Genomic DNA, 57,334 nt, shown 5'->3' on the forward strand with positions numbered 1-57,334 from the left:
CGCCGTCGAGACTTAACGTTTTTCGAGTGCCGTGATACGCATCGACAGATCGATCGCCTTAACGTCCTTGGTCAGGGCGCCGCTGGAGATGCAATCGACGCCGGTAGCGGCGATCTCGCGCAGGGTGGTCTCATCGACGTTGCCGGAGGCCTCCAGGGTCGCCCGGCCAGCGTTGCGCTTCACCGCCTCGCGCATGTCGTCCAGCGTGAAATTGTCGAGCATGACGATATCGGCACCGGCCGCCAGTGCCTGATCGAGCTCATCGAAGTTTTCCACCTCCACTTCCACCGGCAGATCGCGGGCGATGCTGCGCGCCTCCTTGACGGCGGCGGCGATACCGCCGCAGGCGGCGATATGGTTCTCCTTGATCAGGAAGGCGTCGTACAGCCCGATACGGTGGTTGTGCCCGCCGCCGCAGGTCACCGCGTACTTCTGCGCCAGGCGCAGGCCGGGCAAGGTCTTTCGCGTGTCGAGCAGACGCACGCCGGTGCCCTCGAGCAGATCGACGTAGCGGCGGGTGCGGGTGGCAGTGGCGGAGAGCGTCTGCAGCAGGTTGAGCGCCGCGCGCTCCCCGGTCAGCACCCGGCGGGCGGGGCCCTCGATCTCGAGGAAGCACTGGTCGGCCTCGAGGCGGTCGCCGTCCGCGGCACTCCAGCGCAGCTGAACGGTGGGGTCGAGGCGGCGATAGATCTCCTCGACCCAGGCCACGCCGCACAGGATGGCCGGCTCGCGGGTGATGACCCGGGCCTTCGCCCACTGCGACTCGGGAATCAGCTGCGCGGTGATGTCGGCGGGGCCCACGTCCTCGGCCAGCAGGTGAGCGGCGGCTTCGCGAATCGCTTCGACTAGGGCGTCCTGGTAATGCATGGCGGGCCTTTTCATGTTCATGGAGCGTCGGGACCGTCATTATAGGGAATCCAGGTCCGCGACGTCAGGGGAGCGAGATGAGAATCGAGGAAGGCTGGCTTGAGGGTGTCCGGCGCGTGGTGTCGCCCAATCAGGATGCGCGTCCGCAAGGTGAGGTATCGGCGGTGGTGCTGCACTCGATCAGCCTGCCGCCCGGCGAATTCGGCGGCGAGCACATCGAGCGGCTGTTCACCAACACTCTGGATGCCGCTGCCCACCCCTTCTTTCCGAGTATCGTGCAACTGCGGGTTTCCGCCCACCTGTTGATTCGGCGCGACGGTGAGTGCGTACAGTTCGTGCCTTTCGACCGGCGTGCCTGGCATGCCGGTCGTTCCTGCTGGATCGATGAGGGACGGATACGGCGGGCGCTGAACGACTTCACCGTGGGCATCGAGCTGGAGGGGGACGAGATCCATGCCTATCGTGAGGCCCAGTATCGCTCGCTTGCTGCGGTCACGAAGGCTCTCAAGCTGAACTACCCTGACATGAACTATGCCCGTATCACCAGTCATGCGAGAGTCGCTCCGCTGCGCAAGAACGATCCCGGCCCGGCTTTCGATTGGGCCTATTTCCGCCAGTGTCTCAAAGCGTTGGGTTGATCGACACGACGAGGGGGCGAAACCGGGCGCAAAGTGATCATACGGTAGTTTTATTACATTCGAGACATTTTCGGCTGAAACTATCGGCGAGGCACGTAACAGCTTGTGTTGCAATGCAATAGTCAAATTGTGGAAAAAAATTCCATTCCGTTTCGATTGGCAGGAAGACCACTTTACGGTATGTTCTACGCCATTCGTTGTATGCGCTTCTGTAAAATGACTACAACAGCCGCATCGCGGCCTGACATTCCCCTGATCGTCAGTAGTGCAATCCGCTCCGGCGTTCTTCCGCCTGGGGCCATCTGACATCACATTGTCACTCGGAGAGACGTCTATGAGTCTGGAGGCAAGAGAAGATTTCGATCCGGTCGAAACCACGGAATGGCTGGATTCCCTGGAGTCGGTCCTGGATCGTGAGGGCGAGGAACGCGCTCGGTACCTGCTGACACGCCTGGCCGATCGGCTGCGTCGTGACGGCATGCAGGCACCCTTCTCGATTAAGACGCCGCATCGCAACACCATTCCGGTGCATCGCGAAGCGCCGATGCCGGGCGACCTGTTCATGGAGCGGCGCATTCGCTCGCTGATCCGCTACAACGCCATTGCCCAGGTCATCCGCAACAACCGTGCCCACCCGGGCCTGGGCGGCCATATCGCCAGTTTCATGTCCGCCGCCACACTCTACGACGTCGGCTTCAACCACTTCTTCCGTGCGCCCAACGGCGACTTCGAGGGCGACCTGGTCTACATCCAGGGCCACGTGGCGCCGGGCGTCTACGCGCGCGCCTACCTGGAGGGGCGCCTCACCGAGGCGCAGATGGACAAGTATCGCCAGGAGGTCGACGGCGACGGGCTCTCGTCCTACCCGCACCCGTGGCTGATGCCGGACTTCTGGCAGTTCCCCACCGTTTCCATGGGCCTGGGGCCGATCCAGGCGATCTACCAGGCCCACGTGATGAAGTACCTCGACTCCCGCGAGCTGCGTGACATGCAGGATCGCAAGATCTGGTGCTTCATGGGCGACGGCGAGTGCGACGAACCGGAATCCCTCGGCGCCATTCACCTGGCCAGCCGCGAGAAGCTCGACAACCTGATCTTCGTCATCAACTGCAACCTGCAGCGCCTGGACGGGCCGGTGCGTGGCAACGGCCGCATCATCGACGAGCTCGAGGGGGTCTTCCGCGGGGCCGGCTGGAACGTGCTCAAGGTGGTCTGGGGCCGGCTGTGGGACCCGCTGTTCGAGAAGGACAAGAAGGGCATCCTGCAGAAGCGCATGGACGAGGCGGTGGACGGCGAGTACCAGAACTACAAGGCACTCGGCGGCGCCTATACCCGCGAGCATTTCTTCGGCAAGTACCCGGAAACCGCCGAGATGGTCAAGGATCTCTCGGACGAGGACATCTGGAAGCTCAACCGCGGCGGCCACGACCCGTTCAAGGTCTACGCGGCCTATCACGAGGCGGTGAACAACGCCAACGGCCGTCCCACCGTGATCCTGGCGCACACCGTCAAGGGCTACGGCATGGGCAGCGGCGAGGGTGAAGCCGCCATGGAGGCCCACCAGGTCAAGACCATGGAATACGAGGCGCTGAAGAAATTCCGCGACCGCTTCGGCATTCCGCTTTCCGACGAGCAGCTCAAGGAGGTGCCGTACTACAAGCCGGCGGACGACTCGCCCGAGCTGAAGTACATGCATCTGCAGCGCGAGCGCCTGGGCGGCTACCTGCCGCAGCGGCGCAACGACTTCGAGGCCTTGACGATCCCGTCGCTCGAGGACAAGACCTTCGCCACCCAGCTGGCCGGCTCCAAGGGCCGTGAGATCTCCACCACCATGGCCTTCGTGCGCATTCTCAACGGCCTGGTGAAGGACAAGAAGATCGGCCAGCAGGTGGTGCCGATCGTGCCCGACGAAGCGCGTACCTTCGGCATGGAGGGGATGTTCCGCCAGCTCGGCATCTACACCTCGGAAGGCCAGAAGTACGAGCCCGTCGACAAGGGCCAGATCATGTTCTACCGCGAGGACAAGAAGGGCCAGATCCTCGAGGAAGGCATCACCGAGGCTGGGGCGATGTCGGCGTGGATCGCCGCGGCGACCTCCTACAGCAACCACAACCTGCCGCTGCTGCCGTTCTACATCTACTACTCGATGTTCGGCTTCCAGCGCATCGGCGACCTGGCCTGGGCGGCCGGCGACCTGCAGGCGCGCGGTTTCCTGGTCGGCGGCACCGCCGGGCGCACCACGCTCAACGGCGAGGGGCTGCAGCACCAGGACGGCCACAGCCATCTGCAGGCGGCCACCATTCCCAACTGCCGCAGCTATGACCCCACCTACGCTCACGAGGTGGCGGTCATCGTCCAGGACGGCCTGAAGCGCATGTTCGCCGACAAGGAGAACTGCTTCTACTACCTGACGGTGATGAACGAGAACTACGAGCACCCCGAACTCGAGGAGGTGCCCGTCGACGACATCATCAAGGGCATGTACCTGCTGCGGGAGCACAAGGGCGACAAGGGCCACGTGCAGCTGCTCGGCTCCGGCACCATCCTGCGTGAGGTGGAAGAGGCGGCGCGGATGCTGGCCGAGGAGTGGGGCGTGGGCTCCGACGTGTGGAGCGTGACCAGCTTCAACGAGCTGCGCCGCGAGGCCCTGCTGCTCGAGCGCGAGGCGTTCATCAACGCTGCCGATGAGCCGGTCAAGCCTCACGTCACCCGCTGCCTGGAAGGGCGCAAGGGCCCGGCCATTGCCTCCACCGATTACATGCGCCTGTTCGCCGACCAGGTACGTGCCTGGGTACCGACCGACTACCATGTACTGGGGACCGACGGTTACGGCCGCTCCGACACCCGCGAGAAGCTGCGCCATTTCTTCGAGGTCGATCGCTACTTCGTCGTCGTGGCCTCGCTGAAGGCGCTGGCCGAGCGCGGCGAGCTGGATCGCAAGGTCGTCGCCGAGGCGATCAAGAAGTACGGCATCGATCCCAACAAGCCCAATCCGCTGACGAGCTGATCCGGTGGCAAGGCGGGCTGGTGCCCGCCTGTTCCAGGCACGATTTGGAAGGAGCGCGACCTTGAGTAGCGAAATCATCAAAGTTCCAGACATCGGCGGCAGCGAAGACGTCGAGATCATCGAAATCGCCGTGTCCGAAGGGGACGTCATCCAGCCCGAGGACACCCTGATCACGCTGGAATCCGACAAGGCCAGCATGGACGTACCCTCGCCCAAGGGCGGCAAGGTCGTTCGCGTGCTGGTGAAGGAGGGCGACACCGTCTCCGAGGGCGACGACATCGTCGAGCTCGAGGTGGAAGGCAGCGGCAGCAGCAGCGACGCCGGCAGTGACGAACAGGCTGAGCCCGCCGAGCCCAAGCGCGAGCAGGCCTCTCAGGCTGCGGCGGAGAAGCCGGCGGCGAAGAAGGCCAGCGGCGGCGGCAAGCGCACCGTCGAGATCAAGGTGCCCGACCTGGGCGGCTCCGAGAACGTCGAGATCATCGAAGTGGCGGTCGCCGAAGGTGACGAGGTGGCCGAAGAGGACACCCTGATCACCCTCGAGTCGGACAAGGCCTCGATGGACGTGCCGAGCCCCTACGGCGGCAAGCTGGTCAGCCTCACCGTCAAGGAGGGCGATACCGTCTCCGAAGGTGACATGATCGGCACCATGGAGATTGCCGGCGAGGGTGGGGAAGACGAACCCGAGCCCGAGCCCGAAGCCGTCGAGACCACCGCGGAGCCCGCCGAGCAGGCCGAAGCGCCGGCCGAGGAAGAGGCCGTGAGCGGCGAACCCGAGCGCCGCGAGATCCGCGTTCCCGATCTCTCCGGTTCCAGCGACGTGCCGATCATCGAGATCGCCGTGAGCGCCGGCGACGAGGTGAACGAGGAAGACCCGCTGATCACCCTGGAGTCCGACAAGGCCTCCATGGACGTGCCGAGTCCCTACAAGGGCAAACTGATCGAGCTCACCGTCAAGGAGGGCGATACCGTCTCCGAGGGCGATCTGATCGGTTATATCGAGGTGGCCGGCAGCAAGCCTGCCGACAAGCCGGCCGAGCAGAAGGCCGCGGCACCGTCATCGGCCAAGGCCGACAAGCCGGCCTCGACCCCGGGCGGTACGCCGAGCCCCGAAGCGCAGATGGCGGCCCACAAGCCCCGCGACGGCAAGCTGGTCCATGCCGGTCCCGCGGTGCGCATGCTGGCCCGTGAGCTCGGCGTCGACCTGGGCCTGGTCAAGCCGAGCGGGCCGAAGGACCGGGTGCTGAAGGAGGACGTCCACGCCTACGTCAAGCAGGTCATGGCCGGGCAGGCCAAGGCACCTGCCGCCGCGCCGACGGCAACTGGCGGCGCCGGCATTCCGCCGGTGCCGGATCAGGACTTCAGCCAGTTCGGCGAAGTGGAAGAGAAGCCGATGGGGCGCCTGCTCAAGATGGGCGCCACCAACCTGCACCGCAGCTGGCTCAACGTGCCTCACGTCACCCAGTTCGACGAGGCCGACATCACCGAGCTCGAGGCTTTCCGCAAGGCGATGAAGGCCGAAGCCGAGGCTCAGGGCGCCAAGCTCACGCCGCTGCCGTTCCTGATCAAGGCGTGTGCCTTCGCCCTGCGCAAGTTCCCGCAGTTCAACGTCAGCCTGAAGAGCGACGGCGAGACCATCGTGTGGAAGAAGTACGTCCACATCGGTATCGCGGTCGATACGCCCGACGGGCTGATGGTGCCGGTGATCCGCGACGCCGACAAGAAGTCGCTGATCGATCTGGCCAAGGAGAGCGTGGAGCTGGCCGGCAAGGCCCAGTCGAAGAAGCTCAAGCGCGAGGAGATGACCGGTGGCTGTTTCACCATCTCCAGTCTGGGCTCCATCGGCGGTACCGCCTTCACGCCGATCGTCAACGCCCCGGAAGTCGCCATTCTCGGCGTCTCCAAGGCGCAGATGAAGCCGGTGTGGAACGGCGCCGACTTCGAGCCGCGTCTGATGATGCCGCTGTCGCTCTCCTACGATCACCGCGCCGTGAACGGTGCCGATGCCGCGCGCTTCACCGCCTTCCTGGCGGCGGCGCTGAGCGACATTCGCCGCATGCTGCTGTGAACGTGATCTGAGATGACACCGACGGCGCCCTACGGGGCGCCGTCGGTGTTTGAGCCCCACTTTCGGGTGGGAATACCAAAGTGCAACCCGCCCATAATTGGCTGATAATGCAGCGGCTTTGGCGCCCAGGCGGGGCTTGCCCGATAGCCTGCGGTTGTCTGGTGCCGTCGCCGCGGTTATCGTTCATGACATTCCACTTACTCACAAGAATTTCCACTCTCTCAAGGAGCAGCTAGATGCGTTTGATCCTGTTGGGCGCCCCGGGGGCCGGCAAGGGTACCCAGGCCCAGTTCATCTGCGAACGCTACAAGATCCCGCAGATTTCCACCGGCGACATGCTTCGCGCGGCGGTCAAGGAAGGCAGCGAACTGGGTCTCAAGGTCAAGGAGATCATGACCAGCGGTGGCCTGGTGTCCGACGATCTGATCATCTCACTGGTCAAGGAGCGCATCGCGCAGCCCGACTGCGAGAACGGTTTCCTGTTCGACGGCTTCCCGCGCACCATTCCTCAGGCCGACGCCATGAAGGAAGCCGGGGTCAAGATCGACCACGTGCTCGAGATCGCCGTGGAAGACGAAGAGATCGTCAAGCGTCTGGCCGGGCGCCGGGTACACCCGGGCTCGGGCCGGGTCTATCACGTCGAGTACAATCCGCCCAAGGAAGAGGGCAAGGACGACGTCACCGGCGAAGCGCTGATCCAGCGCGACGACGACCGCGAATCCACCGTGCGCAACCGCCTGGCGGTCTACCACGAGCAGACCGCCCCGCTGGTCGACTACTACCAGCAGTGGGCCGAGGAAGCGCCCGAAGCGGCCCCGGCCTACCACCGTGTGGAAGGCGTGGGCAGCGTCGACGAGATCACCCGCAAGGTGGTCGAGGCGCTGGACGCCTGAGTCGATTCGGTGTGAATCGGTATGAAAGGCCCGCCTTGGCGGGCCTTTCGCGTGGCGGGCCATCGTCCCGCATCCGGCGGCGGCGTATAATGTCGCCTTCATGCTTCGAAGCGAAATGTCTCCTATGCCGATCCTGCTGGCCCTCGATGCCTCCTCCAGTGCCTGCTCCGTTGCCCTGTCGCTCCAGCGTGGCGACGACGAGCCGAGGCTGGTGTCCCGCTTTGCCATGACCCCCCGCGAGCATACCCGCCGGCTGCTGCCGATGGTCGACGAGGTACTGGACGAGGCGGGCGTATCGCCTGCCGAGCTGGACGCCGTGGCCTACGGGCGTGGTCCGGGCTCCTTCACCGGCTTGCGTATTGCCGCAGGCGCCGCGCAGGGATTGGCCTACGGCCTGGCGTGCCCCTTGCTGGGCGTCTCCACCCTCGAAGCGCTGGCGCTGGCGGCGCATCGGCGCCACGGCGTCGAGTACGTCGCCACCGCGCTGGATGCGCGTATGGGCGAGATCTATGTCGGCGCCTGGCGCTGCCGGGACGGCAACGTCGAGGCGCTGCTGGAGGAGGCGGTGATTTCACCGCAGCGGCTGCTGCTGCCGGCAGCGGCGGGGCCGGACGGCTGGTTTGGCATCGGCTCCGGCTGGGCGCTGTGGGACTCGATGCCCACCGAGGTGCAGGCCGCGGTGAGCCAGCTTGATAGCGACGCCGAGCCGGCCGCGGAAGAGATGGTGCTGCTGGCGGCGCGCCAATATGCCGCCGGTGAGCGCACTGCCCCCCACGAGGCGCAGCCGATCTATCTGCGCGATCAGGTGGCGTGGCAGAAGGGCGGATGAGCGGCGTGGATGACGCGGCGCTCGTTCTGCGCCATGAGGAGGGCGCGCTGGTGCTGGCCGGCGATCCGGCACGCTACGGCAAGCCACTGCGCATCGATTTCGCCGAGGGGCGTGCGGCCCACCGGCGTCGCTTCGGTGGCGGGCGCGGTCAGTTGATCGCCCGGGCCTGCGGCCTTGCCGCCGGGGTCACGCCCAGCGTGGTAGACGCCACCGCCGGCCTTGGCCGAGATGCCTTCGTGTTGGCCAGCCTCGGCGCCGAGGTGCTGCTCGTGGAGCGTGTGGCTCAGATCCACGCGCTGCTGGAAGACGGCCTGGCACGTGCCGCCAGAGATGCCGACACGGCCGAGATCGCCGCCCGCATGCACCTGGCACATGGCGACGCCACCCGCGAACTCGCGGCGCTGGTGGCCGCGAGCGGTGTCGCACCCCAGGTGGTGCACCTCGACCCGATGTTTCCGCACCGCGAGAAGTCGGCGCTGGTCAAGAAGGAGATGCGGCTGTTTCGCGAGCTGGCCGGCGACGACGACGATGCCCCGCGGCTGCTGGAAGCGGCGCTGGACGTCGCCACCCACCGGGTGGTGGTCAAGCGCCCGCGCAAGGCGCCGCCCATCGCGGGGCCGGCGCCGCAGCACGTCATCGAAGGCAAGACCAGCCGCTACGACCTCTACGTTCATCGCTCACTCAAGGCCTGACACGGCGCCGATCAGTTGTGACTGATAAGCTGTAGCCTGTGCCTCAGCGCCGGATCGTACAGTTCGCCGCTGCGCTGGGCGGCGCTGCGCAGGCGCTCGTCGAACCACAGCATCTCGTCCTTCTCCCAGATCCACCCCTCGGCCTCCAGGCTCACGATCAGGCTGGCGAACAGGGTGCGGTCGAAGAACTCCGGCGCGTCGCGGCCCGTCAGCAGTGCCAGGCGTTCGGTCAGTTGCTGGCTGCGCTCGGTCAGGGCGTCGCGGCCCAGGGTGCCCGGGGGCTGGGCCAGCAGGATCGACAGCAGCAGGTAGCCGCGCTCCAGTGAGGGTTGCATCAGCCTCGCCAACAGCCGCAGCTGCTCGCCGGCTTCCAGCGAGGCGGGGCGCTGCCAGCCGTCGCCGGCTGGTTCCAGCAAGCCTTCCCGGCACAGCGCCTCCAGCATTACCGGTAGTGCCTCGTTGAGTGCTACCGAAGAGAGGAACAGCTCGCGCGAGAGGATCGGCCAGGGCGGCCCAAGCTGGGCCTCGAGGCTATCCAGGTCGTGGCGTGGGGCGTGACGGAAGGCGAAGGCGGTCAGGCCGGCCAGGGCGAAGAGGTGCAGCACGTTGTTGCGATACCACACCAGCAGGTTGGCCTGCTCGGAAGTGGCGATCAGGATATCGCCCAGCGCATGCGGGCGACGCTCGATCATGCCCAGCGCCACCACCTGGTCGATCCACTCGTCGGGCTCACCCTGGGGCAGGCTGGCATGCTGCCCGCCGCGGCAGTGGCGCTGCAGCGCCGCCAGCAGAGCGAGCTGGCGTGCCATCAGGCTGGCCTCGATGGCGTGGTGGGGCGTGGCCAGCAGCACCAGGGCCACCAGGTTGACCGGGTTGAGCGCTGCCGCGGCGTTGATGCGCCGGGCCAGTTCGTCGCCGAGCTGAGGCACCGTCCGGTTGAGCCAGGCTGGCTTTGTCTCGACGAGATCGTCGCGCCAGTCCGGCACCGCGTCGTCGAGAAAGGCGCCGAGCGACAGCGGCTCGCCGACATTGACTGTAACCTTGCCGAACGGCTGGCGCAGCTGGCCGAGCACCCGCAGCAGCGCCCAGGGGCTCTCCTTGCGCTTCTTGCCGCCGCGCATCTCGCGCTGGTAGCTGGCGTTCTCGATGATGCGCTCGTAGCCGATATAGACCGGAATGAAGGCGAGCCGGGGCGGAGAAGTGCCCGCAGCGCTGCGGCGAAAGGAGCGTAGCGTCATCGACAGCATGCCGGGGCGAGGGGCGAGCATGCGTCCGCTGCGTGAACGACCGCCTTCGATGAAGTACTCCAGCGGGTGGCCGCGTTCCAGCAGGCGGTGCAGGTATTCGTTGAACACCGCGGCATAGAGCGGCTTGTCGCGAAAGCTGCGGCGCATGAAGAAGGCGCCGCCGCGGCGCAGCAGCGGGCCGATCAGCAGCATGTCGAGATTGCGTCCGGCGGCGATGTGCGGCGGCATCAGGCCGTCGCGGTAGAGCACGTAGGAGAGCAGCAGGTAATCGATATGGCTGCGGTGGCAGGGCACGTAGACCAGCGTATGGTCGCCCGCCAGCGCCTTGACCCGGTCGAGGCCGCGAACCTCGACGCCATCGTACAGGCGGTTCCACAGGCGCCGCAGCAGGCCGTCCATGAAGCGCAGCACCGGGTAGGTCATGTTCGAGGCGATCTCGCGGCCGTAGCGCAGGGCGCGCCTCTGTAGGCGCTCGGGCGAGCGCTTTTCGCTCATCGCCAGCTCGTCGATCACCCGGCGTACCTCGGGGCTGGCCGCCACGCCCTCGATCAGGGTGCGGCGATGGGAGAGATCGGGACCGAGCACCCGTGTACGCATGCGCCGGAAATGGATGCGCAGCAGTCGCGCGCTCTTGCGATTGGCCACCGCCGGGCCGCGTTCGTCGAGCAGATCGCGCAGGTTCAGCGGTGCGCCGAAGTGCACCTCCACGCTCTTGCCATTGACCACCACCGACAGCGCCCGGCGCAGCCGGCCGGTGAGCTGCCAACTGTCGGCTGCCAGCAGCCGCCAGAAGCCGAAGCGCTTGCCCGGGGCGCGGCCCCAGAACACGCTCACCGGGACCAACTGGATCTCGGTGTCGGCATGCTCGGCAAGGTATTCCAGCGCCTGACGGAAAGGAGCCTCGAAGGCGCGGCCGCGCCGCCACAGGCGTGGCCTGACAGGCAGGGCCATACTGGCGGGTAGCTCCAGTCCCGGCAGGTGGACCTTGCCCTTGGGCGAGGGCAGGCCATGGCGCTGGCACAGTACCTCCAGCAGCAGGTCATCGGAGAGTGCCGGGTGAGGCAGTACGTAGAGGGTGGGCCGTGACGGGTCGAGTCCCAGGTCGCTCGGGTCGGGCTCGATGAGCCGGGTGTCGACCCAGGCCTTGATGATGCCCTTGAGCGGGGCGCGGAGCAGTGTGAGCAGCGAGTCGGCCAGGGCCATTCCATTGCCTCGATAGCGTAGCAAGGCCCCAGTATAGCCATGCTTGTCTACCCCGGTCAGGTGCCGCTTTCCCTGGCGCGGCAAACGTGCGTCAATCGAGCCAGACAAGGAGAGGGAGAGGGCCATGCACGGCGTATGGCGGGATGGTAATCGGTTCGAGCTGCTGGCGGAGTCGTCGCGCTTCCTGCCGGCGATGTTCACTGCCATCGAGGAAGCGCGCCGCTCGATACTGATCGAGCTCTACCTGATGCAGTCGGGGCAGCTGGCCACGGCACTGATCGAGGCGCTGTGCCGCGCTGCACAGCGCGGCGTGGCGGTGGCCTTGATGCTCGATGCCTACGGTGCCATGGGGCTTTCGGGAGAGGACCGACGGCGCCTGGAGCAGGCCGGTGTGGCGCTGCGCCTGTTCAATCCGCTGGGTATGCGCTCGCTGACGCGCAACCTGATGCGAGACCACCGCAAGCTAGTTGTCGTCGATGGCCGAGTGGCTTTCACGGGAGGCTTCGGCGCGGTCGACGAGTTCCTCGAGGCCTGGTACGAGGTGGCGGTACGTATCGAAGGTCCCGTGGTGGCCGACTGGGTGCGGCTGTTCTCGCGACTGTGGGATTCGCCGTTGACCCGAGGCGACGGAGAGGCGTCCCTGGTGCGCCATCTGACGCTCGAGCTGGCGCCTCGGGAGGATTACCAGAGCATGCGTGGCCGCGTGGTGTGGGGGCAGGGTTACCGCTACCAGGCCATTCGCCATTCGCTCTACGGCCGGGTGTCATCGGCACAGCGCCGCATCTGGCTGTGCACGCCCTATTTTGTGCCCACCTTCAGCCTGCGCATGCGATTGGCTCGGGCCGCCCGCCGCGGCGTCGACGTGCGGCTGCTGCTGCCCGGACGCGACCACGATCATCCCTGGGTGCGCTATGCCGGCCAACGCTTCTATCGGCGGCTGCTGAGGGCCGGGGTGCGCATCTTCGAGTTCCAGCCCACCTTCATCCATGCCAAGTTTTCGCTGGTCGATCAGTGGTCGAGTCTTGGTTCGTGCAACTTCGATCACTGGAGCCTGCACTGGAACCTGGAGGCCAACCAGGAGGTGGACGATGTCCGCTTTGCCAGCGAAGTGGCGGCGCTGTTCGAGCGTAACTTTGCCGCCAGCCGCGAGATCACCTACCGGGAATGGTTACAGCGCCCGCGCTGGCAGCGTTTCAAGGAGTGGCTATTCGGCAGCTTCGATGCTTGGCTGACGCGGCTGCGGTAATCGGCGAGTACGCTTGGCCGGCCCCCTACCGCTTGCCGCCGGGCTTGCTCTTGGCGCCGCGTGCGGCGGGCTGTTTCTTGCGCGGCATGGGCTTGGGCGTCTCCGGTGGCACGCGGTAGTGCAGATAGAGATCGAGTACCAGGTCCGGCAGCTGGCCGACCAGCGACTCGAGGCGCGCGCCGTCAGCCGCCATCTCGGCCATGTCGGGCTCGTCGTCGAACAGTCCCGACAGCGCCATGAACGGTAGCAGCAGGGTGGCCACGGTTTCCTCTTCCTGCTCGAACCAGGCCGCTTCGTCGAGGAACACACCTTCCATGAAGCCGGCGCACCAGTCGCCGACGGGCGTCTCTTCGGGAGGCAAGCCCTCCAGGGTCAGATCGAAAGGTAGTTCGGGAAGCCCGCCCTGTTCCAGGGTATCGATGGCGTTGCCGTGCAGCTTTTCCAGCAGGCCCAGAATCTCGCTGCGTTCGTCGGCATCGGCGAATGTCGGCTCGCCGTGGAACAGCTCGGCCACCCAGGTGGCGGAGTCCACTTCGCGGGGGGCCACGGCAAGCGCGACGAGAAAGCCATGGGCGGAGATCAGGTCCAGCGCATCGGGGTCGACGCTCTCGGAGTCGAGGAACTCGTCGAGGCGTTCGAGCTCTTCGTCCTCGAGCAGGGGCTGGGGCAGGGGCGTATCGGACATCGGGCCTCTCGCATGGCATCGTGAAGGCGGTGCGGCCGAGGGGGCTGGACACCGCCGTGGCGGAACGTCATTTTAGCACCCATGAGACGACCTGCGCTTCCCGATCCTTGCCCTGAGTGGCTGGCCAGCCTTGACGACGCAGCCCTGCACCGAGCCCTGCTGGAGCGGGTGGAGGCCGCCTGGCAGCTGTGCCGTGGCTATCATCCCGAGCTGCCCCGGCCCAAGGTGTGGTTCGACCTGCGCGGCAAGTGTGCCGGACAAGCCCACTATGGCCGTGGTGGGCTGCGCTTCAACCCGGTGCTTTACGGCGAGAATCGCCGCGCCTTCCTGCGCGATGTAGTGCCTCACGAAATGGCCCACTGGCTGGTGCGCCACCTGAGCGACGGCCACGAGGCGAGGCCCCATGGGCGCGAATGGCGGACCGTGATGGAGCGGTTGTTCGGGCTCGAGGCGAAAGTGACCCACACTTTCGATACCGGGCGGGCCAGCCCGACGCCTCATCGCTATCACTGTGGTTGCCAAGTCCACTATTTCACTTCGCGGCGCCACTCGCTGGCGCGCAAGGGGCGCCGTTATCGTTGCCTCTCGTGTGCTGAGACCTTGGTCTATCAGCCCTTTGTAGAGCATGGAAAAATTACTACAAACGCATGATTCGTAAAGAAAAAATCCTGATACCAAGGTCTAAGAGTTAGGCCCGCTTCGAGGGTATATGCTGTTGGGCGAATCTGATGCCGGCGCATTCGATAACAAGGCAGCCGGTAACATCCACCGAGAGGGTGCATCTCCTGGAAGAGGCTAGCCAATGACCGATCAGCAGAAAGTCTATCCGGTACGCGACGACATCGCCGCCAACGCCTGGATCGATCGCGGGAAGTATCAGGCCATGTATCAGCAGTCCGTCGACGACCCCGAGGGCTTCTGGGCCGAGCAGGCCAAGCGTATCGACTGGTTCAAGGCGCCGACCAAGATCAAGCATACGTCCTTCGACCCGCACAACGTCGACATTCGCTGGTTCGAGGACGGTACCCTGAACGCCAGCGTCAGCTGCCTCGACCGCCATCTGGAGAAGCGCGGCGACCAGACCGCCATCATCTGGGAAGGCGACGACCCCAAGGATTCCAAGCACGTCAGCTACCGTGAGCTGCATGCCAAGACCTGTCAGCTTGCCAACGCGCTCAAGGAGCTCGGTGTCGGCAAGGGTGACGTGGTCACCCTCTACATGCCGATGATCCCCGAAGCGGCCGTGGCCATGCTGGCCTGTGCCCGCATCGGTGCGGTGCACTCGGTGGTGTTCGGCGGCTTCTCGCCCGACGCCCTGGCCCAGCGTATCGTGGGTGCCGACTCCAAGCTGGTGATCACCGCCGACGAGTCCGTACGCGGCGGCAAGCACGTGCCGCTCAAGGACAACGTCGACGCCGCCTTGACCCGCAAAGGCACCGAGGTGTGCGAGAAGGTGCTGGTGGTCAAGCGCACCGGCGGCGACATCGAGTGGAAGGAAGGCCGTGACGTCTGGTACCACGACCTGGTCGACAAGCAGTCGGCCGACTGCCCGGCCGAGGAGATGAACGCCGAGGATCCGCTCTTCATCCTCTACACCTCCGGCTCAACCGGTGCGCCCAAGGGGCTCAAGCACACCACCGGCGGCTATCTGGTCTACGCCAGCCTGACCCACCAGTACATCTTCGACTATCAGGATGGCGAGGTTTACTGGTGTACCGCCGATGTGGGCTGGGTCACCGGTCACAGCTACATCGTCTACGGTCCGCTGGCCAACGGCGCTACCACGCTGATGTTCGAAGGCGTGCCGAGCTATCCCAGCCACGGTCGCATGGGTGAGGTCGTCGACAAGCACAGCGTCGCCATCCTCTACACTGCGCCGACCGCCATCCGCGCACTGATGGCTCACGGCGACGGCGTGATGGACTCCAGCAAGCGCGACAGCCTGCGCCTGCTCGGCTCGGTGGGCGAGCCGATCAACCCCGAGGCGTGGGAGTGGTACCACCGCGTGATCGGCAACTCCAAGTGCCCGATCGTCGATACCTGGTGGCAGACCGAAACCGGCGGCATCATGATCGCGCCGCTGCCGGGCGCCATGGACCTCAAGCCGGGTTCCGCCACGCTGCCGTTCTTCGGCGTGCAGCCGGCCCTGCTCGACAGCGAGGGCAACGAACTCCAGGGCGCCGTGGACGGCAACCTGGTGATCAGCGACTCCTGGCCCGGTCAGGCACGCTCGATCTGGGGCGACCACGACCGCTTCATCCAGACCTACTTCTCCACCTACAAGGGCTACTACTTCACCGGTGACGGCTGCCGCCGCGACGAGGACGGCTACTACTGGATCACCGGCCGCGTCGACGATGTGCTCAACGTTTCCGGTCACCGCATGGGCACCGCCGAGATCGAATCCTCGCTGGTGGCCCACGAGGCCGTGGCCGAGGCTGCCGTGGTGGGCTTCCCCCACGACATCAAGGGGCAGGGCATCTACATCTACGTGACCCTGGGCGATGGCGTCGAGCCGACCGACGAGCTCAAGAAGGAGCTGACCCAGTGGGTACGCAAGGACATCGGGCCGATCGCCTCGCCCGACGTCATCCAGTGGGCGCCGGGCCTGCCCAAGACCCGCTCGGGCAAGATCATGCGCCGCATCCTGCGCAAGATCGCCGCCAACGAGACCGACGGTCTGGGCGATACCAGTACCCTGGCCGATCCGAGCGTGGTGGACGATCTGATCGAGAATCGCGCGAATAAGTAAGGAGGCACGCATTGCCTAGCCGGCCCTCGGGCCGGCTTTTTCGTCTCAGCCGGCGGCGGCGATGGCCTTGGCCAGCTCGGCCTTGCTCATGCGGCTGCGGCCGGGCAGGTCGAGCTGCTGGGCGCGTTCGTAGAGTTCATCGCGGGAAAGCCCTTCCAGCCCGGCGCTGCGACGCTTGCCTGTGCCACGCTGGCTTGTCGGACGTTTCTTCTCCTTGCCGCGTCCGGCCGCCGGCTTGGCGCGCTTTTCCGGCTTGCTCTTGTCGGTGTCGCTGCGCGCCGCCTGCCCGGGCGGGCGGCCTTCGGCCAGGCTCTGCTTGAGGACCTGCATCAGGTCGACCACTTCGCCACCCTGCTCCGGCTCGAACTCCGGGGCATCTTCCTCACCCAGCGCGATCACATCCTCGCCGCGGGCGAGCTTCTCCTCGGCGCGGGCGACGATACGCTGGCTCTGTAGGTCCTGCAGTTCCTCGCGTGCGAAACTCTTCTCCGTCAAGGCCTCGATGGCCTTCTGCATGGCCTTGGCCCGCTGCTTGTCGGGCCGGGTGGCCTCGGGCAGGGCGATATCCTCGGGAGCGCGAATCTCCTCGGCGAAGCGCAGTGTCTCGGCGCGCAGGATGCCTTTCTCGGCGATAATCGCCACCAGATACTCCTTGCCGCGCATGACGAAGGTGGCAATGCCGGCACGCCCGGCGGACTCCATGCTTTCCGCCAGCAGTCGGTAGGCCTTGGTCACGCCCTTGTCGGGGGTCATGAAGTAGGCGCGCTGGAAGTACATCGGGTCGATCTCGTCGAGGCCGACGAAGCGCTTGAGGTCGATCTCCTGGGACTTCTCCGGGGCCAGCGAGTCGAGTTCGCGCTCCTCCACCACCACGAACTCGTTCTTCTCCACCTCGTAGCCGCGGATTAGCTCGTCGTAGTCGAGCACGCGCTCCTCCTTCTCGCAGAAGTAGCGCCTTGCCAACGGTGTGCCCTGTGCGTCGACCATGCGCAGCGACACCGGCTTGGGGCGGTTGGCCGGGTAGAGGTTGACCGGCAGGCTGACCAGGCCGAAGGTGATGGTGCCCGACCACAGCGGGCGCGGGCCGCTGGCGTGGAAGCGCTTCTTCTCCTCGCCCTGGGCCGATTCGTTCTTCTCCTGCGTCTTGCGCTTTTCCTTTGGCTTGGTTTTGGATTTTTGGCTAGGCACGTTTGCGCTCCTTCTTCAGGCTGGCCTCGAGCGCCTTGGAGAGGTCGTCGGAGGCTTCGCGGCGGCGAATCGGCGTGACCTTGACGCTCTTGCCGCGCCGCTTGGCCTCGATCAGCTCCAGTACCCGCTCGCGGTACTCGTCATGGTATTCGTCGGGGTCGAACTCGGCCTCCAGCATGCCGATCAACTGGCGTGCCATGTCGAGTTCCTTGGCGTCCAGTGCCTTGCCCTTGGGCGGTTCCAGGGCGTCCACCGGCACTACCTGCTCCTCGTGGCGCAGCGACATCAGCATCGGCACGCCACGATGCAGGCGCAGGGCACCGACGTAGCTCTTCTTGCGCATGACCCAGCGTGCCAAGCCCTCCTTGCCGCTGTTTGCCAGCGCCTCGGCCAGGGCGAAATAGAGCGACTCGCTGCCGTCGGGGCCGAGGTAGTAGGGGCGGTCGTACCAGCGGTGATCGATCGCCTGCGGCGGCATGAAGCGGATCACTTCGATGTCGCGGCCCGAGTCCGGCTCCAGCGCCTCGAGCTCCTGTTTGTCGAATACCACCAGGCTGCCCTCGTCGGTGCGGTAGGCGCGGCGGGTCTCGGCGTGAGGCACGACCTCGTCGGTATCGGGGTTGACCATGGCTTGCTTGACCGGCGAGCGGTCCTTCGCATGCAGCAGGCGGAAGTGCACGCTGCGGTCCTGCACCGCGGAGTAGAGCTTCACCGGGACTTCCACCTCAGCGAAGCGGATCACGCCCTTCCACATCGCCCGGGCCGCCATCAGCGCTCCTCCTTGTGGCCTGCGTCTTCTTCATGACATTCGGGGCACAGCGTGTCGCGGTGCTCGAAGCGTGTCGCAACGCAGGCCGGGCAGATCGGCCGATCGCAGTAGATGCAGTGGTAGCCCGCCTCGTAGTGGAAGGTGCGCAGGCAGAACTGGCAGGTCTCGGGGCCGCTCTCCAGCCACCAGGGTGCTTCGCTCATGGCATTCTCTCCCGTTGGCATGGTCACCATCATTTTGCGCCCACGGCCTTGAGCAGCTTGGTATCCAGCGGGCGTGCCGCCTCGCTGAAGCCTGCCCAGGGATCCTCGCGCAGGGCCGCGAGCCGGCGGCGCAGGTTCTGCACGTTGTAGCGGTCGGCGCGCAGCGCGGCGTTTAACTCGTCCCAGCGGATCGGCACTGCTACCGGGGCGTTCTGGCGCGCGCGCACCGTATAGGAGGCCACCGCCGTGGCGCCGCGGCCGTTGCGCAGGTAGTCGATGAAGATGCGCCCCTCGCGCTTGGCCTTGGACATGTTGGTGGTGAGCCGCTGGGGATCGTCCTTGGCGTGAGCCTCGGCAATGCCCTTGGCGAAGGCCTTGGCCCGGTCCCACTCGGCGCTGGGTTCGATCGGCACCACCAGGTGCAGCCCCTTGCCACCGGTGGTACGCAGGAAGGGGGTGAGACCCAGCGACTCCAACCGCTCGCGCAAAGTGCCGGCGACGCGCAGGATCTCCTGCCAGGCGATGCCTTCGTCCGGGTCGAGATCGAACACCAGGCCGTCGGGCTGCTCGAGGTGATCGATGCGGCTGCCCCAGGGGTGGATCTCCAGCGCGCCGGCCTGTACCAGGCCGATCAGGTCGGCAGCGGACTCGACGTAGACGTATTCGGCGCTGCCTTTCTTCTCCGGCACGTCGATGCGCGGCACGCTGTGGGGAATGGCGCTGCGTGGGTGCTTCTGGAAGAAGCACTCGTCGTTGCGCCCCTGGGGGCAGCGCACCAATGACAGCGGCCGCCTGGCCAGGTGTGGCAGCACCCACTCATGGATCTGCTCGTAGAAGCGCGCCAGGTCGAGCTTGGTCAGTCCCTGCTCGGGGAATAGCACCCGGTCGGGGCTGGTGAGGCGCACGCCGAGCAGCGAGGTTTCGTCCTTGCGCTTGCGTGCGGCCGGTTTGTTCGGTGTCTGGTCCTGTGTCGAAGTGCCTTCGGCGGCCATCTCCTTGGTCGGGGTCATGCGAATCTCCTCCGGATTGCGGTCCTCACGCAGGCCGCGGAAGGCCGGATGGCGCAGGCGGCCGTCGCGGGTGCGTTCGGTGAATTCCACCTCGATCACCAGCTCCGGGCGCACCCAGTGCACGGCGCGGCTGTCCGGTACGCTGTCGTGAAAGGGGGAGCGCTTCACTTCGAGTTCCTGCAGGGTGGCGCTCAGCCGTTCGAGCAGTCGATGGCTGAAACCGGTGCCGACGCGCCCGGCGTAGATCAAACCCTGCTTGCCATAGGCGCCCATCAGCAGCGAACCGAAACCGCTGCGTGAGCCGCTGGGCTCGGTGTAGCCGCCGACCACGAACTCCTCGTGGCTGACGCACTTCACCTTCAGCCAGTCGCGGCTGCGCTTCTGCTGATAGCGGCTGTCGGCGCGCTTGCAGATGATGCCCTCGAGGCCCATCTGACAGGCGCGCGCGTGAAAGGCCTCGCCCTGAGCGTCGAGATGGTCGGAGTAGCGGATGGTGCCGGTGCCCGACTCCATGCCTGCCGCTTCGAGCAGTGCCGCGAGGGTACGTTTGCGCTGCAGCAGGGGCACGCCGGCCAGGTCGTATCCTGCCAGGTAGGGTAGGTCGAAGAGCTGGTAGACCAGGGCTGAGGTGCGGCCGCTGGAAAGCGCCTCCTGCAGCTCGCCGAAGCGGCTGATGCCATCCTTGCCCATGGCCACCACCTCACCGTCGAGCAGCGCCGAGTCCACTGGCAGCGCTTCGAGCGCGCGGGCGATCCCGGCAAAGCGCTGGGTCCAGTCCTTGCCATTGCGGGTGATCAGGCGCACGTCGCCCTTTTCGATGCGTGCCAACAGGCGATAGCCGTCGAGCTTGATCTCGTGGATCCACTCGCTCTGGGTGGGCACCTCGCGGGCCAGGGTGGCCAACTGCGGCTTCAGCTCCTTTGGCAGCCTGGCCTTGCGCGCGCCGTCGAGGTCGCCGGGGTCGGGAACCTCGGGTGTGTCGGCGCCCCAGGTATCGTCGCGATCATCGGCGATCTCGCCCATGCTGCGACCGCTGACGATGCTTTCGTCCAGATCCACCGTCAGCGATGCGTCCATGCGCGACTGATCGTCGTGGCGCTTGATCATCAACCAGTTGCGTCCGTGCTTGTCCTGGCGCTTGCCGCTCATGCGGGTCAGGGTCCAACTGCCCTTGAGCCGCTCGCCGTCGAGTTCTATGTCGATCCGATCCGGCTTGGATTTGCCCTTGAGCTGCCAGGTGCCGCGGTCCCACAGCATGACGGTACCGCCGCCGTAGGATTTCTCCGGTATCACGCCTTCGAACTCGCCGTACTCCAGCGGGTGATCTTCCACCTCCACGGCCAGACGCTTCTCGCCGGGTTCGAGGCTCGGCCCCTTGGGCAGCGCCCAACTCCTGAGCACGCCGTCCTGCTCCAGGCGCAGGTCGAAGTGGTCATGGCTCGCCGCGTGCTTGTGCATGACGTAGAGGTTGCCCGTTACCGATTCCTTGTCGGCTCCGCCGGCAGGCTCGCGGGTGCGCTCGAAGTCGCGCTTGCGACGGTACTCCTCGAGTTTCTCCATCGGCTCCATCCTTGGCCGCTGAGTTTCCGACACAAAGCCACATCTTCAGCCTAGCTGCGCACTCCCGAGGTGCAAATGCCACCAGCAGGAGGCGCGGCGCGCGGCCAGGTCTACCCGTCATTTTGGGTTCCGTTGTGTTTCCCGTGGTGCTCTTGAGTAAAGAATCGTCTTGACCGTGGAACCTTCGGCGTCGGCTCCTTATCTTGTGAAGGGTAAGGAAGCAGGGAGTCCCGGGATTGGGGCTCCGGATCGATACCGTCATGGAGACAGATGGATGAAGCGGAACATTTTTGTCGTGGCGCTGGAGGATCAGCAGCGCGAGGAGCTGGAAACCTTGCGCCACTCCGATCAGTTCGAGGTGCACAGCCTGCTGTCGGTCAAGGCAGCCGTCGAGTCGCCCAGTTTTTCCTTCGACGAACTCTTGGACCAAGCGCGCAAGAAGCTCGAAGCGTTCGATGGCTCCATCGATGCCATCGTGGCCCAATGGGATTTCCCCACCAGCGTGCTGGTACCCATTCTGTGTCGTGAGTACGGCATTCCCTCGCCTTCGGTGGAGAGCGTACTCATGTGCGAACACAAGTACTGGAGCCGACTCGAGCAGCAGAAGGTCATTCCCGAAGTCGTACCCGAGTTCTGCGCCGTCGACCCTTTTGCGGAGGACCCGCTATCCCAGGTGACGCTGGAATACCCGTTCTGGATCAAGCCGGTCAAGGCATTCTCTTCCCACTTGGGCTTCAGGATCGAGAACGACGAGCAGTTCCATGCCGCCATCGAGGAGATTCGCCAGGGTATCCGCCAGCTCGGCGATCCGTTCAACGAAGCCCTGCGCCACGCCGAGCTGCCATCGCACATACAGGAAATGGACGGCAACTCCTGCATCGCCGAGCAGATCGTTTCCGGGGTGCAAGGCGCACCTGAAGGCACGGTCTACCGCGGTGAGTTCAATGTGCATGGCATCATTGCCCAGCCCAACTCGGTCAACAAGGAGATCCCCTACGACCGGCTGGAGTACCCGAGCAATCTGCCCGAGCGCATCCATCGGGAAATGATCGACGTTTCGCGTCGCTTCCTCGAGCACATCGGCTATGACAACGGCTGCTTCAATGCCGAGTTCATGTGGGACGAGGAAAATGACAGGCTGTGGTTGATCGAGGTGAACACCCGGATCTCACAGTCCCATAGCGAGATCTTCATCATGGTCGACGGCATGTCCAACCACGAGGTGGCGGTCGACATCGCCTTCGGCGAGCGTCCCTCGCTGGCCAACCGGCAGGGCGTGGCGGCGGTAGCCGCCAAGTGCTACATCCCCTACGAACATCGCGACGGCATCGTCAAGCGGGTGCCGAGCGAAGCGGAGATCGAGGCGCTTGCCGAGCGTTTTCCGGGCACCAAGGTGCGGATCGACGTGGAGCCTGGCACTCGCCTGGGCGAGCTGCTGCACCAGGACAATTTCTGCTATCGCCTGGGCACCCTTTACGTGGCCGGGGAGGATCACGATCAGATCGAGGAGCGCTACAGAGCCTGTCTGGAGGCCCTCGAATTCGAGATCGAACCCATCGAATGAACCCGCAAGGAGGAACCATGAGCGTCATGGATTCGTTTCCCTACCAGGTTCGCGAGATAGAGAACGTCTTCATTCCCATGCGTGATGGGGCTCAACTGGCGGCCAGGATCTGGCTGCCGGAAGAGGCCGAACGCGCGCCGATGCCGGCGATACTGGAGTACATCCCATACCGCAAGCGTGACATCACCCGCGCGCGCGACAACGCCAATCACGCCTACATGGCCGGGCATGGCTATGTCTGCGTGCGGGTGGACATGCGCGGCAGCGGCGACTCGGACGGCGTGGTCACGGATGAGTACACCCAGCAGGAGCAGGAGGACGCCGTCGACGCCATCGCCTGGCTCGCCGAGCAGTCCTGGTGCGACGGCAACGTCGGCATGATGGGCATCTCCTGGGGCGGCTTCAACAGCCTGCAGGTGGCCGCCCGGCGGCCACCTGCACTGAAGGCGATCATCAGCATCTGCTCGAGCGACGATCTTTACGCCGACAACATGCACTACATGGGCGGCTGCCTGCTCGGCGACAACCTCTCCGAAGCCACGGTCATGTTCGCCTTCAACAGCCTGCCGCCGGACCCGCAGATCGTCGGCAACCGCTGGCGCGACATGTGGTTCGACCGCATGGAGAACAGCGGCCTGTGGCTCGAGCCCTGGCTAGAGCACCAGCGTCGCAGTGCCTACTGGACGACCAGTTCGGTGAACGAGAACTATGCGGCGATCCAGTGTCCGGTCTATGCCATCGGCGGCTGGGCGGATGGCTTCACCAATACCGTGCTGCGACTGATGCAGCACCTCGAGGTGCCGCGCAAGGGACTGATCGGGCCCTGGGGCCACAAGTATCCGCATCAGGGGCTGCCGGGGCCGGCCATCGGCTTTCTGCAGGAGGCGCTGCGCTGGTGGGATCATTGGCTGAAGGGCCGCGAGACGGGCATCATGGACGAGCCCATGCTGCGTGCCTGGCAGCAGGACAGCGTACCGCCCGATACCTCCTACGAAGAGCGGCCGGGGCGCTGGATCGGGGAGTCCGCCTGGCCCTCGGCCAACGTCAGCCAGCGGCGCTACAGGCTTGGCCCTTACACCATTCACATGGGCGAAGGCCACGGCGGGCCTCACCAGCGTAACGGGCAGGAGAGCGCCCTGGCGCTGCAGTCGCCGCTCAGCGTGGGCCTGGCGGCGGGCAAATGGTGCTCCTACGCCGCCACGCCGGACCTGCCCGGCGACCAGCGCGAGGAGGATGGCGGCTCGCTGATCTTCAGCAGCCGCGAGCTGGCCGAGCCCGTGGATATCTTCGGCATGCCCGAGATCGAACTCGAGATCTCCAGTCACAAGCCACAGGCCATGCTCGCCGTGCGCCTCTCGGACGTGGCACCAGACGGCAAGTCGACCCGGGTGACCTACGGCCTGCTCAATCTCTCCCACCGCGACAGTGACGCCAACCCCGAGCCGCTGGTGCCGCATCGGCGTTATCGGGTGCGTATCCCGATGAACGGTATCGCTCAGCGCTTTCCGGCGGGGCATCAGCTGCGCGTCTCCGTTTCCACCTCCTATTGGCCGTTGGCCTGGCTGCCGCCGGGGCCGGCTCAGGTCGATATCTACCCCGACGGCAGCGAGCTGATACTGCCCGAGCGAACCCCGGGGGAAGAGGATCGGCGCCTGCCGGAGTTCGACGAGCCCGAAGAAGCGCCACCGCTGAAGGTGCACACCTATGCGGCCAGCGAGCACAACTGGCTACTGCATCGCGACCTGGCGAGCAAGGAATCGACGCTCGAGGTGATCAACGACCAGGGCCACTTCCGTATCGAGGACATCGGTACCGAAGTGAGGCGCAGCACCCGCGAGTGGTACAGCACCTTCAACGACGACTTCACCTCGGCGCGCGGTGAAACCTATACCGAGCGTGCGTTCAAGCGCGACGACTGGAACGTCGAGGTCTACACGCGCACGGTGCTGAGCTGCGACGAGAGCAACTTCTACATCCACGCCCAGCTCGATGGCTACGAAGACGATTACCGGGTGTTCTCCAAGAACTGGGAAAAAGTGATACCGCGCGACCACATGTGACCCGTCACACCGTGCGACGAGGACCACGCCGCTCGGATGAAATTAGTGCGGATGACAATAGCGCCGTGCCTTCGGGCACGGCGCTATTGTCTGGGTATGCGCTCACGTCTCGGCATGGCGCGTGCGAGTCGGCCAGGGTGGCGCTGAGGGGGCCGTGCTGCTGCGCTGCAAGGCGCAGTCACGACGCAAAAAACCCCGGCGGGAGCCGGGGAAGCGAGGGGCCTACGGAAAATTCACAGGGGCTATCAAGAAACGGCGCTCTACGGCAACGATGCGCTCAGGTCTTGGCGCGCAGGTCGCTGTCCTCCGAGCGTTCCAGGAACTGCTGCGTGACCTCGTCGAGGTGATTGCCGAGCCACTCGGCCATGGCTTCCTCTTCCTTGAGGATCTCTTCGCAGATACGGGCGATCTCGGGCTTGCCCACCTTGTTGGCCGCCTGAATCAGTACCTTGTAGCTGGAGATCTCGAAGTGCTCGAAGGCATAGCTGGCCATGGCACCCTTGACCACTTCATCGCCGGCCATCATGCCGCTCATGCCCTGACCGAAAGCGGCCAGCTTGCCGCCCAGGTCCTTGACGGCCGAAAGATCGGAGCCGAGCAGCGCGATGCACTGCTCAAGCCTTTCCGTCTGGCCGCGCGTCTCGGTCAGGTGCTGCTCGATGCGCGCTTTCAGCTGCGGGTAATGCTCCAGGCGGCTGGCCTGAGCCTCGAGCATCTTCTCCGCCTGCTTCTCCATGGCGTGCGCGTCGCGCAGCCAGTCTTCCAGATGCTTGGGGCTTTGCGGTTCGGTACCCATCGGTTCTCTCCTTAGATGTCATCCATGATGGTTCCGCCGATTCACTTCGGCGGGTTGATCTGCTCTTCCTGAGCGCCGGAGTGAGGCTTGGCCGGGCCCAGCTTGGGCTCCTGTCCCTCCGGTGCCGGCTGGTTCCGCACCGAGAATTCGCCGCGACCGTCGAACGACGGGCCTTCGCTCCAGCGACCCTTGGGCGCTTCCTTGTCCAGCAGGGTGTTGAGGTAGTAGTAGGAATGCTCCGTCGCCTCGTGTGCCTCGGGCGTGGCGTTGGGAATCGGCAGTTGAGCTTCGAGGCCGCCCATTTCCTCTATCACGGCCAGCCACTGCTGCTGATGGGCCGTATCGCGGGCGATGAGGAAGGCGAGGAAGTCCTTCATGCCGTGATCGTCGGTCCAGTTGTAGAGCCGCGATGCCAGCACGCGACCGCCTGCCTCGGCAGTGACGTTGGCCAGCATGTCCGCACCGATGTTGCCGGTGGCGTAAATGTGGCTCATGTCGAACGGTACGCCATTGGCGTTTTCCGGTAGTGCGGCAAGGCCGGAGGAAAGTAGATGGCGCGGGTTGGTACCACCCAGAATGGCGTGTACCACCGGGTCCTTGGCCGAAGCTTCCTGATAGGAGACCGGAGCGCCCTCCAGATTGAGGGCGACGGCGTGGCCGAGCATCTCGATATGCGAGAGCTCCTCGGTGGCCGTCGAGATCAGCATGTCGCGAATGCGGTCGTCGCCGCGAGCGCCCATGGCTTGAAAGAAGTACTGCATGGCGACCCGGATCTCGCCCTCGACGCCACCGATCGCCTGCTGCAGCAGCATGGCGAATTCGGGATCCGGCTTGTCGACCTTGACCGGGTATTGCAATTTCGACGAGTGATGAAACATGGTGCCTCCTGCTGCACGACACTATGACAACCACCCTTCCAACACGGTAGCCCCTGGCGGGGCAAAGCCGGGTATGGCTTGCCTGTCAACGGAAGGAAATGGTTGAAAGGCACGGTCTGCCGGAGCGGAACTCCGACAGACCGTGATCGGCCAGGCGCTCAGTGGCCTTGGCTCTTGCCGCCCTTGCGGCCGGCTTCGGAGGCTTTCTGACGGTCGTTGGCGAAATTGCCCCCGCTGTTCTGGCCGCCCTTCTGGCCGGCCTGAGAGGCCTTCTGCGGATCGTTGGCGAAGTTGCCGCTACTGCGCTGGCCGCCCTTCTGGCCGGCTTCGGAGGCCTTCTGCGGGTCGTTGGCGAAGTTGCCGCTGCTGCGCTGGCCGCCCTTCTGGCCGGCTTCGGAGGCCTTCTTCGGGTCGTTGGCAAAATTGCCGGGGTTCTGGTTACGCTGTGCCATGGGTCTGCTCCTTGAGGTTCCGTTCGTACACGTAGTGCTTCGTGTACTGAGTACTTCCATTTACCGGGAATCCGGCACTGCTGGCATCTGCCATCGTCTTTGAAGATAGGTGTCGGGTTTCTCCGCTATCAAGGACGTTGCTGTATCCATGTGAAACGGAAGTTGTCCCGTTTCCGCCGCGTGTATTGGCATGGAAGGGCGCAAGACGAATGAATTGTCGACAGCGGCTTCCATGCGCTTGGGAAGCGCCCAAGCATGGGGTAACATGCGGTGAACAATCGAAATAGCCCCCTGTGTGGCGGCCGTAGGCCCCGTGCTCGAGGAACCGGAGGAGAATCCATGGCCTTTGCCCAGAAATTCATCGTTGCCGATGACCATCCGCTGTTCCGCGCAGCGCTGACCCAAGCGTTGCGCCAACTGGCACCCCAGGCCGAGATCGTCGAAGCCGATACCATGGAGGCGACCTGCGAGGTGGTGACGCGTCATCCAGATGCCGATCTGATCCTGCTTGACCTGCACATGCCGGGAGCCCACGGTTTTTCCGGCCTGATTCAACTGCGCGGCCAGACGCCGGACATTCCGGTGGCGGTGGTTTCCGGCAGCGATGAGCCGCACGTGGTGCGCCGCGCCATCGATTATGGCGCCTCCGGCTTCATTCCCAAGTCCTCATCCCTGCAGCTGATCGCCGAGGCAGTCGGTGAGATCCTCGACGGCGAGGTGTGGCTACCCAAGGAGCTGGCCGACACCCTGGGCGATGCCAACGAGGAGGAGACCCGTTTCGCCGAGGCCATCGCGTCGCTCACCCCGCAGCAGTTCCGCGTGCTCAACATGCTCACCGAAGGGCTGCTCAACAAGCAGATCGCCTACGAGCTGAACGTCTCCGAGGCCACCATCAAGGCCCACGTGACTGCCATCCTGCGCAAGCTGGGCGTGCACTCCCGCACCCAGGCGGTCATCGCAGCTCAGAAACTCGAGGTGGAGCCGCCCAAGGTCGAGTCCTGACCGACCCGCGTCACAGGCAGCCCCAAACGCAACGACCGCCGGAGAACATCCGGCGGTCGTTGCGTTTGTGCAGTGTTTCCTTGGGCGGCGGTCAACCTTCCTGTCGGGCCGCCCGGCTGGCCTGCAGCGTGCGGGTCAGCAGGGCGCGCAGAGCGGCGGGGCGCACCGGCTTCTGCAGCAGGTGGTAGCCGCTGCGGCGAATCACCTCGGCCACCTCCTCGGTGCGGTCGGCGGTGATCACGATGCCCGGCACGGCGCTCTCCAGCCTTTCGCTCAACGCCTCGAGGGCCATCAGGCCGGTCACTTCGTTGTCGAGGTGGTAGTCGGCCAGGATGGCGTCCGGCTCGCCGTCGAGATTGCGCAGCACCGACTTGGCGCCGCCGATGGTGGTCGCGGTATAGACCTCGCAGCCCCAGCCGGAAAGCATCGCCTTCATGCCTTCGAGGATCAGCGTCTCGTTGTCGATGCACAGCACGCGGGTGCCGACCAACTTGTTGCCTACGCGGCGTGATGAAGCGGCTTCTTCGGCCTGCTCGGACTCGCTGCGTGGCGCCACCACCGGCACGCTGACGGAGAACATGGTGCCGATGCCTTCGCGGGAGAAGACCCTGATCGGATGGTCGAGCACCCGGCTCATACGGTCGGCGATGGAGAGGCCGAGCCCCAGCCCCTTTTCGCTCTCCTTGTGGCGCGATGCCTGATCCAGGCGGCGGAATTCCTGGAAGATCTCCGCCTGTTTGGATTCGGGAATGCCCGGGCCCGAGTCCCATACTTCGATGGTCAGGCGCGACCCACGGCGCCGGCAGCCCAGCAGCACGCGCCCCTCCTGGGTATAGCGCAGCGCGTTCGAGAGGAAGTTCTGAACGATTCGGCGCAGCATCTGCGGGTCGCTGTCGACCCAGATGCGGGTCGGTACCACCACCAGGTCGAGGCCGCGCTCTTCGGCCATCACCTCGAACTCGGCGCGCAGCGGTCGGAAGATGTCCGCCAGGGCAAAGTGGTTGCGCCGCGGCGTCAGGGCACCGGCATCGAGCTTGGAGATGTCGAGCAGGGTGCCGAGCAGCTCCTCGGCGGCCTGCAGCGAGTTGTCGATATGGCCGATGGTGCGCTTCATGTCCGCCGCATCCATCTCGTTGGAGAGGGCCGAGGTGAACAGACGCGCGGCGTTGAGCGGTTGCAGCAGGTCGTGGCTGGCGGCGGCCAGGAAGCGGGTCTTGGAAGCGTTGGCATCCTCGGCGACCTGCTTGGCCTGACGCAGCGCCTGCTCGGCCTCGGCCCGCACCCGGTTCTCCTGGCGCAGTGCGGTGTTGGCTTCTGACAGCGCCTGGGTACGCTCGCGCACCCGTTCCTCCAGGGTTTCGTTGGTCTCCTTGAGTGCGATCTCGGCCAGGCGCCGCTCGGTGATGTCCTGGTAGAGCGAGAAGAAGCCGAGAATGGCGCCGCTGTCGCCGAAGTGCGGCGTATAGGTCACCAGCATGTAGCGCAGGTCGTCGCCGAGGTGCATCGACACCTCGAAGCTGACCCGCTCGCCGGCCAGCGCCCGGCGTATCCAGGGCTCGCGCTCCTGTGCCATCTCGTCGCTGATGACGGAGTTGACGTGCTTGCCGATGACCTCGTTGCGGTCGATGCCGAAGGCCTGTTCGTAGGCACGGTTGGTGAAGAGGTAACGGCACTCCTTGTCGAAATAGGCGATCAGCGCCGGCACGTTGTCGGTGTAGATACGAATGTTGTTCTCGGAGCGAATCAGCGCTTCCTCGATGCGCTTCTGCTGGGTGATGTCCTGATAGGTGTAGACGAAGCCGCCGCCCGGCATAGGATTGCCCTGCACCTCGAGCACGCTGCCGTCCTGGCGATAGCGCACGTAGCGGTGGGGCTGGCCGTCGCGGATGTTGTCGATCAGCAGCTGCACGTGCTCTTCCGGGTCGCCGGGGCCGTATTCGCCGTTGTGGGCGTTGTAGCGGAAGATCTTGTCGATCGGCGCACCCACACGGATCAGATGATCGGGAAAGCGGAACAGCTCGAGATAGCGCTGGTTCCACACCACCAGGCGCATGTTCTGATCGACCACGCTGATGCCCTGATTGATGTTCTCGATGGTGGCCTGCAGCAGGGCGCGGTTGAACTCCAGCACCTGAGAGGCCTCGTCGACGATGGAGATCACGTCGGAGATGCCGATGCCGCGGCCCTGCAGCGCCGAGTTGACCACGATGCGCGCCGAGGAGGCGCCGAGCACCGAGGCCAGGAAGCGCTCGGTGAACTGGATCACGTCGATGGAGGCACGGTTGCCGTCTTCCAGCGGCTTGCCGGTGCGCCGGGCGTAGTCGTCGAAGGCGCGGGCCACCTGGCCGGCACCGAGGAAGCGTTCGCACAGCACCTTGAGATCGCCCACCGTGGTGGCGCCGGTCCAGGGGCGGTTGACCGAGGTCTGGCGGGTCTCGACGCTGTCGACGAACAGCGAGGCCTGAATGCGCTCAACCACCCGCTGCGAGGTGATCTGGGAGACGAAGATGTAGCAGAACAGGTTGATACCGAGCGAGAGCATCACGCCGTGAGTGAAGGAGTCGCCGAAATTGAGCCCGAACAGGGCGGTGGGCGTCAGCCACGGGTGGCCGAAGGGGCCGCCGCTGAGCCAGTGGGCCGGCAGCACGCCGCCCTGGATCATCGCCGGCATCAGCAGGCTGTAGGCCCAGATGGCAAAGCCGGCGTTCATGCCCACGATCACGCCCAGACGGTTGCCGCGCTTCCAGTAGAGCCCGCCGATCAGGGCCGGGGCGAACTGCGCCGCGGCGGCGAAGGAGAGCATGCCGATCGAGGCCAGCGAGGTGAATTCGCCGATCAGCTGATAGAAACCGTAAGCCAGAAGCAGAATGACGCAGATGGTAATGCGTCGGGCCTTCAATACCAGCCGCCCGTAGTCGCGGGGCCTGGCATCCAGCCAGCGCATACGGAACAGCAGCGGGATCACGATCTCGTTGGAGATCATGATCGATACCGCCACCGTGGCCACGATCACCATGCCGGTGGCGGCGGAGAAGCCGCCGATATAGGTGAGCAGGGTCAGCCACTGCTGCTCGGCGGCCATGGGCAGCGCCAGCACGAAGGTGTCGGGCTCCACCGAGCCGTCGGGGAACAGGGCCAGGCCGGCGGCGGCGATGGGCAGAATGAAGAAGGCAAACGCCACCAGGTAGAGCGGGAACAGCCAGCGTGCCTTGGCGGCATCGCTGGGGTGCGTGTTCTCCACCACGGCGACGTGGAACTGGCGCGGCAGGCAGAAGATCGCCAGCATGGCCAGCAGTGTCTGTGCCCAGAAGCCGCGGCCGAAGTCCTGGTCGGCCAACTGACGCTGCAGCTCCAACTGGGTGTCGGCCAGCGCCATCAGTTCGCCGAGCCCGTCGAACATGCCCCAGGTGACGTAAGCGCCCAGGATCATGAAGGCCAGCAGCTTGACCATCGACTCGAAGGCGACGGCGTGGATCAGGCCCTCATGGTGCTCGGTAGCGTCGGTGTGGCGGGTACCGAACAGAATGGCGAAGGCAGCCATGACCAGCGCGACGAAGAACGCCGTATCGGCGAACACCGGCGTATGGGTGATGTCGGCCGCATCCGTCAGCACGGCGAAGGAGGTCGCCACGGCTTTCAACTGCAACGCGATATAGGGCAGCGTGCCGATCAGTGCCACCAGACTGGCGAACGCGGCCAGCGACTGCGTCTTGCCGTAACGCGAGGCGATGAAGTCGGCGATCGAGGTGATGTTCTGGCGCTTGGCCACGCGAATCATCTTGGCCAGTATCGGCCAGAACAGCAGGAAGGTGAGAATCGGCCCCACGTAAATGCTGGCGAACGACCAGCCGGCGGTGGCTGCCTGGCCCACCGCGCCGTAGAAGCTCCAGGAGGTACAGTAGATGGCCAGCGCCAGAATATAGATGGCCGGACGTTTGCGACTGGAGCCGCGCTGGCGTGCGTTACGGTCGCCCAGCCAGGCGATGCCGAACAGAACGGCGATATAGAGCAGTGAAACGGCGATCAGCAGCCAGCCGGCAAACATGCATTCTCCCCCCGGTAACTGCAGACCATTCTAAAGCGATATCGACCCGAGAACACTCGGGCCGACAGGACAGCGAAAGACGCCGTGCCGACGGTTCGACGCTACCAGGGAGAGCAAACGGCCTCGAGCAGGCGTGATCCCTCGTTGAGCCGGCGCATGGCCTCCGTACGGGGCTGGCGGGTCTCTTCGCTCAGCGGCACCATCTCGGCCGTGGCGCAGTTCATCAGATAGGGCTGATGGCTCAGGCGATCGACGTACTCCTTCTCGAAGCGATACAGGATGAACTCGACCAGTTGCTGGTCGTTCGCCTCGCGCGCCACCATGCTGCTCTGGTCGACCACGCTGAAGGCTACCGTGAGCGGATACAGATAGGTCCAGGGGCGCCACGGCATGCTGTCCTGTTCGGTTTGCACCACGCGCGCCGTGGGCGGCAACTGCTCCAGCTTGTGATCGAGCCAGGAGTATTCGTAGTGGATCTGGTAGCCCAGCATACCCAGCCCGGCGAAGACCGGGATGATCCACTTCGGCAGCCGGTTGCCACTGGCCATGCGCAGTATCAGGCCGATACCCGCCGCCCCCAGGGCGGCGAAGACCGCCGCGATCAAGTGCCATATCATGACGCCACCTTTATCAATGCAATCGGGCTTCCCGGTGGGAAGCCCGATCTGGTTCGGTTCCCGGCCCTGGGGCAGGGCCGGGGGGTGATTATGGCTTAGTGGCCGGTCGCTGCGCCAGCGCCTTTCGGGTAGCGCACGCTCTCGACCAGTTCCTGGATCTCCTGCGGCGGCTCCTCGGTGGCGCTGGAGACCGCGTAGGCCACGGCGAAGTTGATCATCGCACCCACTGCACCGAAGGAGAGCGGTGAGATGCCGAGCAGCCAGTTGGCCTCCACGTTCGCCAGCATGTTGGTGCCCGGAATGAAGAACCAGCCCAGGTAGGTGAAAATGTACAGCAGGGTGGAGATCAGGCCGGCCAGCATGCCGCAGATGGCCCCCTTGCTGTTCATCCGGGTGGAGAAGATACCCATCATCAGCACCGGGAACAGCGAGGCGGCGGCGATGCCGAAGGCGAGTGCTACCACCTGGGCCGCGAATCCTGGTGGATTGAGGCCGAGGTAGGTTGCCAGCAGGATGGCACCGGCCATGGAGATCCGGGCCGCCAGCATTTCACCCTTCTCGGAGATGCTCGGGTTGATGGTGTTCTTGATCAGGTCATGACTGATGGCGGAAGAGATCGCCAGCAGCAGGCCTGCCGCGGTGGAGAGTGCCGCCGCGATACCGCCCGCCGCGATCAAGCCGATGACCCAGCCCGGCAGGTTGGCGATTTCCGGGTTGGCCAGTACCAGGATGTCGTTGTTCACCGTCAGTTCGTTGCCTTCCCAGCCAAGCTCGCTGGCGATGGGCTGGAAGCCCGGGTTGGCATCGTTGTACATCTGGATGCGACCGTCGTTGTTGCGATCGGTGAAGGTGATCAGGCCGGTGTCTTCCCAGGTGCGAATCCAGTCCGGACGCTCCTCGTAGAGGATCGGGTTGGCCAGTGCCTCCTGGTAGTCTTCCACCTGTCCGGCCATTTCCGGGAAGATGGTGGTGGCCAGGTTGAGGCGAGCCATGGAGCCCACGGCGGGCGCGGTCAGGTAGAGCAGGGCAATGAATACCAGTGCCCAGCCGGCGGACCAGCGTGCATCGGCGACCTTGGGGACGGTGAAGAAGCGGATGATGACGTGGGGCAGACCGGCGGTACCGATCATCAGCGACAGGGTGAACAGTACCATGTTCAGCTTGTTGTCGACGTCGGCGGTGTAGTCGCGGAAGCCCAGCGCCGTTACTACTTCATCGAGCTTGGCCAGCAGCGGCACGCCGGACTCGGTGTGGGTGCTGAACATACCGAACATCGGGATGGGGTTGCCGGTCAGCTGCATGGCGATGAACACGGCGGGAATGGTGTAGGCGATGATCAGTACGATGTACTGGGCCACCTGAGTGTAGGTGATGCCTTTCATGCCGCCGAATACCGCATACAGGAAGACGATGCCTGCGGCGATCCAGATACCGGTACTGCTGGGCACCTCGAGGAAGCGCGAGAAGGCCACGCCGGCGCCGGTCATCTGGCCGATAACGTAGGTCACCGAGGCCACGATCAGACAGATTACCGCGACCACACGGGCGGTCTTGCTGTAGAAGCGGTCGCCGATGAAGTCGGGCACGGTGAACTTGCCGAACTTACGCAGGTAAGGGGCAAGCAGCATGGCCAGGATGACGTAGCCGCCGGTCCAGCCCATCAGGAAGGTCGAGTTGGCGTAGCCGCCGGAAGCCAGCAGACCGGCCATGGAGATGAAGGAGGCCGCTGACATCCAGTCGGCCGCCGTGGCCATGCCGTTGGTGACCGGATGGACGCCGCCGCCGGCGACGTAGAAGTCCTTGGTGGAGCCGGCTCGCGCCCAGATGGCGATGCCGATGTAGAGGGCGAACGAGCCGCCCACGAAGAGCAGGTTGATGGCAAACTGACTCATGCTGGTTTACTCCCCCAGGCCGAACTTCTGATCGAGCTTGTTCATCTTCCAGGCGTAGAAGAAGATCAGGCCGATAAAGGTGAGGATGGAGCCCTGCTGAGCGAACCAGAATCCGAGGTCGGTGCCGCCGATCGGGATCCCCGAGAGCAGGGGCCGAAACAGCATGGCGCAGCCGTAGGAAACGAACGCCCAGACGATCATGCATCCGGTTATGAGGCGGACGTTCGCCTTCCAGTATTCAGCAGCATTGATCTTGTCATCTGCCATAGTGATGCTCTCCACTTGTTGTTAAAGGTTGGGGAAGTCGCACAGAGAGATGCCATATTTCATCAGGGGGATGCACTGAGCGAGTCGAGTCGGGGGCATGAGCGAAGGCCTGTCGGCGCCCGAGGATCTCTTGCTCCCTGCGTACATCCGCGCTTCCCGCTACGACCGGTTATCCATTGGTCGAGTCGCATTATCCAGGTGCGATCACCCTGTATGACTCATGAGCAATACTGGTCAATAAACTCAAAAAATAAAATCCCAGACTTTGGTATCATGAGTAAATTGCAATAAAGGGTTTCTTGTAAATTTTCTTTGTTTTCAATTGGATGCGATTGTCTCCCGCCGTGCCGTCGGATGGCTGGGAAGTTGATGATAGGACGATTGTCTAGCATTGAACTTTTGTCTATTAGCTGTTTTGTTTAGATCGCCCCTCTCTCTTCAAGTCGCTCAGATGTTCTGAAAAAGAGTTCTTTGGACGTTGGTCTAGGTTATCTCCCAAATCTTGGGGCTGTTATCCTGCCTCGAGGATGCAAGCAGTGCTTCTGCCAAGGCTTCGAAGGAAAGGGGCGCTGCTATTGTTGTTCGAGGCAACAGGGACGTGTAGGGCAAAGTCCGGGGTAACTCGTAAAACGACCGGGCTGCCAAACTTCCCTGCGGGCTCGCTCGGCTGCCGGTGTCGCTGCCCGGCGCTCCTGGTATTCGCGATGAACCGAGGCATGGTGGCCGTACCACGGGGGTAACGAGATGGTCGATGTCGATCTTTCCCAACCACCTTTCTCCTTTCTTGATGAGGAGGGGCGGGAGCGCATCCGTCATGGCATCGACCTGGCCTATTTCGACCGCGACGAGATCATTCTCGAGACCGGCCAGCCGGGAGAATATGTCTTCCTCATTCACAAGGGGGAGGTGGCGGAGCTGGATACCACCCAGCCCGGCGCACGTGAGCGCATCGGCCACTACACGGCGGGCGATCTTTTCGGCGCCATCAGCATTCTCAACGGCAAGAGCCGCTATCGTTTCCGCGCCGAGCAGGAGAGCCTGTGCTATTTGCTGCCCAAGGCGCTGTTCCTGCAGCTGTGCGATGACTGTCCGGCATTTGCCGAATTCTTCCGCCAGACGCTGGCGCACAAGGCCCGGCTGCTGACCGAGCAGCGCGCCGAAGGCGGTGTGACCATGGCCGGCTTCATGTTGGCCCGGGTCAGCGAGTGCATGCGCCCGCCGCTGTGCATGTCAGCCGACACCACCATCGCCGAGGCGGTGGCGAAACTGCATGAAAGCCATGCCGACAGCCTGTTGGTGGAAGGCCCCGACGGGGTCGGCATGGTGACCAAGACCGATCTGCTAAACGCGCTGGTGTTGAAGGGGCTGGAGAAGCAGAGCCCGCTGCAGGCCATCGCCAACTTCGAGCTGGTGACGGTGAGTCCCGGTCAGTACCTGTTCGAGGTGTTGGTCATGATGACCCGCTTCAAGGTGGAACGGGTCGTGGTCATCGAGCAGGGGCGCCCCATCGGGGTGGTCGAACTCACCGACGTGCTCAGTTATTTCTCCAGTCGCAGCTACGTGGTGAGCCTGCAGGTGGAGCAGGCGGACAGTCTCGATGCCCTGTATCGTGCCAGTCGTCGCACCCCCGAACTGGTCAAGGCGCTGATGGCTCAAGGCGTCAAGCTGCGCTTTGCCATGGGCCTGTTGGCGGCGCTCAACGGACGCATCATGTCCAAGGCGTGGGGCTTCCTCATCGATGAACGCTATCACCGCGACAGTTGCCTGATGGTGATGGGCAGCGAAGGTCGCGGCGAGCAGATTCTCAAGACCGATCAGGACAACGGCCTGATTCTCGCCGACGGGCTCGAGTGGCCGGACGTGGGCGAGCAGATGCAGCGCCTCACCGAGACCTTGATCGAGCTCGGTTATCCGCCCTGTCCCGGCAACATCATGGTCAACAACCCGGAGTGGGTGGGCAGCGTCTCGCAGTGGCGCGAGCGCATCGCGCGCTGGGCCGAGAAGCGCGACGGCGACAGCCTGATGAAGCTGGCCATCATGCTCGACTCCCACTCGGTGGCCGGCAACCCCGCGCTGCTCGACCGCGTGCGTCAGTCGCTGTTCGAGCAGTGCTCCCGCGATGAGCTGCTGCTCTCCTACTTTGCGCGTACGGCACTGCGCTTCTCCACCCCGTTGACCCTGTTCGGTTCGCTGAAGAAGCCGCAGCACGGGATCGACATCAAGAAGGGCGGCATCTTTCCGATCGTTCACGGCGTACGCACCATGGCGCTGGAACGACGCATTCAGCCGACCTCGACGCTCGAGCGGCTCGAGGCCCTGGCCGCGGACGGACGGCTGGAGGCGCGGGTGGCCGAGGATCTCGCCGAGGCGCTATCGCTGTTCACCGAGCTGCGCCTGAAGCAGCAGCTCGAGCGTCTCGACGGCGAACCCAACAGCAAGAGCCCCGACCGCGTGGTGGTCCAGCAGCTTTCATCGCTGGAGCGCGACCTGCTGCGTGAGGCATTGCATATCGTCAAGGACTTCAAACAGAGCCTGTCGCAACGCTATCACCTCGAATACACCTGAGGACGTTGCACAGCCAAGGACAACAGGAGGTTTGCCATGTTTCGCGCCCTGCGTCGTGCCAACGACCGCCGCCGTCATGCCGGTGGCGAGTACGGTTGGCTGTTCCATCCCTATACCGGCGACGAACTGGTGGCCATCGACTGCGAAACCACCGGCGTCGATACGCGTACCGCTGAGCCCGTCTCCATCGGGGCGGTCAAGGTGCGCGGCGACAGGGTGCTCACCAGCGAGTCCCTCGACCTGCGCCTGAAACGTCCGGCCACGCTGACCGGTGACTCCATCCGCGTGCACGGCCTGCGCGGTATCGATCTCGACGATGGCGAGAGCCTCGATGAGGCGCTGGTGAAATTGCTCGATTTCATCGGCAACCGCCCGCTGTTGGGGTGGCGGCTCGACTTCGATCTGGCTATCCTCAACCGCCAGATCCGTCCCCGCTTCGGCTTCGACCTGCCCAATACCGGGATCGACGTGGCGCAGCTGTATCATCGCCAGCTGCGTCGCAGCGTCATGGAGCCCGAGCCTCGCGCCCAGCGTTTTGAAACGGTGGCGGCGGCGCTGGACGTGCCGGTGATGGGGCGTAACACCGCGCTCGGCGATGCCGTGACCACGGCCTTGATGTACCTGCGTCTGGAGCGGGCCGGTATGCCGGAACGCCAGGAGGCATGAGTCGCTGAATCGCCGCTGCGGCGTCGCCTCCGGGCGGCGTCGATGGTAGGATTGCCACCCATCCTTCTCCATGCCCTGGCAGCCCGTGACCATGCAAGACGCCGTGATTTTCGATCCCACCATCGTCGATGACGACACCCGTCAACAGCGGGCCGAGGTGAGCGAAGCGAGTTCGCCGCTGGCCGCGCTCGACGCCAAGCAGCGCCGCGAATTCAACAAGCTGCAGAAACGTCTGCGGCGCCAGGTGGGCAACGCCATCATCGATTACGGCATGATCCACGAAGGCGACCGGGTCATGGTCTGCCTGTCGGGCGGCAAGGACAGCTATACCCTGCTCGAGATCCTGCGCAACCTGCAGCGCAACGCGCCGGTGAACTTCTCGCTGGTGGCGGTCAATCTCGATCAGAAGCAGCCCGGCTTTCCCGAGCACGTGCTGCCCGAGTATCTCGACGGCATCGGCGTCGAGTACTACATCCTCGAGCGCGACACCTATTCGGTGGTCAAGGAGAAGACGCCCGAGGGCAAGACCACCTGTGCGCTCTGCTCGCGCCTGCGGCGTGGCTCGCTGTATGGTTTCGCCGAGGAGATCGGCGCGACCAAGGTGGCGCTCGGCCACCACCGCGAGGACATCCTCGAGACGCTGTTTCTCAACATGTTCTATGGCGGCAGCCTCAAGGCCATGCCACCCAAGCTGCTCTCCGACGACGGCAAGAACATCGTCATCCGTCCGCTGGCTTACTGTCGCGAGGCGGACATCGCCGAGTTCGCCAGGTTGATGGATTTCCCCATCATCCCCTGCAACCTGTGCGGTTCCCAGCCCAACCTGCAGCGCCAGGTGGTCAAGGAGATGCTGGCCGAGTGGGAGCGCAAGCACCCCGGGCGCATCGAGACCATGTTCAAGGCGGTGACCAACGTGGCGCCGTCGCAGCTGGCCGACCGCGAGCTGTTCGACTTCGCAGGCCTCGAGGCCAAGCAGGCCAGGATGCAGGAGCGACGCATCGATGCATTGAACGTGTCGAACGATAGCTGAAGCGAACGTCGTCCCGCAGCGAAGAGGCCCGCCTGGCTGAGCCAGGCGGGCCTCTTCATGAGCCGCTCACGCCTTGTGTCAGTGGTCGTCCTGGGCCTGGGCCACCAGCGCCTCGAGATTGAGAATGTTCACTTCGCGACCCGAGACCTCGACCAGCCCCTGCTGCTGGAAGCGACCGAGAATGCGGCTCACGGTTTCCACGGCCAGCCCCAGGTAGTTGCCGATATCGGCCCGAGACATGGAGAGGCGGAAACTGTAGGGCGAGTAGCCGCGGCGACGGAAGCGGTCCGACAGGCTGGTGAAGAAGCTGGCCAGACGCTGGTCGGCGGTCTTGCGCGACAGTAGGCGCATCATCTTGCGGTCGTCGCGCAGCTCCTTGCTCATGCTGCGGTAGAGCTGGCCACGCAGCTCCGGCAGCTGCTCGGAGAGATGGTCGAGCCGGTCGAAGGGAATCTCGCACACTGTGGTGGTTTCGAGCGCGATCACGCTGCCGGGATAGGTCTGCTCGTCGATACCGTCGAGGCCGACCAGCTCGCTGGGCAGGTAGAAGTTGGTGACCTGATCCTCGCCGGAGCCTTCGGTGGTGACCTGCTTGAGGCTGCCGGAGCGAACGGCGAAGACGCTGCTGAAGGCGCTGCCCTGGCGGAACAGGGATTCACCTTTCTTCAGCGGAGAACGGCGCCGAATGATGGCGTCGAACTGCTCCATGTCCTCGAGTTCCAGAGCGAGAGGCAGGCAAAGTGAACTCAGGCTGCAGTTCTGGCAGCGGGTTTCATGCAGCAGCGAACGCCGCTTGCCGAGCGCATTGGCCGCATTGACCGGCATGCTCCACCTCCTTGATCACCGTCATCCGAACATTATGGAGCAATATTAAAGTAGGTGACATGCCCCTTGCGACCATTGGCCGCAATTAATTTAATACAGCGCCGGACATCGATTCAGACGATGCGCGAGAACAGGGTGTCAGGCTGTGCCGGCAGGTGGGTATCGAATGCCATGGCCAGGTGTCGGATGAGCAGCCGGCCCAGCGGAGTGGCAATCACACGCGACCCTTCTTTGCGCAGCAGTCCGTCACGCTGGGGCATCTCGAGTCGGGTCAGAGCGTCCGCCAGGTAGCTCGGCGCATCGATACCGAAGGCTTCGCTCAGTTCATCGAAGTCGAGCTCCATGTCGCACATCAACCGCTCGATGGCGTGCCGTCTGACCCGATCGTCGAAGGAGAGACGAATGCCGCGCGCAGTGGGCAGGTGGCTGGCATCCAGCGCTCGCTCGTAGGCATCGAGACCGGTGTGATTCTGGGCATAGACATCGTCGATGCAGGAGATGGACGACATGCCAAGCCCGATCAGATCGCACTGCGCATGACTCGAGTAGCCCTGGAAGTTGCGCTGCAGGGTGCCTTCACGCTGGGCGACGGCAAGACTGTCGCTGGCTCTGGCGAAGTGGTCCATGCCGATGTGCACATAACCCGCCTCGGTCAGCATGGCGATGGTGATGCGCAGGATCGCCAGCTTCTCCTCGGGCCCGGGGAGATCCTCGGCCCGAATGTGGCGCTGTGCCGCGAAGCGTTCCGGCATGTGGGCGTAATTGAAGATAGAGAGGCGCGCCGGGGCCATGGCGATTACCTGTTCCAGCGTGGCGGCGAAACTGTCGCGGGTCTGGAAGGGCAGGCCGTAGATGAGATCCAGGTTGAGAGAACGGAAGCCGAGGCGGTCGGCCTCATCGATCAGTGCCTCGGTCAGGATGCGTGGCTGGACCCGATTGATGGCCCGCTGCACCCGGGGATCGAGATCCTGCACGCCGAGGCTGAGGCGGTTGAAGCCCAGGGCCTGAAGGTGGCGCAGGGTGAAGACGTCGGCCTCGCGCGGGTCGATCTCGATGGCATAGTCGCGGTTGCGGGCGCTGGAAAGGCCGAAGCGAGCGTCTAGGCGGTCGATCAGATCGCTCATCTGATCCAGGCTCAGGAAGGTCGGGGTGCCCCCGCCCCAGTGCAACTGAGCCACTTCCCGCCGCGTATCCAGATGGGGCTTGATCAGTACCATCTCGCGGTCCAGGCGAGAGAGGTAGGGCTCTGCCACCTTGGTCGCCTTGGTCGCGACCTTGTGGCAGGCGCAATAGTGGCAGGCCTTGCGGCAGAACGGGATATGCACGTAGAGCGACAACGGTCTGCCATCGGCGTTGCTGCGTGCCAGCGCCGCCTGGTAATCCTCGGCGGCGAAATCCTTGCTGAAGGCGTTGGCGGTGGGATACGAGGTATAACGAGGCCCATGGGTATCGTAGCGCCGTAGCAGGGCCGCGTCCCAGATGAAGGGGTCGGCCATCGTTCGAGGCATGGACGGCGCGGGGACGGACATGAAGGCACTCCCAAGACGAACTGTAGGCACAATGCTAGCCGTACCCTCTCGCTGCCGGGTTGAGCTGCGTCAAAATGGCGTGAGAATGGCGAGCCGGAGGAGCCGCTTCAGTGACCTGGCGCACCCAGCGGCAGCAGCATGGCGAGCTGCCACAGGGCAAAACCGATGATGCTCAGCGCGGCCAGGGCGCGGGTTGCCGGGTGCCGGATCAGAGCGCCCAACTGACGTGCGGCGAAGCCGGTCACCAGCAGCGAGGGCAGGGTGCCGAGGCCGAAGGCCGCCATCAGCGCGGCGCCGAACAGCGGATCGGCGGTGGCCAGGCTCCAGGCCAGCATCGAATAGACCAGCCCGCACGGCAGCCAGCCCCAGACGGCGCCGAGCGCGATGGCCTGGGGCACTTTCACTACCGGCATCAGACGCTTGCCGAAGGGTTCCAGATGGCGCCAGAGACGGCGACCGAGCGCCTCCACCCTGAGCAGGCCTTTCCACCAGTTGGCGATGTAGAGCGCCATCAGAATCAGCATGATGGCGGCGAACACCTGCAGGCCGACGCGGGCGGCCGGTGTCAGCGCCACCAGGGTGCCGAGCGATGCCACCAGCGCACCGGCGGCCATGTAGCTGAAGATGCGCCCCAGGTTGTAGCCCAGCAGCAGCCCCGAAAGTCGGGCGGGGCTGCGCATGCTGGGGGGCACGGCGAAGGTCAGCGCGCTCATGATGCCGCCGCACATGCCGATGCAGTGCGCACCGCCGAGCAGACCGAAGACGAACGCCGCCAGCAGCGGCGGCAGGCCGAGCCCCGTCGGGTCCATCAGCGCTTCGCCGGCCCGTCGTGCTTATCGGCCGACTTGCGACGCTTCTCGCGCTCTTCCGCGCTCAGATCGTTTTCGTCTTCGTCGAAGAGGATGCGATGGGCGGGACCTTCCAGATCCTCGAACTGGTCGTTCTTCACCGCCCAGAAGAAGGCCCACACGGCCAGGCCGAGCAGAATCAGCGACAGCGGAATGAGCAGGTACAGAATGGTCATGCGTTCACCAGTCGTGCTTCGGGAGCCGACACCGGCGCAGGGCGCAGCCGGAAGCGGTTGAGCCGCAGCGCATTGCCCACCACCACCAGCGAGCTGCCCGACATGCCCAGCGCGGCGACCCAGGGGGGCACGATGCCGATAGCGGCCAGCGGCAGCGCCGAGAAGTTGTAGCACACCGACCAGATCATGTTCTGGCGCATGATGCGTCGGGTGGCGCGGGCGATCTCGATGGCTTCGACGATACGCAACAGACGCGGGCTCAGCAATACGGCATCGGCGCTGGTACGGGCCAGGTCGGTGGCGCCGTTCATGGCAATCGACACGTCGGCACCGGCCAGCACCGGCACGTCGTTGATGCCGTCGCCGATCATGGCGACCTTCTCGCCGGCCGCCTGGCACTCGCGAATGCGCGCCAGCTTGCCTTCCGGGCTGGCGCCGGCCTGCCAGGTCTCGATGCCCAGCTGGTCGGCCATGCCGCGCACGGCTTCGGCGGTGTCGCCGGAGAGCAGCTCGACCTGAATGCCGCGAGCCTTGAGCTCGGCGACGGTTTCCGCCGCGTCTTCACGCAGCCTGTCGCGCAGGGCGAACCAGGCGCGGGGTTCGCCCTCTTCGCCGAGCAGCAGCCACTGGCCTTCCCCCGGCGGCGAGAGGGCGTGACCCGGCGCAACGAAGTCGGCGCGCCCCAGGCGCCAACGCTTGCCGTCTATCGTGCCCTCGACCCCCTGGCCGGTGCGGCTGGCTTTGTCGCTGGCATCCACCGTGGCCTGGCGCCAGGGGCGAAAGGCGCGGGCGATGGGGTGCTCCGAGTGCGCTTCCAGCGCGGCGGCGACGGTACGTGCCCGCTCGCCGGTGATGCCGTCGAGGGGGCGGGTGTCGATGAGCTGCATTTCGCCGCAGGTCAGGGTGCCGGTCTTGTCGAAGATCACCCGGTCGACCTGGGACAGCGACTCGATGGCGTCGGCACGGGTGATCAGTATGCCCCGGCGGCGCAGCTGACCGTGCCCTGCGGTGAGGGCGGTGGGCGTGGCCAGTGCCAGGGCGCAGGGGCAGGTCACCACCAGCACCGAGAGCATCACCCACAGCATGCGGCTGGGGTCGATGAACCACCAGGCGGTGGTCACGCACACGGTCACCACCAGCAGGCGCAGCACGAACAGGTGCGACATGCGGGCGGCGAGCCGGGCCAGGCGCGGGCGGCTGGCGAAGGCGCGGTCGGTGAGATCGACGATGCTGGCCACCCGGGCGTCCTTGCCGGCGTGGGTCACGCGAACCACCAGAGGGCTCTCGATGTTCTGGCTGCCGCCGGTGACGCTGTCGCCGATGCGCCGGTTCACCGGCAGGTATTCGCCGGTGAGCATCGACTCATCGAGGCTCGACTCACCCTCTTCGATGACGCCGTCGGCCGGCACGCCATGGCCGGGCTTGACCACTACCCGGTCGCCGGCGACGAGCTCGCTGGCCGGTAGGATGCGCTCCTCGCCGTTGGCCTCCAGGCGCACCGCCGAGAGCGGCAGGGCACCGGCCATGACGTTGCCGGTATGGCCGCTGCGGCGCCGCGCCCGGGCTTCCACGTAGCGTCCGAACAGCAGGAAGAAGGTGAACATCGCCACCGAGTCGAAGTACACCTCGCCGGTGTCGGCGATCACCGCATAGCCGCTGGCCAGGTAGGCCCCGCCGATGGCGATGGAAACGGGCACGTCCATGCCCAGCACGCGGGCGCGCAGGTCGCGTACGGCGTTGCGGAAGAAGGGCATGGCCGAGAAGAACACCACCGGCGTGGCCAGGGCGAACGACAGCCAGTGGAACAGGGCGTAGAAGTCTGCGCTGATCTCACCCGGCGCGGCCATGTAGATGGGGATGGAGAACATCATCACCTGGGCCATGCCCACCGCCGCCACGATCAGCCGGCGGATGTTCATGCGCTCCTCGAACTGCAGCCGCTGCTGGGCGGCATCCGGCTCGTAGGGCTGGGCGCTGTAGCCGATGGCAGCCATCTCGGCGAGGATGCGCGAGAGCTTCAGGCGTGCCGGGTCCCAGGCCACGCGAACCCGATGGTGGCTCAGGTTGACGGCACTGGAGGTGACGCCCTCCAGGTCATTGAGGCGGTGCTCGATCAGCCAGGCGCAGGCGGCACAGGTGATGCCATCCACCGCCAGGGTGGCATGGACCCGGTCGCCGTCGCCCTCGGCATGGACGAACTGGCGCTGCAGGCCCGGGTCGTCGAATACCGCCCAGGTCTCGGCCTTGACTGCCTGGCGCTCGTCGGGGCGCTCGGGCAGCTCGGTACGAAAGCGGTAATAGCTGCCAAGCCCGCCATCGACGATGGCGTGGGCCACCGCCTCGCAGCCGGGGCAGCACAGCGGGTGATCACGCTCATCGAGGGTGATCGACCAGGGCGCCCCGGCGGGTACCAGGCTGCCGCAGTGGTAGCAGTAGTCGATGGCGGCTTCGGCCGTGCTGGCTTGATGGCTCATGTCGGCTCTTGGCAAGGCGAGATAAGGCGATCAACCACGCGACGGCAGCCCGGGCGTCAGTGCGAACTCCTCGTCGCTGGGGAAGCTGCCTTCGCCGACCAGGCGCCATTCGGGCTGTTCCGCACTGGGGTGAAGCTGCAGATACCAGCGGTAGCGCAGGTTGTCGGGAGCCTGGCCAAGATAGCGACCCTCGCGCACGTGTTCCAGCACGATCTCCTGATCGCGGTCGCCCACGGTGGGGAAGATCAGCTTCAGGTAGAGTCGCTCGGGGCGCTCCTTGCCGTCGAGTTGAACGACGATGTCGCTGGTCATGGGGTCGATACGCAGATTGGCAACCAGGTCGAGCTCCTCGGCACGCTGCTGCTTGGCCAGCACCATGTTGATGGCGCGGCCGTGCTCGTAGTAATCCTCCTGCACCAGCCCGTCGGCCGTGCGCACAGCCATTACGGCCAGGGTCGAGCTGCCGAAGATCGAAGTGAACAGCAGGCCGAGCAGAAACCACGGCCAGAACTGCTTGTACCAGGGGGTGGGGGTCGTCATGGTCATCTCCGTGCTTCACCGATGAAGCGGGTATCGCGTTCGAGCGCAATGCGCTCGTCGTCCAGGGATTGCAGGTTGAGCTGAATGGGGTGGCTGGGCAGCGTCAGCACCTCCGGGGCGGCGGTGATCTGTATGGCGAACAGCCGCGTGGTGCCGGCCGCTACCTGCAGCGTGTCGGTGTCGAGCTCCAGGCCCGGCAGGCCGCTCGCCTCCAGCCGGTAGGTGTGGTTGCGGTCGTCGAGGTTGCGTACCGTCAAGGTATAGACATTGCTGATGCGCCCGTCACGGGTCATCTGGTAGAGCTGACCGCGCTCGCGCTCCACCTCCACGTTGAGCGGCATGCGGTCGCCCAGTGCCCACACGAACAGGCCGATCATCACCGTCAGGGCAGCGAAGTAGCCCAGCAGGCGGGGGCGCAGGATATGGGACCGCTTGCCTTCCAGGGCGTTCTCGGTGGTATAGCGAATCAGCCCGCGCGGGTAGTTCATGCGATCCATCACGCTGTCGCAGGCATCGATACAGGCGGCACAGGTGATGCACTCGTACTGCAGACCCTTGCGGATGTCGATCCCGGTGGGGCAGACCTGCACGCACAGGTCGCAGTCGATGCAATCGCCATGACCGGCCTCCTGCGCCTCGGCATGGCTCAGGCTCTTCTTGCGCGAACCGCGGGGTTCGCCGCGGGCGGCGTCGTAGGAAACGATCAGCGTGTCGTTGTCGAACATCACCGACTGGAAGCGGGCGTACGGGCACATGTAGATGCATACCTGTTCGCGCAGCCAGCCGGCATTGAGATAGGTGAAGACCAGAAAGAAGCCGACCCAGAAATAGGACCAGCCGTGAGCCTCTAGGGTGGGCAGTTCCACCACCAGCTCGCGAATGGGTGTGAAATAGCCGACGAAGGTGACGCCGGTGGCCAGCGCGATGGCCAGCCATACGACGTGCTTGGCGCCCTTGCGCCACGCCTTGTCGAGGTTCATCGGCTGGTTGTCGAGCTTGATACGCCGGTTGCGCGAACCCTCCAGGCGATGCTCCACCCAGATGTAGAGAAAGGTCCACACGCTCTGCGGGCAGGTGTAGCCGCACCATACGCGGCCGGCGAATACGGTGATGAAGAACAGGCCGAAGGCGCAGATGATCAGCAGCCACGACAGCAGGATGAACTCCTGCGGATAGAAGGTTGCCGCAAAGATGTGGAATTCGCGCCCGGGCAGATCGAACCAGACGAGCGGCCGGTCGCCCCAGGTGAGCCAGGGCAGGCCGAAGAATGCCAGCATCAACAGCCAGTTGGCGATACGGCGCACGCGTTGGAACAGCCCCTTGATCTCGCGCACGTAGATGTGGCGCCGCTTGGCGTACATCTCCTGCTGCACCGTGGCATGGGGCGTATGATGCCCCACCGGATCCGGGGTCACGTCACGCGTGGGAATCTTGTCGCTCATTTCGGACTCACGACGGGCAACGGCGGCCCGTATGGGGAAGGCAATGAAGTGATTTCATTGTATCGAGAGCCCGTCACGCGGCGGGGCAGTGCGACGGTGGGTCGCACTGCCCGCCCGGGCGGGAGACGTCAGTCGCGGAAGCGCAGACTGTAGACGTAAGCCGCCACCAGATGAACGCGCTCTTCGCCGATATAGGCCTCCTGTGCCGGCATGTGGCCGTTGCGGCCGTTGCGCAGCGTCTGGCGAATGGCGTCGGCCACGCTCTGACCGGGCGCCTGATAGAGCCAGATGTCGTTGGTCAGGTTGGGCGCGCCCAGGGCGGTGTTGCCGGTGCCGTCCTGGCCATGACAGGCGGCACACACCGAGCCGTAGACCGCGGCACCCTGCTCGGCCTGCTCGGCATCGTGGTCGAGACCCGAGAGCGACAGCACGTGCTGAGTGACGCGCTCGATATTGCGTTCGCCCAGGCTCTGGAACGAGGGCATCAGACCGTTACGACCGCGGATCAGGGTGGTCATGATCTGCTCGGGCTCGCCGCCGTAGAGCCAGTCGTCGTTGGTCAGGTTGGGGAAGCCGTACCCGCCGCGAGCGTTGGCGCCGTGACACACCGCGCAGTTGTTCTGGTAGATGCGTTCGGCGACCTGCATCGCCTCGGCGTCCCGTGCCAGCTCGGGAATCGGAATCTCCTGATACTGGGCGAAGATCGGCGTGAAACGCTCTTCGGCGCGGGCCACTTCCTGCTCCCACTGGCCTTCCTGGGTCCAGCCCAGCAGGCCGGTGAAGTTGCCAAGGCCGGGGTAGAGCAGCAGGTAGCCCAGGGCGAAGATCACCGTGGCGACGTAGAGCTGGAACCACCAGCGCGGCAGCGGGTTGTCGTACTCCTCGATCTCGTCGGCGGCATGGCCGGTGGTTTCCACGTTGCCGTCGGCATCCGGGACCTTGTCGGTCTTGCGGTTGGCGTACAGGATCCAGAAAGCGAAGGCGATGGAGCCCAGCGTCAGTACGATGATCCAGGCACTCCAGAACCCGGTAAGGGAGTCATCCCAGAAGTTGCTCATGTGTTTTTGTCTCCCCTGTCTTGGCGGGAATCGGCTTCGCTTTCCTGCTCGCGCTTGGAGCGCTGCTGCGAGGCGCTGCTGTCACGGTTGCGTTGCTCGTCGTCTTCGGCGAAGGGCAGGTTGGCCGCCTCGTCGAAATCCGGCTTGCGTCGCCGGGAGTAGGCCCACCAGGTAATGCCCAGGAAGGCGATGATCAGCAGGCCGGTGATGATGCCGCGAAAGGTGCCGGTATCCATGATCAGCGCGTGCCCTCAAGCACGGTCCCCAACTGCTGCAGATAGGCCACCAGCGCGGTTATCTCCTGCTGGCCGCGGACTTCACGCGTGGCGTTGGCGATATCCTCGTCGGTGTAGGGCACGCCCAGCCGGCGCAGCGCTTCCATCTTGCGCGGGGTATCGCGCCCGTCGAGGGTGCGTTCGAACAGCCACGGGTAGGCCGGCATGATCGAGCCGGGTACCACGTCGCGCGGGTTGTACATGTGGGCACGGTGCCAGTCGTCGCTGTAGCGACCGCCGACGCGCGCCAGGTCCGGACCGGTACGCTTGGAGCCCCACAGGAAGTTGTGCTCGTAGATGAACTCGCCCGCCACGCTATAGTGGCCGTAGCGCTCGGTCTCGGCGCGGAACGGGCGGATCATCTGCGAGTGACAGCCGACGCAGCCCTCACGCCGGTAGATGTCGCGTCCTTCCAGCTCCAGCGCGGAGAGCGGACGCAGCCCGTCCACCGGCTCCGTGGTCTGCTTCTGGAAGAACAGCGGCACGATCTCGGCCAGGCCGCCGAAGCTGATCACCACCAGGATCAACACGGCGAGCAGGCCTACGTTCTTTTCGACAATCTCGTGTTTCATTGGTGTCGGTATCCCCGGTTGCTCAGGCGGTCTGCGGAAGCGGCTGCTGGGTGGCGGCTTCGCTGCGCTTGACGGTCATGAAGACGTTGTAAGCCATGATCAGCATGCCCACGACCCAGAACAGACCGCCGATCAGGCGCACGACGTAGCCGGGACCGCTGGCTTCGACCGACTCCATGAAGGTGTACATCAGGGTGCCGTCCGGGTTGATGGCGCGCCACATCAGACCCTGCAGGATACCGTTGACCCACATCGCGGCGATGTAGAGTACGGTACCGATGGTGGAGAGCCAGAAGTGCACGGCGATCAGGCCGACGGAGTACATCTCGGTGCGGCCGAACAGGCGCGGGATCAGGTGGTACATGGAGCCGATGGTGATCATCGCCACCCAGCCCAGGGCGCCGGCGTGCACGTGACCGATGGTCCAGTCGGTGTAGTGGGACAGGGCGTTGACCGTTTTCACCGCCATCATCGGCCCTTCGAAGGTGGACATGCCGTAGAAGGCCAGGGCCACGACCAGGAAGCGCAGGGTCGGGTCGGTGCGCAGCTTATGCCAGGCGCCGGAGAGAGTCATCATGCCGTTGATCATGCCGCCCCAGGAGGGCGCCAGCAGGATGATCGACATCACCATGCCCAGCGACTGGGCCCAGTCCGGCAGCGCGGTGTAGTGCAGGTGGTGCGGGCCGGCCCACATGTAGATCATGATCAGCGCCCAGAAGTGCACGATCGACAGGCGATAGGAGTAGATCGGGCGCTCGGCCTGCTTGGGCACGAAGTAGTACATCATGCCGAGGAAGCCGGCGGTCAGGAAGAAGCCCACCGCGTTGTGCCCGTACCACCACTGCACCATGGCGTCGATGGTGCCGGAGTAGAGCGAGACGGAGTACATCATGGTGACCGGGATCGCCGCGTTGTTGACGATGTGCAGCACCGCCACGGTCAGGATGAAGGCGGCGAAGAACCAGTTGGCCACGTAGATGTGGGAGGTGCGGCGCTGCTTGACGGTCATCAGGAAGACCACGGCATAGCTGACCCAGACCACGGCGATCAGAATGTTGATCGGCCACTCGAGCTCGGCGTACTCCTTGGTGGTGGTGTAGCCCAGCGGCAGCGTGACCACCGCCGAGAGGATCACCGCCTGCCAGCCCCAGAAGGTGAAGGCCGCCAGCTTGTCGGAGAACAGCCGCGTCTGGCAGGTGCGCTGCACCACGTAATACGAGGTTGCCATCAGGGCGGAGCCACCGAAGGCGAAGATGACGGCGTTGGTGTGCAGCGGGCGCAGGCGGCCGAAGCTGGTCCAAGGCAGGTCGAGGTTGAGTTGCGGCCATACCAGCTGTGCGGCAAGGATGACACCGAGGAGCATGCCCACGATGCCCCACACCACTGTCATGATCGCGAACTGCCGAACTACCTTGTAGTTGTAGGTCGGGTGCTCTAATGCTGTGCTCATGTCAGGTTCCCATCGAACGCGTGTCGAGAACTCGTGGTGGCGGCTGCCACTCGGCGCTCCCGGTTGGGTGATGCAGGTCAGAAAGCAGAGCGGATTCTAGCGCAGCCGTCTGACAGACTGAAACAAGGATACAGGTGAAACTGGTATAGGAATTTGACGCGTGTCGGACTTTCCGTCGAAAGCTGCGCTGACCATCGAACCTGCCCAACTGCGCGAACGGGAGCCGAAAGAGCGACTCGGAAACTGGTTCGTGGAAGGGCTGGGGCCGCTCGAAGTGAAGGGCGACGGCAGCAGCGGTTGCCTGCTGATCGCCCATGGCGCGGGGGCTGGCCAGCAGTCGCCATACATGAGCCGGATACGTGAGGCGCTCGCCCAGCATGGGGTCCAGACGCTGGCGATCGAGTTCGCCTACATGCAGCGAATGCAGCGTGAAGGCAGGCGAAGACCACCACCGCGTATCGACCTCTTGGTAGAAGAATTGTCACAGTGGTGCGACATTCTGACACGGCCTGAAGGGGGTAATCCGTGGCTCGGCGGCAAGTCGATGGGCGGACGCGCGGCCAGTCTGCTGGCAGCGAACGAAGAGGTGGCCGGCCTGGTACTGTGCGGCTACCCCTTTCACCCGCCCGGCAAGCCCGAGCGCCTGCGTCTGTCGCACTGGCCGTCGATCGGCTGTCCTACCCTGGTGGTGCAGGGCAGCCGCGACCCGTTCGGCACGCGAGAAGAGGTCGAGGGCTACACGTTGGCCGAGGGGGTGAAGGTGCACTGGCTCGCCGATGGCGACCATGACTGGAAGCCGCGGCGCTCGTCGGGTCGAAGCCAGGCGGAGTTGATCGATGAGGGGGCGGCCGTAATCGCTGCCTTCATGCGGACTCATGGCCAGGTGCAGTGAGCGACGGCAAGCGTGATGCGGCCTGTAGCCGGATTCAGCGTCGGGAGCGGCCCCGCGCCAGCCCTCACGCTTCTCGGTGGCGACGCAAAGGCATTGACAAGGCAGCGGATCTCTGTAGAATTCAGCGCCACGTGACCAGGGGTGGTTAGCTCAGCTGGGAGAGCACCAGCCTTACAAGCTGGGGGTCACAGGTTCGAACCCTGTACCACCCACCATCGCGTCCGAACAGGGCGATGGCAAGAACCTGGGCACGTAGGAAGCAAGCAGCGGACCGGTAGTTCAGTCGGTTAGAATGCCGGCCTGTCACGCCGGAGGTCGCGGGTTCGAGTCCCGTCCGGTCCGCCATCGTTTCCGCCGCTGGTGTCATCAGTGTGGACCGGTAGTTCAGTCGGTTAGAATGCCGGCCTGTCACGCCGGAGGTCGCGGGTTCGAGTCCCGTCCGGTCCGCCATGATGCTCTGGCGAACACTTCGCACGCGCTGCTGCAAGTGCGATATCCGTGGGTGATTAGCTCAGTTGGTTAGAGCACCAGCCTCACATGCTGGGGGTCACTGGTTCGAGTCCGGTATCACCCACCACGCGGACCGGTAGTTCAGTCGGTTAGAATGCCGGCCTGTCACGCCGGAGGTCGCGGGTTCGAGTCCCGTCCGGTCCGCCATTCGATTTCAGGCCCCGAGCCCACGGCTCGGGGCCTTTTCGTATCGACTATACTCCCACCGCCGGCCCACGCTGGCTTGCATTGGCTGCGGATATCGCCCGCGGCGTGCCAGGCTCGCTTCGCCCTTCGGCGTATGTGCCGCTTTTTCTTTTGCGCCTGTCGTTCAGCTATCATACAGTTGTTTGAAATTGACCGTGACTCGACCCAAGGAGGAGTTCGGCGTGCGCTATCCTCATCTTTTTCGTCCGCTCGAGGTGGGCCATCTGACACTGCCCAACCGCGTGCTGATGGGTTCCATGCATACCAATCTTGAAGAGGCGCCGAACGGCTTCGCTCGCCTGGCGGCGTTCTATGCCGAACGTGCCCGGGCCGGCGTCGGCCTGATCGTCACCGGGGGCATCGCGCCCAATCCGGAAGGGGCGGTTTTCCAGGGGGCAGCCACGCTGGAGCGCGCCGAGCAGGTGGCCGATCACCGCAGCGTGGTCGAGGCCGTGCACGCCGAGGGCGGTCGCATCTGCATGCAGATCCTGCATGCCGGCCGCTACGCCTACTCTCCCGAGCTGGTGGCGCCTTCGCCGATCCAGGCGCCGATCAACCCCTTCGTGCCGCATGAGCTCAGCGACGAGGAGGTGGAGCGCCAGATCGAGGCCTACGTGCGCTGTGCCTCGCTGGCCCGGGAGGCCGGCTACGACGGCGTCGAGGTGATGGGCTCCGAGGGCTATTTGATCAACCAGTTCCTGTGCCTGCGCACCAACCATCGCGACGACCGCTGGGGCGGGCCGTTCGACAACCGCATGCGCTTCGCCGTCGAGATCGTGTCGCGTATTCGCCAGGCGGTGGGCGACGACTTCCTGATCATCTTCCGGCTGTCGATGATCGACCTGGTGGAAGAGGGCAGCACCTGGGAAGAGGTGGTGACCCTGGGGCGTGCCGTCGAGGCTGCCGGGGCCAGCCTGATCAATACCGGCATCGGCTGGCACGAGGCGCGCGTACCCACCATCGTCACCAGTGTACCGCGGGCGGCCTTCACCGAGGTTACCCGGCGCATGAAGGCCGAGCTCGCCATTCCGCTGATCACCACCAACCGCATCAACATGCCCGAGGTGGCAGAGCGCGTGCTGGCCGAAGGCCACGCCGACATGGTCTCCATGGCGCGTCCCTTTCTCGCCGACCCGGCCTGGGTCGCCAAGGCGGCCGAAGGGCGTGACGATGAGATCAATACCTGCATCGCCTGCAACCAGGCGTGCCTGGATCACACCTTCCAGGGCAAGCTCACCTCCTGTCTGGTCAACCCCCAGGCCTGCCACGAAACCGAGCTCGTCATCGAAGCGGCCGAGACGCTGCGCGACGTCGCCGTGGTCGGTGGCGGTCCGGCGGGGCTGGCGGCGGCACTCACCGCGGCTCGTCGCGGTCACCGGGTGGTGCTCTTCGAGCGCATCGGAGAGCTGGGCGGTCAGTTCAACCTGGCGCGCAAGATCCCCGGCAAGGAGGAGTTCGACGAGACGTTGCGCTACTTCAAGGTGATGCTCGACAAGCTGGGCGTCACGGTCAAGTTGGGCACCGAGGCCGACGTGCAGACGCTGCGCGGCTTCGACGCGGTGATTCTGGCCAGCGGGGTGCGCCCGCGTCGCCTCGAGCTGCCGGGCATCGAGCACCCCAAGGTGCTGAGCTATCCCATGGCGATCCAGCACCCCGAGCGGGTCGGGCGTCGGGTGGCGATCATCGGGGCCGGCGGCATCGGCTTCGACGTGGCCGAGCTGCTGACCCACGTGGGCCATCCCTCGCTCGATCGTGACGCCTGGTGTGCCGAGTGGGGCGTCGATCTCGGCGTGGCCGAGCGCGGCGGCCTGCGCCCGCCCGAGCGTCCCGAGACGCCGCGGCAGGTCTTCCTGCTGCAGCGCAAGACCTCCAAGCCCGGCAAGGGGCTGGGCAAGTCCACCGGCTGGGTGCACCGCATGTCGCTGCGCCACCGCAACGTGGAAATGCTGGCTGGCTGCGAATACATGGGCATCGACGACGACGGCCTGCATATCCGCCTGGGCGGAGAGCCGCGTCTGCTCGAGGTCGACAGCGTGGTGATCTGCGCAGGCCAAGACCCGGTGCGCGAACTCCTCGAGCCGCTCAAGGAGGCCGGCGTGGCGGTGCATCTGATCGGTGGCGCCGACGAGGCTGCCGAGCTCGACGCCAAGCGCGCCATCGACCAGGGCACCCGCGTGGCGGCGGGGCTCTAGCCGCTGCGTTGACAGCTCAGTCTGGCCGAACCGCTAAGCTGATAGACCCGCTTCTCCATAGGCTGCCGGTCGCGCTTGTCCGATGCGCCGACTGGCAGCCTGCCGTCCCGCTGTCGCTCGCCTTCATTATTCTTCGCTCTTGCGTGCCTTGGCCCGCGCATGGCGCCTGTTTGCCCATTGGCCGGCATGACCTTGCCATGCGTTTGTGGATGGCGATACGAGCGATCGCCAACTGCGTCCTAATAACGTTTACGCTTCATTCGATCCGTCATCGAACCCTTGGCATGCCCTGCGTTCTCATGGTTATCCTACCCTTGCGTTGATTATTTGCCGCCCACTGCGCCCCGAAGTGACTAGGCTGATGAGTAACCCGCGGCGGCCATCCGGTTCGATGGTCAGGGGGGGTAAGGCAAACAGGAGGCTTCGATGAGCATCTTCGACCATGTGCAGAACCGCTTCTCTCGTGTCCAGCAGGAGGAAATGACCCTGCAGGAATACCTGGAGCTGTGCCGTGAGGACCCCATGGCCTACGCCAGCGCCGCCGAGCGGATGCTGAAGGCCATTGGTGAACCCGAGGTGATCGACACCGCCAAGGACGCGCGGCTCTCCCGAATCTTTTCCAACAAGGTGATCCGGCGCTACCCGGCCTTTTCCGAGTTCTACGGCATGGAAGAGGCGATCGAGCAGATCGTGGCCTACTTCCGCCACGCCGCCCAGGGGCTCGAGGAGCGCAAGCAGATCCTCTACCTGCTCGGTCCGGTGGGCGGCGGCAAGTCGTCGTTGGCAGAGCGGCTCAAGCTGCTGATGGAGCATATTCCGTTCTACGCCATCAAGGGCTCGCCGGTGTACGAATCGCCGTTGGGGCTGTTCTCTCCCGAGGAGGACGGCGAGCTGCTGGAGAAGGAGTACGGCATCCCGCGGCGCTACGTGAAGAGCGTGATGTCGCCCTGGGCGGCCAAGCGCCTCAAGGAGTACGGCGGCGATATCTCCCAGTTCAAGGTGGTGCGTCTGTACCCCTCGCGGCTCAACCAGATCGCCATCTCCAAGACCGAGCCGGGCGACGAAAACAACCAGGACATCTCTTCGCTGGTGGGCAAGGTCGACATTCGCCAGCTCGAGCTCTACTCCCAGGATGACCCGGACGCCTACAGCTTCTCCGGCGGCCTGTGCAAGGCCAACCAGGGGTTGATGGAGTTCATCGAGATGTTCAAGGCGCCGATCAAGGTGCTGCACCCGCTGCTGACAGCGACTCAGGAGGGCAACTACAACCCCACCGAGGGTATGGGCGCGATCCCCTTCGAAGGCATCGTGCTGGCCCACTCCAACGAGAGCGAGTGGCAGGCATTCCGCAACAACCGCAACAACGAGGCGTTCCTCGATCGCGTCTACATCGTCAAGGTACCTTACTGCCTGCGCGTGACCGAGGAGATCAACATCTACAAGAAGCTGCTCGAGCACTCCTCGCTCAATCAGGCCCCCTGTGCCCCCGATACCTTGCGCATGCTGGCGCAGTTCTCGGTGCTCTCGCGGCTCAAGGAGCCGGAGAATTCCAGCATCTACTCCAAGATGCGGGTCTACGACGGTGAGAACCTCAAGGACACCGACCCCAAGGCCAAGTCGATCCAGGAGTATCGCGACGCCGCGGGGGTCGACGAGGGCATGGACGGGCTCTCCACCCGCTTTGCCTTCAAGATCCTGTCGAAGGTGTTCAACTTCGACAATCACGAGATCGCCGCCAACCCGGTGCACCTGCTCTACGTGCTCGAGCAGCGCCTCGAACAGGAGCATCTGCCCAAGGAGACCTTCGAGCGCTACCTGCGCTACATCAAGGAGTTCCTGGCTCCACGCTACGTCGACTTCATCGGCAAGGAGATCCAGACCGCCTATCTCGAGTCCTACTCCGAGTACGGTCAGAACATCTTCGACCGCTACGTCACCTACGCCGACTTCTGGATTCAGGACCAGGAGTATCGCGACCCCGAGACCGGCGAGCTGTTCAACCGCCAGTCGCTCAACGAGGAGCTGGAGAAGATCGAGAAGCCGGCCGGCATCTCCAATCCCAAGGACTTCCGTCACGAGGTGGTCAACTTCGTGCTGCGGGCGCGTGCGCAGAACAACGGCATGAACCCCAGCTGGCAGTCCTACGAGAAGCTGCGCGGCGTGATCGAGCACAAGATGTTCGCCAACACCGAGGAGCTGCTGCCGGTGATCTCCTTCAATGCCAAGGCGTCCACCGCGGATCAGAAGAAGCACGAGGACTTCGTGGCGCGCATGAAGGAGCGCGGCTATACCGAGAAGCAGGTACGGCTGCTCTCGGAGTGGTACCTGCGGGTGCGTAAATCGCAATAAGCGGCGCGAGCCAGGAGGTCAGCATGACCTATTTCATCGACCGACGCGCCAACGCCAAGAACAAGAGCGCCGTGAACCGTCAGCGCTTTCTCGACCGCTACCGCACGCACATCAAGCGTTCGGTGGAGGAGGCGGTCAACCGCCGTTCCATCACCGACATGGAGCGGGGTGAGAAGGTCTCGATTCCCACCAGGGACATCTCGGAGCCGGTGTTCCAGCACGGACCGGGCGGCAAGCGCACCATCGTCAGCCCCGGCAACAAGGAGTTCGTCGAAGGTGACAAGCTGCGCCGTCCCGGTGGGGGCGGCGGTGGGGGTGGCGCCGGTGAGGGTAACGCCTCCAATCAGGGCGAGGGCATGGACGAGTTCGCCTTCAGCCTGACCCGCGAGGAGTTCCTCGACTTCGTCTTCGACGGGCTCGAGCTGCCGCACCTTGAGCGCAAGGCGCTCAAGGACCTCGACGAGGTGAAGCCGGTGCGCGCCGGGGTCACCCGCGACGGGGTGCCGGCGCGGATCAACATCGTGCGCTCCATGCGCGAGGCGTATGCCCGGCGCATCGCCATGCGGGCACCGATCCGGCGTGCCCTGCGCGAGGCGCAGGAGGCCCTGGAGGAGGAGGAAGGCAAGGACCCGGTGCTGCGCAATCCGTCGCGGATCGCCGAGCTCAAGGCAGAGATCGAGCGTCTCGAGAAGCGCCTCGAGGCGGTGCCCTACATCGACACCTACGACCTGCGCTACAACAACCTGATCAATCAGCCCCAGCCCTCGAGCAAGGCGGTAATGTTCTGCGTGATGGACGTGTCCGGCTCCATGACCCAGGCCCACAAGGACATCGCCAAACGCTTCTTCCTGCTGCTCTATCTCTTTCTAGAGCGCAACTACGAGAAGGTCGAACTGGTCTTCGTGCGTCACCACACCGCGGCCAAGGAGGTCGACGAGGAGGAGTTCTTCTACTCGCGGGAGACCGGCGGCACCATCGTTTCCAGCGCCCTGAGCCTGGTCGATGAGATCATCACCCGACGCTACTCGCCGGCGCAGTGGAATCTCTACGTGGCTCAGGCCTCGGACGGCGACAACTGGGACGACGACTCGGTGAACTGCCGCGAGCTGCTGATGAAGAAGCTGATGCCGCGTCTGCAGTACTACACCTATGTGGAGATCACGCCCCATGCTCATCAGGCGCTGTGGGAGGAGTACGAAACGGTGGCCACCGAGCACCCCGACCGCTTCGCCATGCGCCAGATCGTCGAGGCAGGCGATATCTATCCGGTGTTCCGTGAGCTGTTCAAGCGCCGCGCCGCCCATTGACGTGGATGAGGAGGCCTCATG

At 64.8% G+C, this 57,334-nt stretch carries 46 protein-coding genes and 5 tRNA genes (2 of these 51 only partly in view); 26 read left to right on the top strand and 25 right to left on the bottom strand.

The window, feature by feature from the left end; all coding sequences use genetic code 11:
- On the top strand, positions 1–16 hold the 3' end of the coding sequence (locus C4S71_RS07005; RefSeq protein ID WP_103968684.1) for a GNAT family N-acetyltransferase. Its footprint begins 521 nt before the window's first position; only the last 16 of its 537 coding nucleotides appear in the window; its start codon lies beyond the left edge, outside the window; the stop codon is at positions 14–16.
- Here the strand turns inward: C4S71_RS07005 and nadC are convergent.
- Positions 13–867, bottom strand: a complete 855-nt coding sequence (nadC, locus tag C4S71_RS07010) for a carboxylating nicotinate-nucleotide diphosphorylase (RefSeq protein WP_103968685.1) — start codon at positions 865–867, stop codon at positions 13–15. The genes C4S71_RS07005 and nadC overlap by 4 nt on opposite strands.
- Before the next feature lie 77 nt (positions 868–944).
- On the opposite strand from nadC, the gene ampD reads away from it, so the two are divergent.
- From ampD to C4S71_RS07040, 6 genes are all read left to right on the top strand, one after another.
- The gene (gene ampD, locus C4S71_RS07015; protein WP_103968686.1) at positions 945–1,505 is read left to right on the top strand and encodes a 1,6-anhydro-N-acetylmuramyl-L-alanine amidase AmpD; all 561 of its coding nucleotides are present in this window, start codon (positions 945–947) and stop codon (positions 1,503–1,505) included.
- Positions 1,506–1,839: 334 nt separating this feature from the next.
- The gene (gene aceE, locus C4S71_RS07020) at positions 1,840–4,512 is read left to right on the top strand and encodes a pyruvate dehydrogenase (acetyl-transferring), homodimeric type (protein WP_103968687.1); all 2,673 of its coding nucleotides are present in this window, start codon (positions 1,840–1,842) and stop codon (positions 4,510–4,512) included.
- 61 nt (positions 4,513–4,573) lie between these two features.
- Complete coding sequence (gene aceF / locus C4S71_RS07025; protein ID WP_103968688.1) at positions 4,574–6,577, top strand: pyruvate dehydrogenase complex dihydrolipoyllysine-residue acetyltransferase; 2,004 nt, start codon at positions 4,574–4,576, stop codon at positions 6,575–6,577.
- A gap of 236 nt (positions 6,578–6,813) precedes the next feature.
- Entirely contained in the window at positions 6,814–7,470 is a 657-nt protein-coding gene (gene adk / locus C4S71_RS07030; RefSeq protein ID WP_010629712.1) for an adenylate kinase, read from the top strand.
- Positions 7,471–7,594: 124 nt separating this feature from the next.
- Entirely contained in the window at positions 7,595–8,299 is a 705-nt protein-coding gene (gene tsaB, locus C4S71_RS07035) for a tRNA (adenosine(37)-N6)-threonylcarbamoyltransferase complex dimerization subunit type 1 TsaB (RefSeq protein ID WP_103968689.1), read from the top strand.
- The gene (locus tag C4S71_RS07040) at positions 8,296–8,991 is read left to right on the top strand and encodes a class I SAM-dependent methyltransferase (RefSeq protein WP_103968690.1); all 696 of its coding nucleotides are present in this window, start codon (positions 8,296–8,298) and stop codon (positions 8,989–8,991) included. Before tsaB ends, C4S71_RS07040 begins: the two co-directional genes overlap by 4 nt.
- 11 nt (positions 8,992–9,002) lie before the next feature.
- Here C4S71_RS07040 and plsB read toward each other — a convergent pair whose 3' ends face one another.
- Complete coding sequence (gene plsB, locus C4S71_RS07045) at positions 9,003–11,441, bottom strand: glycerol-3-phosphate 1-O-acyltransferase PlsB (RefSeq protein ID WP_103968691.1); 2,439 nt, start codon at positions 11,439–11,441, stop codon at positions 9,003–9,005.
- Positions 11,442–11,565: 124 nt separating this feature from the next.
- On the opposite strand from plsB, the gene C4S71_RS07050 reads away from it, so the two are divergent.
- Complete coding sequence (locus tag C4S71_RS07050; protein WP_086512007.1) at positions 11,566–12,687, top strand: phospholipase D-like domain-containing protein; 1,122 nt, start codon at positions 11,566–11,568, stop codon at positions 12,685–12,687.
- 25 nt (positions 12,688–12,712) lie between these two features.
- Here the strand turns inward: C4S71_RS07050 and C4S71_RS07055 are convergent, their stop codons facing one another.
- Positions 12,713–13,372 carry a YecA/YgfB family protein gene (locus tag C4S71_RS07055; protein WP_103968692.1) on the bottom strand — a complete coding sequence of 220 codons (660 nt, stop codon included), beginning with the start codon at positions 13,370–13,372 and terminating at the stop codon, positions 12,713–12,715.
- Positions 13,373–13,453: 81 nt separating this feature from the next.
- Here C4S71_RS07055 and C4S71_RS07060 point away from each other — a divergent pair, with 81 nt between their 5' ends.
- Both C4S71_RS07060 and acs read left to right on the top strand, forming a co-directional pair.
- Complete coding sequence (locus C4S71_RS07060) at positions 13,454–14,023, top strand: SprT family zinc-dependent metalloprotease (protein ID WP_103968693.1); 570 nt, start codon at positions 13,454–13,456, stop codon at positions 14,021–14,023.
- A 151-nt stretch (positions 14,024–14,174) separates the two neighbouring features.
- Positions 14,175–16,124 (top strand): acetate--CoA ligase, encoded by a 1,950-nt coding sequence (gene acs / locus C4S71_RS07065; RefSeq protein ID WP_103968694.1) that lies wholly within the window; start codon positions 14,175–14,177, stop codon positions 16,122–16,124.
- 45 nt (positions 16,125–16,169) lie between these two features.
- Here the strand turns inward: acs and ku (C4S71_RS07070) are convergent, their stop codons facing one another.
- Genes ku (C4S71_RS07070) through ligD form a run of 4 tightly spaced genes read right to left on the bottom strand, consistent with a single transcriptional unit; the run spans position 16,170 to position 20,854 of the window.
- Positions 16,170–17,312, bottom strand: coding sequence for a non-homologous end joining protein Ku (gene ku / locus C4S71_RS07070; RefSeq protein ID WP_103968695.1), 1,143 nt, complete (start codon positions 17,310–17,312; stop codon positions 16,170–16,172).
- Complete coding sequence (gene ku / locus C4S71_RS07075; RefSeq protein ID WP_086508568.1) at positions 17,305–18,081, bottom strand: non-homologous end joining protein Ku; 777 nt, start codon at positions 18,079–18,081, stop codon at positions 17,305–17,307. The genes ku (C4S71_RS07070) and ku (C4S71_RS07075) overlap by 8 nt, the downstream gene beginning before the upstream one ends.
- Positions 18,081–18,284 carry a hypothetical protein gene (locus C4S71_RS07080; protein ID WP_103968696.1) on the bottom strand — a complete coding sequence of 68 codons (204 nt, stop codon included), beginning with the start codon at positions 18,282–18,284 and terminating at the stop codon, positions 18,081–18,083. The genes ku (C4S71_RS07075) and C4S71_RS07080 overlap by 1 nt, the downstream gene beginning before the upstream one ends.
- A 29-nt stretch (positions 18,285–18,313) precedes the next feature.
- The gene (gene ligD, locus C4S71_RS07085; RefSeq protein WP_103968697.1) at positions 18,314–20,854 is read right to left on the bottom strand and encodes a DNA ligase D; all 2,541 of its coding nucleotides are present in this window, start codon (positions 20,852–20,854) and stop codon (positions 18,314–18,316) included.
- A gap of 274 nt (positions 20,855–21,128) precedes the next feature.
- Between ligD and C4S71_RS07090 the strand changes: the two genes are divergently transcribed.
- Both C4S71_RS07090 and C4S71_RS07095 read left to right on the top strand, forming a co-directional pair.
- On the top strand, positions 21,129–22,418 hold the full coding sequence (locus C4S71_RS07090; protein WP_103968698.1) for an ATP-grasp domain-containing protein: 1,290 nt from the start codon (positions 21,129–21,131) through the stop codon (positions 22,416–22,418).
- Between the two features lie 17 nt (positions 22,419–22,435).
- Positions 22,436–24,478, top strand: coding sequence for a CocE/NonD family hydrolase (locus tag C4S71_RS07095; RefSeq protein WP_103968699.1), 2,043 nt, complete (start codon positions 22,436–22,438; stop codon positions 24,476–24,478).
- Between the two features lie 277 nt (positions 24,479–24,755).
- Here C4S71_RS07095 and C4S71_RS07100 read toward each other — a convergent pair whose 3' ends face one another.
- From C4S71_RS07100 to C4S71_RS22930, 3 genes are all read right to left on the bottom strand, one after another.
- A complete protein-coding gene (locus C4S71_RS07100) occupies positions 24,756–25,274 on the bottom strand; it encodes a ferritin-like domain-containing protein (protein WP_086508563.1) in 519 nt (172 codons plus the stop codon).
- Positions 25,275–25,315: 41 nt separating this feature from the next.
- The gene (locus C4S71_RS07105; protein ID WP_103968700.1) at positions 25,316–26,152 is read right to left on the bottom strand and encodes a manganese catalase family protein; all 837 of its coding nucleotides are present in this window, start codon (positions 26,150–26,152) and stop codon (positions 25,316–25,318) included.
- Positions 26,153–26,310: 158 nt separating this feature from the next.
- Complete coding sequence (locus tag C4S71_RS22930; protein ID WP_103968701.1) at positions 26,311–26,604, bottom strand: con-10 family general stress protein; 294 nt, start codon at positions 26,602–26,604, stop codon at positions 26,311–26,313.
- A gap of 339 nt (positions 26,605–26,943) precedes the next feature.
- Here C4S71_RS22930 and C4S71_RS07115 point away from each other — a divergent pair, with 339 nt between their 5' ends.
- On the top strand, positions 26,944–27,606 hold the full coding sequence (locus C4S71_RS07115; RefSeq protein WP_086508560.1) for a response regulator: 663 nt from the start codon (positions 26,944–26,946) through the stop codon (positions 27,604–27,606).
- 91 nt (positions 27,607–27,697) lie between these two features.
- On the opposite strand, the gene C4S71_RS07120 is transcribed toward C4S71_RS07115, so the two are convergent.
- The 4 genes from C4S71_RS07120 to C4S71_RS07135 form a co-directional block, all read right to left on the bottom strand.
- Positions 27,698–31,651, bottom strand: a complete 3,954-nt coding sequence (locus C4S71_RS07120; protein WP_103968702.1) for a hybrid sensor histidine kinase/response regulator — start codon at positions 31,649–31,651, stop codon at positions 27,698–27,700.
- A gap of 101 nt (positions 31,652–31,752) precedes the next feature.
- Complete coding sequence (locus C4S71_RS07125) at positions 31,753–32,268, bottom strand: hypothetical protein (RefSeq protein WP_103968703.1); 516 nt, start codon at positions 32,266–32,268, stop codon at positions 31,753–31,755.
- A gap of 95 nt (positions 32,269–32,363) precedes the next feature.
- Positions 32,364–34,160 carry a sodium:solute symporter family protein gene (locus tag C4S71_RS07130; protein WP_086508553.1) on the bottom strand — a complete coding sequence of 599 codons (1,797 nt, stop codon included), beginning with the start codon at positions 34,158–34,160 and terminating at the stop codon, positions 32,364–32,366.
- Between the two features lie 6 nt (positions 34,161–34,166).
- Complete coding sequence (locus C4S71_RS07135; protein WP_010629690.1) at positions 34,167–34,427, bottom strand: DUF4212 domain-containing protein; 261 nt, start codon at positions 34,425–34,427, stop codon at positions 34,167–34,169.
- A 744-nt stretch (positions 34,428–35,171) separates the two neighbouring features.
- On the opposite strand from C4S71_RS07135, the gene C4S71_RS07140 reads away from it, so the two are divergent.
- The 3 genes from C4S71_RS07140 to ttcA all read left to right on the top strand — a co-directional run bounded on the left by C4S71_RS07140 (position 35,172) and on the right by ttcA (position 38,688).
- Entirely contained in the window at positions 35,172–36,992 is a 1,821-nt protein-coding gene (locus tag C4S71_RS07140) for a putative nucleotidyltransferase substrate binding domain-containing protein (protein WP_086508552.1), read from the top strand.
- A 36-nt stretch (positions 36,993–37,028) separates the two neighbouring features.
- Positions 37,029–37,658, top strand: coding sequence for a 3'-5' exonuclease (locus C4S71_RS07145; RefSeq protein WP_086508551.1), 630 nt, complete (start codon positions 37,029–37,031; stop codon positions 37,656–37,658).
- Between the two features lie 91 nt (positions 37,659–37,749).
- Complete coding sequence (gene ttcA / locus C4S71_RS07150) at positions 37,750–38,688, top strand: tRNA 2-thiocytidine(32) synthetase TtcA (protein WP_086508558.1); 939 nt, start codon at positions 37,750–37,752, stop codon at positions 38,686–38,688.
- A gap of 78 nt (positions 38,689–38,766) precedes the next feature.
- Here the strand turns inward: ttcA and fnr are convergent, their stop codons facing one another.
- The 11 genes from fnr to ccoN form a co-directional block, all read right to left on the bottom strand.
- Entirely contained in the window at positions 38,767–39,513 is a 747-nt protein-coding gene (gene fnr / locus C4S71_RS07155) for a fumarate/nitrate reduction transcriptional regulator Fnr (protein ID WP_086508550.1), read from the bottom strand.
- Positions 39,514–39,626: 113 nt separating this feature from the next.
- Positions 39,627–41,042, bottom strand: coding sequence for an oxygen-independent coproporphyrinogen III oxidase (gene hemN, locus C4S71_RS07160; protein WP_234251818.1), 1,416 nt, complete (start codon positions 41,040–41,042; stop codon positions 39,627–39,629).
- A gap of 107 nt (positions 41,043–41,149) precedes the next feature.
- Positions 41,150–41,851, bottom strand: coding sequence for a sulfite exporter TauE/SafE family protein (locus tag C4S71_RS07165; RefSeq protein WP_086508548.1), 702 nt, complete (start codon positions 41,849–41,851; stop codon positions 41,150–41,152).
- Positions 41,851–42,066 (bottom strand): cbb3-type cytochrome oxidase assembly protein CcoS, encoded by a 216-nt coding sequence (ccoS, locus tag C4S71_RS07170; protein WP_086508547.1) that lies wholly within the window; start codon positions 42,064–42,066, stop codon positions 41,851–41,853. The genes C4S71_RS07165 and ccoS overlap by 1 nt, the downstream gene beginning before the upstream one ends.
- Positions 42,063–44,540: a heavy metal translocating P-type ATPase gene (locus tag C4S71_RS07175; RefSeq protein ID WP_103968704.1), complete on the bottom strand. Its 2,478-nt coding sequence runs from the start codon at positions 44,538–44,540 to the stop codon at positions 42,063–42,065. Before C4S71_RS07175 ends, ccoS begins: the two co-directional genes overlap by 4 nt.
- A 30-nt stretch (positions 44,541–44,570) precedes the next feature.
- Positions 44,571–45,086 carry a FixH family protein gene (locus C4S71_RS07180; protein WP_086508545.1) on the bottom strand — a complete coding sequence of 172 codons (516 nt, stop codon included), beginning with the start codon at positions 45,084–45,086 and terminating at the stop codon, positions 44,571–44,573.
- Positions 45,083–46,522 (bottom strand): cytochrome c oxidase accessory protein CcoG, encoded by a 1,440-nt coding sequence (ccoG, locus tag C4S71_RS07185; RefSeq protein ID WP_103968705.1) that lies wholly within the window; start codon positions 46,520–46,522, stop codon positions 45,083–45,085. Before ccoG ends, C4S71_RS07180 begins: the two co-directional genes overlap by 4 nt.
- Positions 46,523–46,650: 128 nt before the next feature.
- Positions 46,651–47,580: a cytochrome-c oxidase, cbb3-type subunit III gene (gene ccoP / locus C4S71_RS07190; protein ID WP_103968706.1), complete on the bottom strand. Its 930-nt coding sequence runs from the start codon at positions 47,578–47,580 to the stop codon at positions 46,651–46,653.
- A complete protein-coding gene (locus C4S71_RS07195; protein WP_086508542.1) occupies positions 47,577–47,816 on the bottom strand; it encodes a cbb3-type cytochrome oxidase subunit 3 in 240 nt (79 codons plus the stop codon). The genes ccoP and C4S71_RS07195 overlap by 4 nt, the downstream gene beginning before the upstream one ends.
- Before the next feature lie 2 nt (positions 47,817–47,818).
- The gene (gene ccoO / locus C4S71_RS07200) at positions 47,819–48,427 is read right to left on the bottom strand and encodes a cytochrome-c oxidase, cbb3-type subunit II (RefSeq protein ID WP_010629677.1); all 609 of its coding nucleotides are present in this window, start codon (positions 48,425–48,427) and stop codon (positions 47,819–47,821) included.
- Positions 48,428–48,449: 22 nt separating this feature from the next.
- A complete protein-coding gene (ccoN, locus tag C4S71_RS07205; protein WP_086508541.1) occupies positions 48,450–49,877 on the bottom strand; it encodes a cytochrome-c oxidase, cbb3-type subunit I in 1,428 nt (475 codons plus the stop codon).
- 160 nt (positions 49,878–50,037) lie between these two features.
- Here ccoN and C4S71_RS07210 point away from each other — a divergent pair, with 160 nt between their 5' ends.
- The 10 genes from C4S71_RS07210 to C4S71_RS07255 form a co-directional block, all read left to right on the top strand.
- Positions 50,038–50,769, top strand: coding sequence for an alpha/beta family hydrolase (locus tag C4S71_RS07210; protein ID WP_103968707.1), 732 nt, complete (start codon positions 50,038–50,040; stop codon positions 50,767–50,769).
- Positions 50,770–50,908: 139 nt separating this feature from the next.
- A tRNA-Val gene (locus C4S71_RS07215) sits at positions 50,909–50,984 on the top strand.
- 53 nt (positions 50,985–51,037) lie between these two features.
- Positions 51,038–51,114, top strand: a tRNA-Asp gene (locus C4S71_RS07220).
- A 28-nt stretch (positions 51,115–51,142) separates the two neighbouring features.
- A tRNA-Asp gene (locus tag C4S71_RS07225) sits at positions 51,143–51,219 on the top strand.
- A gap of 50 nt (positions 51,220–51,269) precedes the next feature.
- Positions 51,270–51,346 (top strand) — tRNA-Val (locus C4S71_RS07230).
- 3 nt (positions 51,347–51,349) lie between these two features.
- Positions 51,350–51,426: transfer RNA gene (locus C4S71_RS07235), tRNA-Asp, on the top strand.
- Between the two features lie 287 nt (positions 51,427–51,713).
- On the top strand, positions 51,714–53,657 hold the full coding sequence (locus tag C4S71_RS07240) for an FAD-dependent oxidoreductase (RefSeq protein ID WP_479688559.1): 1,944 nt from the start codon (positions 51,714–51,716) through the stop codon (positions 53,655–53,657).
- A gap of 426 nt (positions 53,658–54,083) precedes the next feature.
- Positions 54,084–56,006, top strand: a complete 1,923-nt coding sequence (locus C4S71_RS07245) for a PrkA family serine protein kinase (protein ID WP_086508538.1) — start codon at positions 54,084–54,086, stop codon at positions 56,004–56,006.
- A gap of 23 nt (positions 56,007–56,029) precedes the next feature.
- Complete coding sequence (locus tag C4S71_RS07250; protein WP_086508537.1) at positions 56,030–57,313, top strand: YeaH/YhbH family protein; 1,284 nt, start codon at positions 56,030–56,032, stop codon at positions 57,311–57,313.
- Between the two features lie 18 nt (positions 57,314–57,331).
- Positions 57,332–57,334: the 5' end (the start) of a SpoVR family protein gene (locus tag C4S71_RS07255; RefSeq protein WP_086508536.1), read on the top strand. Its footprint extends 1,554 nt past the window's final position; only the first 3 of its 1,557 coding nucleotides appear in the window; the start codon lies at positions 57,332–57,334; its stop codon lies beyond the right edge, outside the window.

The organism is Billgrantia desiderata (assembly GCF_900108215.1).
Classification (GTDB): Bacteria; Pseudomonadota; Gammaproteobacteria; order Pseudomonadales; family Halomonadaceae; genus Halomonas; species Halomonas desiderata.

What these genes read in the sequence shown, in the direction of transcription:
- C4S71_RS07130 (WP_086508553.1), bottom strand. Translation starts at nt 34,160, where the DNA reads ATGAGTCAGTTTGCCATCAACCTGCTCTTCGTGGGCGGCTCGTTCGCC.
- ampD (WP_103968686.1), top strand. Translation starts at nt 945, where the DNA reads ATGAGAATCGAGGAAGGCTGGCTTGAGGGTGTCCGGCGCGTGGTGTCG.
- C4S71_RS07100 (WP_086508563.1), bottom strand. Translation starts at nt 25,274, where the DNA reads ATGGGTACCGAACCGCAAAGCCCCAAGCATCTGGAAGACTGGCTGCGC.
- C4S71_RS07180 (WP_086508545.1), bottom strand. Translation starts at nt 45,086, where the DNA reads ATGACCATGACGACCCCCACCCCCTGGTACAAGCAGTTCTGGCCGTGG.
- C4S71_RS07145 (WP_086508551.1), top strand. Translation starts at nt 37,029, where the DNA reads ATGTTTCGCGCCCTGCGTCGTGCCAACGACCGCCGCCGTCATGCCGGT.
- C4S71_RS07115 (WP_086508560.1), top strand. Translation starts at nt 26,944, where the DNA reads ATGGCCTTTGCCCAGAAATTCATCGTTGCCGATGACCATCCGCTGTTC.
- C4S71_RS07240 (WP_479688559.1), top strand. Translation starts at nt 51,714, where the DNA reads ATGGGTTCCATGCATACCAATCTTGAAGAGGCGCCGAACGGCTTCGCT.
- C4S71_RS07245 (WP_086508538.1), top strand. Translation starts at nt 54,084, where the DNA reads ATGAGCATCTTCGACCATGTGCAGAACCGCTTCTCTCGTGTCCAGCAG.
- tsaB (WP_103968689.1), top strand. Translation starts at nt 7,595, where the DNA reads ATGCCGATCCTGCTGGCCCTCGATGCCTCCTCCAGTGCCTGCTCCGTT.
- ccoP (WP_103968706.1), bottom strand. Translation starts at nt 47,580, where the DNA reads ATGAGCAACTTCTGGGATGACTCCCTTACCGGGTTCTGGAGTGCCTGG.
- C4S71_RS07060 (WP_103968693.1), top strand. Translation starts at nt 13,454, where the DNA reads ATGAGACGACCTGCGCTTCCCGATCCTTGCCCTGAGTGGCTGGCCAGC.
- C4S71_RS07090 (WP_103968698.1), top strand. Translation starts at nt 21,129, where the DNA reads ATGAAGCGGAACATTTTTGTCGTGGCGCTGGAGGATCAGCAGCGCGAG.
- C4S71_RS07195 (WP_086508542.1), bottom strand. Translation starts at nt 47,816, where the DNA reads ATGGATACCGGCACCTTTCGCGGCATCATCACCGGCCTGCTGATCATC.
- C4S71_RS22930 (WP_103968701.1), bottom strand. Translation starts at nt 26,604, where the DNA reads ATGGCACAGCGTAACCAGAACCCCGGCAATTTTGCCAACGACCCGAAG.
- C4S71_RS07175 (WP_103968704.1), bottom strand. Translation starts at nt 44,540, where the DNA reads ATGAGCCATCAAGCCAGCACGGCCGAAGCCGCCATCGACTACTGCTAC.
- ccoO (WP_010629677.1), bottom strand. Translation starts at nt 48,427, where the DNA reads ATGAAACACGAGATTGTCGAAAAGAACGTAGGCCTGCTCGCCGTGTTG.
- aceE (WP_103968687.1), top strand. Translation starts at nt 1,840, where the DNA reads ATGAGTCTGGAGGCAAGAGAAGATTTCGATCCGGTCGAAACCACGGAA.
- fnr (WP_086508550.1), bottom strand. Translation starts at nt 39,513, where the DNA reads ATGCCGGTCAATGCGGCCAATGCGCTCGGCAAGCGGCGTTCGCTGCTG.
- acs (WP_103968694.1), top strand. Translation starts at nt 14,175, where the DNA reads ATGACCGATCAGCAGAAAGTCTATCCGGTACGCGACGACATCGCCGCC.
- C4S71_RS07165 (WP_086508548.1), bottom strand. Translation starts at nt 41,851, where the DNA reads ATGGACCCGACGGGGCTCGGCCTGCCGCCGCTGCTGGCGGCGTTCGTC.
- C4S71_RS07080 (WP_103968696.1), bottom strand. Translation starts at nt 18,284, where the DNA reads ATGAGCGAAGCACCCTGGTGGCTGGAGAGCGGCCCCGAGACCTGCCAG.
- C4S71_RS07040 (WP_103968690.1), top strand. Translation starts at nt 8,296, where the DNA reads ATGAGCGGCGTGGATGACGCGGCGCTCGTTCTGCGCCATGAGGAGGGC.
- adk (WP_010629712.1), top strand. Translation starts at nt 6,814, where the DNA reads ATGCGTTTGATCCTGTTGGGCGCCCCGGGGGCCGGCAAGGGTACCCAG.
- ttcA (WP_086508558.1), top strand. Translation starts at nt 37,750, where the DNA reads ATGCAAGACGCCGTGATTTTCGATCCCACCATCGTCGATGACGACACC.
- C4S71_RS07125 (WP_103968703.1), bottom strand. Translation starts at nt 32,268, where the DNA reads ATGATATGGCACTTGATCGCGGCGGTCTTCGCCGCCCTGGGGGCGGCG.
- ligD (WP_103968697.1), bottom strand. Translation starts at nt 20,854, where the DNA reads ATGGAGAAACTCGAGGAGTACCGTCGCAAGCGCGACTTCGAGCGCACC.
- plsB (WP_103968691.1), bottom strand. Translation starts at nt 11,441, where the DNA reads ATGGCCCTGGCCGACTCGCTGCTCACACTGCTCCGCGCCCCGCTCAAG.
- C4S71_RS07095 (WP_103968699.1), top strand. Translation starts at nt 22,436, where the DNA reads ATGAGCGTCATGGATTCGTTTCCCTACCAGGTTCGCGAGATAGAGAAC.
- C4S71_RS07250 (WP_086508537.1), top strand. Translation starts at nt 56,030, where the DNA reads ATGACCTATTTCATCGACCGACGCGCCAACGCCAAGAACAAGAGCGCC.
- ccoS (WP_086508547.1), bottom strand. Translation starts at nt 42,066, where the DNA reads ATGACCATTCTGTACCTGCTCATTCCGCTGTCGCTGATTCTGCTCGGC.
- C4S71_RS07135 (WP_010629690.1), bottom strand. Translation starts at nt 34,427, where the DNA reads ATGGCAGATGACAAGATCAATGCTGCTGAATACTGGAAGGCGAACGTC.
- ku (WP_086508568.1), bottom strand. Translation starts at nt 18,081, where the DNA reads ATGGCGGCCCGGGCGATGTGGAAGGGCGTGATCCGCTTCGCTGAGGTG.
- ccoN (WP_086508541.1), bottom strand. Translation starts at nt 49,877, where the DNA reads ATGAGCACAGCATTAGAGCACCCGACCTACAACTACAAGGTAGTTCGG.
- hemN (WP_234251818.1), bottom strand. Translation starts at nt 41,042, where the DNA reads ATGTCCGTCCCCGCGCCGTCCATGCCTCGAACGATGGCCGACCCCTTC.
- C4S71_RS07050 (WP_086512007.1), top strand. Translation starts at nt 11,566, where the DNA reads ATGCACGGCGTATGGCGGGATGGTAATCGGTTCGAGCTGCTGGCGGAG.
- nadC (WP_103968685.1), bottom strand. Translation starts at nt 867, where the DNA reads ATGCATTACCAGGACGCCCTAGTCGAAGCGATTCGCGAAGCCGCCGCT.
- C4S71_RS07120 (WP_103968702.1), bottom strand. Translation starts at nt 31,651, where the DNA reads ATGTTTGCCGGCTGGCTGCTGATCGCCGTTTCACTGCTCTATATCGCC.
- C4S71_RS07140 (WP_086508552.1), top strand. Translation starts at nt 35,172, where the DNA reads ATGGTCGATGTCGATCTTTCCCAACCACCTTTCTCCTTTCTTGATGAG.
- C4S71_RS07055 (WP_103968692.1), bottom strand. Translation starts at nt 13,372, where the DNA reads ATGTCCGATACGCCCCTGCCCCAGCCCCTGCTCGAGGACGAAGAGCTC.
- C4S71_RS07105 (WP_103968700.1), bottom strand. Translation starts at nt 26,152, where the DNA reads ATGTTTCATCACTCGTCGAAATTGCAATACCCGGTCAAGGTCGACAAG.
- ccoG (WP_103968705.1), bottom strand. Translation starts at nt 46,522, where the DNA reads ATGAGCGACAAGATTCCCACGCGTGACGTGACCCCGGATCCGGTGGGG.